This is a genomic window from Pantoea rwandensis (assembly GCF_002095475.1).
In the GTDB taxonomy this organism is placed as follows: domain Bacteria; phylum Pseudomonadota; class Gammaproteobacteria; order Enterobacterales; family Enterobacteriaceae; genus Pantoea; species Pantoea rwandensis.
The window spans coordinates 1-57,671 of record NZ_MLFR01000032.1 but is presented as its reverse complement, the minus strand read 5'-3'; the positions used below and the strand labels follow the sequence as shown (position 1 = coordinate 57,671).

Genomic DNA, 57,671 nt, shown 5'->3' with positions numbered 1-57,671 from the left:
CAGATTGGTGGAAGGCCAAGGGTTGGCTTGATACAGAGTAGGGATCATATCGTAATCCCCTTCACGCCAGCGGCGTAGATATTGCGAAGTATCAATCTGACGCAGATCGACCTGAATGCCAAGGCGTTGCAGACTGTGCTGGAACGGCAGTGCCCAGTCATTTTGGGTACCGCTACGCATCAGTAATTCAAAACGGAAGGGCTGACCGGTTTTAACGTTAACCAGTCGCTGGTTTTTAATCTCCCAGCCGGCTTGTTTCAGTAGATTCATGGCTTTCAGCAGATTGCCACGATCGAAGCCGCTACCATCAGAATGGGGTGGGGCATATTCGCTGGTGAAAACTTCTGCAGGGAGCTCCGCTTTGTAAGGCGCCAGCAGGATCAACTCCTCCGCTTTTGGGTAACCTTTGGCGGCGTACTCTGTATTCTGGAAATAGCTGTCGGTACGCTTATAAGCGCCATAGAACAGCGCTTTGTTCATCCATTCAAAATCAAACGCCAGTGTCAGTGCTTCGCGTACCCGCCGATCGGCAAACAGCGGTTTTTCATTATTAAATGCCAGCCAACGGGTATCAGTAGATACGGTATTGGGCGTGGTGGACTTCACGATCGCATGATTATCAAAGTTACGCCCCAGATACTGGGTGGCCCACTTTTTCGCTGAACTCTCTTCACGCAGGTCTGACGCACCCGCCTTGAAGGCTTCAAAGGCGACATTATCGTCAAGATAATAGTCGTAGCGCAGCGTATCGAAATTAAACCGGCCGCGATTGACGGGCAGGTCGGCAGCCCAGTAATTCTTCACCCGGCTGTACTGAATAAACTGGCCTGATTTATATGACGTGACGCGGTAGGGCCCGCTGGCCAGTGGGGGATAGCCGATCGGCTCATTGAATTTTTTATCATGCCAAAATTGTTGCGGCAGCACTGGTAGCGTCAACCAACTCAGGATCATGTCCTTATCGGGTTTGGGCATATCAATGCGCACGGTTAAGTTATTCAGCGCCTTGACCTGAGCCCCGCGAAAGGCAACGCGAAACTGGGGTACACCTTCGGTCATGAATTTCTGGAAAGTAAAAGCCACATCCTGGGCGGTGATCGGGCTGCCATCCTGAAAGCGAGCATGAGGATTAATTGAGACTTCCATCCAATGGTAATCATTGGGATAGCGTGCCGATTCGGCAATCAGCGGATAAAAACTACCGGGTTCATCGTCGGAAGTGGTAAACAGGCCATCGTACAGCGTATCAGTCCCAGCGCCTGGATTGCCTCGTGAGGCATAACGGTTGAAGTTATCGTAGGTACCCACCACGGCAAGCGTCATCTTTCCGCCTTTAGGTGCGGCAGGATTGACGTAATCGTAATGACTGAAATTCACCGCATACTTTGGCTCGCCCAGCTTGGCAAAGGCATAGCTTTCATTAATGGTTTCAGCATGCAGTGGCGCAATGGCAATAAAGACCAGCAACGCTGTGACAAGACGCAGCAGCATAAGTGGGGCGATCTCCTCTGGGTATCCGCACCCTATGGTAACAGTTTCATGACGATGACGTGACGTTAAGCAAGCGCGGACTGCCGCTGATAATAGCTCACCAAGTGGTCTGGGCGCAGTGGACGGCTAAAAAGATAGCCTTGCAGATGTGTCACTCCGCGATTCACCAACCAAGCGGCCTGATCGCCCGTTTCTACCCCTTCGGCAACTGTTTTCAGATTGAGTTTCTTCGCCAGCAGCAACACCGCATCCAGTACCGGTGACGTGACCGTTTCAGTCCCGATGCTCTGCACAAAACCGCGATCGATCTTCAAATAATCGAAAGGATATCTTTCCAGGTAAATGAGTGCGCTGTGGCCGGTACCGAAATCATCAATGGCAATCTTAATACCGTGTTCATGCAGCCAGGCGAAAATCTCCCCAGCATTGTTTTCACTCACCATCGTGCGCTCAGTAATCTCAAACACATAGTTAAAGTGATCGGCCGGCATTTCAGCAATCCACTCCTGAACATGCTGGCGGAAGTTGTCGGAAGCCAGGTGTAAAGGGGAGAGATTCAAACTCATGCGTGTGCCGCGCGGTAACTGCTGGCTGAGAAACTGCGCATCGCGCGCGACGAGCTTAAACAGATGCTGGGTGAGAGGAATAATCAGGTTTTGTGCTTCGGCGTTACTGATAAAGGCATCAGGTGGGATCATGCCCTCTGTGGGGTGTGTCCAGCGTAGCAAGGCTTCCACGCCGTAGGGCTGCCCATCGTGAGCGGTAACCAGCGGCTGGTACTCCACATGAAACTGACCGCGTTTGATGCCCTGCATAATCTCTTTGCCCGGTCGCTGATACAGCGTCAGCAGCAACCAACTGGCTCCGCTGGTAAACAGCGTGGCCAGTAGTCCAGTGAGAAAAATCAAGTGATAGTCACGCTGGGCCAAGGTATTGCCGTAGACAACGAAACGCATTTCGCTATTTTTAAAGCCCATTTCCGACAATGCAGGCGGAAGTTCACTGACTTTAACCACCTCGTTTTTACCACTGAGCAGTGCTTTATCGCCAATAATTAAGGCCATACCGGTGATTTCTGGATGGTAAGAGGCCAGCAGTTGATAAGGTGTCAGGCTAATATTCATGGTGGCGAGAATACCGGTTTCCGCTGAACCGGGGTTTTTCATCCAAAGCGCCAGCGCGGGCTTGGTCGGCAGTAATGGCGTGCCCCCTAACAGGCGGATATCGCGATCGCGCTCCAACTCCGAGTCTGGAGAAATATCATTCGCTGGGAGTAGAAAGGCACCGGTGGCAGATGAGCAATAAGCATTGCTGTTTTGCACCAGCAGAATGGCACGAATATTACCCGCAAAAGCGGCGCGAGAGGTCAGTTCACGGCTGACGCTACTGCATTGCAATTGGGTGTACTGCTGTAATGGATAAAGGGTATCCACCAGGGTTGACACCACCTGTTGTAAATCGTCGCGGCTATGAATCAGCAACTGTTCATGTTGTTGCAGCCGTTTTTGCCAGGTTAACGTCAGCAGAACGGTCACAAACAGCAGAAAGAACACGCCCCCGATGATCGCGCTACTCCAGGCGATGCGGCGCGAATAGCTTGCATGAGGCTTAAACGTCCCCGACAGTGGCATGGAGTGCATTCCCCTTTTGGCGCCATTATTATTATATACATCGTGCACTACTGCTCGCTGGTGCCTGGCGTTCAGTGTTGCCTCATCGTGGCATTTTTCATCCGACTTTGATGCAAACCGTTGCGGCCAGTAAGCAAACGAGAATATAACGAGGTCGCGCGAAAAGTCTCGTTATATTTCTGATTCTCAATTACTTTTTATCGATTGGATTTGGGGTAAGAAAGTGCAAACGAAAAAAAACGCTGCCGGGGCAGCGTTTTCTGATTCTCTGGCTGAGAGGATCTTCAAAAGGATAGGTTAGCTAGGATTTTTAGCTAAGACCCGACGCGCTTCACGATACCGCGTTTTCCAGTAACTGTCGTTTAAGCTGGAAATCATCACACCACTGCTGGTGGATGCATGCACGAAGTTATCATTGCCGAGATAGATGCCTACGTGGCGCCCCGTTGAGCCGGCGCGGAACAGAACAAGATCACCTGGACGCAGTTTGCTGCGCGAAATTTCTCTACCGGTATCCTGCTGCTCTGATGTTGAGCGTGGCAAATCTAAACCGAACTGCTCGCGAAAGGTGCGCTGAACAAAAGCAGAACAATCAATGCCGCGTTTGGTGTCGCCGCCTAAGCGATAACGTACACCTTTCCAGCCACTGTATTGATCCATGATGCGGGACTTAACGTCCACGTTCTGCACCATTTGTTCAAATTCGTCCTGAGACGCTTGAAGTAAAAAACCATTCTGGTTGTTAACTTCATGATTCTCGTTATTCGCGTTCTGACCGTTATGCGTACTACTACATGCTGATAAAAGTGTTGCTAGTGCTACTGCGGGGATGATCCGCCTGAGGTATCTCAGTATTGGTTGAGACTTGACCATTATACGTGTGTTCCTTTGATGTCCTTACGACACAATGTCGCCAGCCAGATGACAAAACGGTTTCGAGATTAATAAGTCAGACCGCTTAAGACAATTCCTTAATTACTAAAATGTGTTAATGAACACATTTTTGTTTCATAAGGCACCGAATTTTATGCTGCGCTCTTAGTAATCGGATTTGAGGTTAACCGATTACAGACCGCGTGGCGAGTGCTTTTATATAAATTTTTATAGGTTTTAATGATGTGAAATCAATCCGTAACACAATGGCTACTTTATCATCAATTGGTCGCGATTTAAGGGCTAATTAGCCGTAATAATGGACGCCAATTCAGGCGCTAAGGCTGATTTTAAGAGGGTTCTGGCTGGACAATATGAGAAAAGAGCTATTGTTACTGATTTTTTATCATAATGTTTTCTTTTAATAGAAAAACGTTAGCATGCTAATAATGTATTTTGGGATTCGATAAGCGCGGATGATCGACTTTTTTTGTTATTGTCATCCGCGCTTCACAATTATGTGCGGGGCTTATGTTTCCCTGGCAGCGCGCGATAGAGCCAATTCACCAATTTATCGCTGGCGGGGGTTAATAACCACCAGCTTAATCCCACCAGAATCACGGAAAGCGATCCGACAGCAATATCCGTAAACCAGTGCGCACCGGCCATAACACGCGGTAGAGAGAAGACCACCACAATCACCATGCCCATCAGGAAGGCGCGGAAGCCAAAATAACGCCACATAAAGCAGGCAAAAATAATCAGCATCATGCCGTGATCGCCGGGGAAGCTATTGCTGGATGCATCTTTGGCTGGAATACCGGTCAGCTCACTCACACGATGGACGTTTTCAAAAAACAGCGTCGGGCTGGCATGTTGAACAGGAATCAAATGACCCAATTGATTGAGCACCACGGCGGTAAGCAGCATGGCGATACCAATGGCTAACATACGACGTCGCCCCTGCGGTGTTTCGCGGCGCCAGAACCACAGGTACAGCAGTCCCATTGCTAATAGTGAGACCGCGTCAAAACCGCGGAAATTGGTGATGGCCACCAGCAAGGCGAAGCCAGGATGGTCAACCATTTGGTTATTGAAGCCAAAGAAGATCGCTTTATCGAGACCAAACCAAAATCCATGATCCGGCGGCAGATACCAGGAAAAGAACAGTACCAAACCCAGTACATTCAGCAGCAGGATGGTAATTAAACGAGACGCGCGCATAAAAAATAAACTCTAAAAGAAAATAACGGGGCAACCTAACGCAGCTAATCTAAACGAATCTTCAACAAAGTTGTTTGCAAAACGTTCCAGTTAACGGGTTGATAGTGGATTAACTCAATGCGACTGTCCGGTGGTGTAGTGGTCCGCGTTTCCATAAAGAAGTCATCACCTTGGCGATTGATGTTGACCAGACCATCTGGTGTCCGTAGTACGCCCTTAACGCGGTCCACTGGTGCAAGCCGCGCCCACTCTAGTGCGGGGATGGTATCAAAGACCGTATCGCCATCGAAAATCCAGCCACAGGAAGCATATCCCTGGCCTTCATTCAACGCGCGTCGCCAGCGAGCAGAACCCTCAAGTTTTAAGGCGGCTAAGCCTTGAGGCCGTGAAGCGTGGTGGTGATGTTTTGCATCAGGAACCGCACGATCCGTCAACGCTGGCTGGCACAAAAGAGCGGGATCGATGTTCCCCCACGCCGATTCAACCAGCTGGCGATCGCCGAGATGCTGCTGCTGCCAAGCTTGGAGAAGCTGACGGTCATCGTCGCTCCAGCGATCGCTCTTGGTGGCAACGACAATATCAGCCGCAGTGAGTTGATCGCGGAAGTTTTTCATTTGTTGTCACACGTGCATCAGCAAGTTGGTGAGGATCAAGCAGCGTGAGCGTGGCATCAAGTTGAATCCAGGGTTGATAAACCGCAGCGCGCAGCATGTTGATCAGCTGTTTGGGATGGCCAAGGCCTGTGGGTTCAATGATCAGACGGTCGGGTTTGGCCTGCTTTAACAGCATGTTCAACCCTACCTGCAGCGGCAGTCCGTTAACGCAGCACATACAGCCGCCGGGGATCTCTTTTAGCGTGGCACCACGATCGGCGAGCAACGCGCCGTCAATGCCAATCTCGCCAAACTCGTTGACCAGAATCGCCCAATTCTCATCGGCCGGTTTGTGGTTTAACAGATGCAGCAACGTGGTGGTTTTTCCGCTGCCGAGAAATCCGGTTATTACATTAACGCGCGTCATTACAGGCTCCATTTTAGCGCGCGGAATAGGGTTCCGGCGCGCACGACATTGTTACACTATAACAATCATCGGCGGCCGGACAAAATCGCGTGTCTAATCCGCGCGACTCATATAACGACGTTCAGCAATATGGATACGAATGCGATCGCCATTGCTTAAATATTCGGGCACCTGAATGGACAGTCCGGTACTCATGCCAGCCGGTTTAGTGCGTGCGCTAGCGGAAGCCCCTTTAATGCCGGGTGACGTGTCCACAATTTCCATATCAACCGTCTGCGGCAGTTCCAGCGCCAGAACCTGTCCATCCATTGTTAGCACCTGAATGCCTGGGATGCCGCCCTCTGGGATAAATAGCAGCTCTTCTTCAATCTGGTCTTTCTTGAAGCTATAAGGCGTGTAATCTTCATCATCCATAAACACGTATTCGTCACCATCTATATAAGAGAAGGTGACCGCGCGTCGGCTCAACTGGATGGCATCAATAATATCGTCGCCTTTAAATCGCTCTTCGACTTTCAGACCGGTGCGGACATCGGTAAAACGCATCTTATATAAGGTTGCGGCACCGCGAGCACTTGGACTTTGCACATCAATGTCTTTCACCAGCAACAGTTTGCCGTTCCAGGTGACGGCCATCCCTTTTTTGATTTCATTTGCCTTTGGCATGGTGTGTAACTCGCTTAGAGAGGGTTAATGCGCGCCACGTTACTCGCGCCACGAAAAACAGGCAAGTGAGCCGATGTAAAATTGTTGCACGTGTAATGGCATTCCCCACGCCGGGCTGCTATTGTCGCGACGAATTGCCAGCAGGAGCGCATGATGTTTTGTCGTGACCAGTGCGGTGCCTGTTGCACAGCCCCCTCAATCTCTTCCCCGATCCCCGGTATGCCATATGGCAAACCGGCCAATACCCGCTGCGTTCAACTTGACGAACTTCAGCGCTGTAAAATCTTTGGTTCACCCGAGCGTCCAGCAGTCTGTGCCGGGTTGCAGCCCAGCGCCGAGATGTGTGGCAACAGCCGTGATGCTGCGATGATTTTTTTGCTCACGCTCGAAGCAGACACCGCCCCCTGAGTTGCTGCTGACAGTTTGCTGACGCCATTGGCTAAATTTGCCGTCGTGTTACAGCAAAACCGTCAGCTTTCAGGGGATGAAAAATCCTAAATCCCATCTGAAATGTGCGGAACGTCAAAAATATGCTACGCCGATTGCGCATTTTCTTGCCTGCTTTACGTTGCTGTACCATATTTCCTGAAACGTTTCAGCGTTGTCATTGCGGCTTGGTTCGCAATGCGCAGCGTAATTTTTCGCCATTGAGCTGAAACGATTCAATTTCAGCAAGCGAGGAGAAATATGTTCCAGCTCGAAGTTCAGGCCATTCATATCGGCGCCAATGCACAGAATAAAGAAGAGGCCATCCGTCAGGTTGCGGCAGCACTGACAGCAGCCGGCAACGTATCGGAAGGCTATGTCAATGGCATGCTGGCGCGTGAACAGCAGACCACCACATTCCTGGGTAATGGCATCGCCATTCCTCATGGCACGACCGATACGCGCGATCTGGTGCTGAAAACCGGTGTTCAGGTCTATCAATTCCCGCAAGGCGTGGATTGGGGTGACGGCCAAACGGCTTACATTGCCATTGGTATTGCGGCGAAGTCAGATGAACATCTCGCCTTGCTGCGTCAACTGACTCATGTCTTGAGCGATGACAGCATTGCCGAGCAGTTGAAGACCGCTTCAGTAGAAGATTTACGCGCTCTGCTGATGGGTGAAAAGCAAGCTGCTGAATTCAAGTTTGATACTTCCTTGATTGCCGTGGATGTGGCGGCCAGCGATCTCATCACTTTACAGGCACTCAACGCAGGTCGTTTACAGGCCGCTGGTGCGGTTGAAGCCGCTTTTGTGGCGGATGTCGTCTCAAATGCACCGTTGAGTCTGGGGCAGGGCATCTGGCTGAGCGACAGTGCTAACGGCAACCTGAACAGTGCCGTGGCTGTGAGCCGGACTGCCGCTCCGTTTGTGCATCAGGGTGAATCTGTCGCACTGCTGGTCACGGTTGCGGCAGCGGATGAACGTCCACTTGAGGTGCTGGGTTACCTGAGCAACCTGCTGTTAAACAACAAAGCTGACCGACTGCTGAAAGCGGATGCCGCGGGCATTCTGGCGCTGTTGACCAGCGAAGTCGATGAAGCCGCTGACCAGTTGACCGCAGAGTTCACCATTCGTAACGAGCACGGGCTGCATGCACGTCCTGGCACGGCGTTGGTGACCGTGATTAAACAGTTTAACAGCGATATTACTGTGACGAACCTTGATGGCAGCGGTAAGCCGGCTAATGGGCGCAGCCTGATGAAAGTGGTGGCGCTGGGTGTGAAAAAAGGCCACCGCCTGCGCTTTACTGCCAGTGGTGAAGATGCACAGCAGGCGTTGAACGCGATTGAAGAAGCCATCAACGCGGGTCTGGGTGAGGGGGTCGCATGAGCCGCCGTGTTGCAACCATTACCCTGAATCCTGCCTATGATCTGGTGGGTTATACGCCAGAAGTTGAGCGGGGTGAAGTCAACCTGGTGAAAACCACTGGTCTGCATGCTGCAGGTAAAGGAATCAACGTTGCCAAGGTGCTGAAAGATCTTGGTATCGACGTCACCGTGGGTGGATTCCTGGGCAAAGAGAACCAGGATGGCTTCCAGCAGCTGTTCAGTGAACTGGGGATCGCTAACCGCTTTCAGGTGGTGCAGGGTCGTACGCGCATCAACGTGAAGCTGACGGAAAAAGACGGTGAAGTTACCGATCTGAATTTCTCCGGCTTCAATGTCACTGCGCAGGACTGGGACCGCTTTACCGCAGATTCTCTGACCTGGCTAGGACAGTTTGACATGGTGTGTGTCAGCGGCAGTTTGCCCGCCGGTGTTGCGCCAGAAGCCTTTACCAAATGGATGAGCGACCTGCGTACGCTCTGCCCATGCATCATTTTTGACAGCAGTCGCGAAGCGCTGGTTGCCGGTTTGAAAGCCGCACCTTGGTTGGTGAAACCGAACCGTCGCGAGCTGGAAATCTGGGCCGATCGCAAATTGCCAACACTGCAAGATGTGATTGAGCTGCGCATGAATTGCGTGAGCAGGGCATAGCCCATGTGGTGATTTCTCTTGGTGCTGAAGGTGCACTGTGGGTTAACGCCTCAGGCGAATGGATCGCCAAACCGCCAGCCTGTGAAGTGGTGAGCACGGTGGGTGCAGGGGATTCAATGGTCGGCGGCCTAATTTATGGCTTGCTGATGCGCGAATCCAGCGAGCACACCTTACGTCTTGCCACCGCTGTAGCCGCGATGGCGGTTAGTCAGAGCAATGTTGGCGTTACCGACCGTACCCAGTTGGCCGCGATGATGGCGCGTGTTGACTTAAAACCCGTTAACTAACAGCAGGAGAGCGATAATGAAAACGCTGCTGATAAAAGATTCTTCACTGGGATTGGCATCAGGACACTTAGCCTTAGAACGTCTGCGCGCAACCGCAGCACAAGCGGGCCTGACGCTGACCGATAATGCAACCGATGCTGAGCTGGTATTGGTTGCGGGCCATAACGTGCCGAATGATGCACCGTTGGCTGGTAAAAATGTGGCGTTAGTGGATGTGCAGCAGGCGCTGCGCGATCCGTTGGCGGCGATCAATCAGGCTAAGGCCAACGCAAAAGTCTGGCAATCGGCGGCCGCTGTTGTTGCACCCGCTGCCGTACAAAGCACAGGCCCGAAACGTATCGTCGCAGTGACCGCTTGCCCAACTGGCGTGGCGCACACCTTTATGGCCGCTGAGGCCATTCAGGCTGAAGCGACGAAACGCGGCTGGTGGGTGAAAGTTGAAACCCGCGGTTCAGTGGGTGCAGGCAATGCCATCACACCAGAAGAAGTGGCGGCTGCCGATCTGGTGATCGTGGCTGCGGATATCGATGTGGACCTGGCAAAATTCGCCGGTAAGCCGATGTATCGCACCTCAACCAGTCTGGCACTCAAGAAAACCGCGCAGGAACTGGATAAAGCGCAGGCTGAAGCGAAAACCTATCAGCCAAGCGGCAACGCCTCTGCCAGCACCCAGAGCGATAGCAAAGAGAAAGCCGGTGCCTATCGTCACCTGCTGACGGGCGTGTCCTACATGCTGCCGATGGTGGTGGCGGGCGGCTTGAGCATTGCGCTCTCCTTCGCCTTTGGTATCACGGCATTTAAAGAGCAGGGCACCTTAGCGGCTGCACTGATGCAAATCGGTGGCGGCAGTGCGTTTGCGCTGATGGTGCCGGTGTTAGCAGGCTTTATTGCCTTCTCGATTGCGGACCGCCCGGGTCTAACGCCAGGTCTGATCGGCGGTATGATTGCCACCAGCATTAACGCCGGTTTTCTTGGCGGGATCATCGCCGGTTTCATTGCGGGTTATGCTGCGAAGATGCTGAGCAGCAAAGTTAAACTGCCGCAAAGTATGGAAGCGCTGAAACCGATTTTGATTATTCCGTTAGTCGCCAGTTTGATTACAGGTTTGCTGATGATCTACGTGGTGGGCAAACCGGTGGCAGGCATCATGAGCGGCCTGACGCATTGGCTGGCGAACATGGGTACTGCTAATGCGGTTCTGCTGGGCGCGATCCTCGGTGGCATGATGTGTACCGACATGGGTGGTCCAGTGAACAAAGTGGCTTACGCCTTTGGTGTCGGCCTGCTAAGCTCGCAAACCTACGCGCCGATGGCAGCGATCATGGCAGCCGGGATGGTGCCACCGTTAGCGATGGGTCTGGCAACGATTGTGGCACGTCGTAAGTTCAACAAGGGTCAGCAGGAAGGCGGTAAAGCAGCGCTGGTACTGGGTCTGTGCTTCATCTCTGAGGGGGCGATTCCGTTCGCGGCTCGTGACCCAATGCGTGTGCTGCCTTGCTGCATCATTGGCGGTGCAGTGACCGGTGCGATCTCCATGGCGATTGGCGCGAAACTGATGGCACCGCATGGTGGTCTGTTCGTGCTGTTGATTCCAGGCGCAATTACCCCGGTGCTGGGTTACCTGATGGCGATTGTGATTGGTACTGCGGTGGCTGGCTTGGGCTACGCGATTCTGAAACGTCCGGAAGAAGAGTTGGCGAAAGCAGCTTAATCTTCACTGGATATGAAAAAGGGAGCTTCGGCTCCCTTTTTGCTGTCTGCGTTACGCTTTTTGTTCTGACTTCAACCACGCAATTTCATCTTTCCAGATATCCGGATTAATGGTCTCCAGAATCATCGGGATGCCGTCGAAACGCTTATCCTTCATCAGCCAGCTAAATACCGTCTTGCCAATATTGCCTTCACCCAAACTGTGGTGGCGGTCGACGCGACTTCCTAAGGTACTTTTAGCATCATTCAGATGCATGCCACGCAGATACTGGAATCCCACGATGCGTTCGAACTCGCTAAAGGTTTCGACGCAGGCTTCTTCAGTTCGCAAATCATAACCACCAGCAAACGCGTGGCAGGTATCGATGCACACACCCACGCGTGATTTATCTTCCACATGTTCAATGATGGTGGCGAGGTGCTCGAAACGGAAACCGAGATTACTGCCCTGACCCGCGGTATTTTCAATCACCGCCACGACATTGTGGGTCTGATCCAGTGCGATATTGATTGATTCGGCGATGCGCTTCAGGCACGCCTCTTCCTCAATCTGCTTTAAATGGCTGCCAGGGTGGAAATTCAGCAGCGTTAGCCCAAGCTGTTCGGCGCGCTGCATCTCATCGAGAAACGCATCGCGTGACTTTTCCAGGGCTTCCATAACCGGATGGCCAAGGTTAATCAGATAGCTGTCATGCGGCAGAATCTGGGCTGAGGTGAAGTTGTATTTCTCACAGGCCGTTTTGAAAGCATCAATGACTTCACCGGAAAGCGGCGCAGCTTTCCATTGGCGTTGATTTTTCGTAAACAGCGCAAAGGCTGTGGCTTCGAGTTCATGGGCACGGATAACTGCCTGGTCTACGCCGCCAGATGCACTGACGTGTGCGCCGATATATTTCATGCCGCTCTCCTGATTGGGCGATTGCTGCTGCAAAGGCCACATCATAGCGGATGCGATAACACCATGAAATGTTGCATTACCCTTGGGGCTAAAAACGGCACGACAAAACACCTACCAAAAATGGCAGGTGAAATTTTTCACAAGTTAACTATAGTTTAACAAATTAGTTTCATTTAACTATAAACATGAAAACAGCCTATAGAAGTACATTTGATACTGCTTTGCAGCCTGAAAACTCTAATGCAATCCATAAGATAACTTTAGGTAAAATGAAAGATGTCACCCTTTTTTATAATGGAAACGGTGCAGTAGGCTTTACCCTCGCCGTCCCTGAAACGGACAACTCTTTGGTACATTTTTATCGTTATGGTGTTAATCACAGCGATCCGAAGAAATTGTATCGGTCCGAATGCCTCTATTCCCGTCGGGAAAACTTTGGCTATCAAGACTGGCTCATTCGTACCATCACTGATGAGTTCACTGCGTGTGATTCCGAACTGGAACAGTTGATTGGTATGAAGTCCTGATCTCTGCGACATCCTAAACGGGCCTGACTGGTTTAATCGCTAAATTGATAATATATTAGCGACTAACCAGAATAAGTAATAAGGACGGGCAGGGATGTTCATGCGTTTACGCCGTTGGGCACGGCTCATTAAACGTGATGTATTGACGTTGTGGTTCGCTTGCCGCGATCCGCGCACGCCTTGGTGGTTTAAGCTGATGGCGTTCAGCATCGTCGCCTACGCGCTGAGTCCTATCGATCTTATCCCTGATTTCATTCCCATCATTGGTTTACTGGATGACGCCATTATCGTCCCGCTGGGCGTCATTATTTTGCTGCGATTATTACCGCGTGAAATCCGCATTAGCAGTGCGGAGCGTGCCGAGGTACAGCGTGCACGTGGCCAGAAAATCGTGAGCTGGGCCGGATTTGGCCTCACGGTCATTATTTGGTTGGCGGTAGTGATTTATCTTGTGAAGCGATACGCAATGTAAGGAGGGCGCATGCATATTACATTGCGTCAGATTGAAGTTTTTACCGAAGTGCTGAAAAGCGGTTCGACCACCCAAGCCTCGCAGGTCCTGTCCCTGTCACAGTCGGCAGTGAGTGCGGCGCTGGCAGACCTGGAAAATCAACTGGGCGTTCAGTTATTTGATCGTGTAGGAAAACGATTGGTTCTGAACGAGCATGGTCGCTTACTTTATCCGCGCGCCGTCGGGTTACTGGAGCAGGCTGGAGAGATCGAACAGCTGTTCAAAGAGGATAACGGTGCCATCCGCGTGTTTGCGAGCAGTACCATTGGCAGCTATCTGCTGCCGGGGATGATTGCCGCCTATCGCCGTGATTTTCCTACGCTGCCGCTGGAGCTCAGTGTTGGCAACAGCCAGGATGCCATTACCGCCGTGGCAGATTTTCGTGTCGATATAGGCCTGATTGAAGGGCCCTGCCATGAGCCAGATATCATCAGTGAGGCGTGGCTGGAAGATGAATTAGTGGTCTTTGCCGCCCCCGATGCTGAGATTCTGCAGCAGCCAGTCACGCTGCAAACCCTGGCGGCCGCACCCTGGATCTTACGTGAGCGGGGTTCAGGCACACGTGAAATCGTTGATTACTTGTTGCTTTCACACTTGCCGCAATTTCAACTGGGCATGGAGTTGGGTAACTCCGAGGCGATAAAACATGCAGTACGACATGGCATGGGGATCAGCTGTTTATCGCGCCGCGTGATCAGCGATTTGCTGGAGGTGGGCACACTTGTTGAGGTGGCTGTACCCTTGCCACGCCTGACGCGCACGCTGTATCGCATCCACCACCGGCAGAAGCATTTGTCGAAAGCGTTGAGCCGTTTTCTCTCCTATTGCCGTGAGTAATCACGGCTCTTACTACGCCATCGGCTAATAATTTTGCGTCGATTATGAAGGTAACTAATAACCCGCAGTGAATGCTATACAGCTTGGGGTTAGCTGCTACAATCGCGCCTTATTTTTATCCAGCATAGCGTTTACACATGCATAATGACTCAAAAACAACACAACAACCTGGGCTGCGCCGTGAATTAAAAGCGCGCCATCTCACCATGATCGCCATTGGCGGTTCCATCGGCACCGGCCTGTTTGTCGCCTCGGGCGCCACCATTTCTCAGGCAGGTCCCGGCGGTGCGTTACTTTCTTACGCGTTGATCGGCCTGATGGTTTACTTCCTGATGACCAGCCTGGGCGAATTGGCGGCTTTTATGCCGGTATCGGGCTCCTTCGCCACTTACGGCTCCAAATACGTTGAAGAAGGTTTCGGCTTCGCGCTGGGCTGGAACTACTGGTACAACTGGGCGGTCACCATTGCGGTCGATCTCGTGGCCTCGCAGCTGGTCATGAACTATTGGTTCCCCGACACGCCAGGCTGGATTTGGAGTGCCTTGTTCCTGTGCCTGATGTTCCTGCTTAACTACATCTCGGTAAAAGGCTTCGGCGAAGCGGAATATTGGTTCTCACTGATCAAAGTTGTCACCGTGGTCATCTTTATCGTGGTCGGCGTACTGATGATCACCGGTATCATGCGTGGCGCAGAAAATGCGGGCTGGCATAACTGGACGGTTGGCGATGCACCGTTCGCCGGCGGCTTTGCTGCAATGATTGGCGTGGCGATGATCGTGGGCTTCTCTTTCCAGGGCACTGAATTGATCGGTATCGCGGCGGGTGAATCACAAGACCCAGCGAAAAATATCCCGCGTGCCGTGCGTCAGGTGTTCTGGCGTATTCTGTTGTTCTATATCTTCGCGATTTTAATTATCAGCTTGATTCTGCCGTACACCGATCCGAAATTGCTGCATAACGATGTCACGGATATCGCTATCAGTCCGTTCACGCTGGTGTTCCAGAATGCCGGTTTGCTGTCTGCAGCCGCAGTAATGAACGCGGTTATCCTGACAGCCGTGTTGTCGGCGGGTAACTCAGGCATGTATGCCTCGACGCGTATGCTGTTCAATCTGGCACGTGAAGGAAAAGCACCGCGTATCTTTGGCAAGCTGTCGAAAGGCGGTGTGCCGCGTAACGCGCTGATTGCCACTACCGTAGTGGCTGGCCTCTGCTTTCTGAGTTCAAAATTTGGTAATCAGGAAGTCTATTTGTGGTTGCTGAATACCTCAGGTATGACCGGCTTTATCGCCTGGTTGGGTATTGCTATCAGCCATTATCGTTTCCGCCGTGGTTACGTTGCGCAGGGGCTGAATTTGGCCGATCTGCCATATCGTTCCGGTTTCTTCCCACTGGGTCCGATTTTCGCCTTCGTGCTGTGTCTGATCATCACACTGGGCCAGAACTATCAGGCGTTCCTGCAGGATCGCATTGACTGGTATGGCGTCGCGGCGACCTATATTGGCATTCCTTTGTTCCTGCTGATTTGGCTGGGCTACAAACTGGTTCGTGGCTCGCGCTGGGTTAAGTACAGCGAAATGGAATTCCCCACGTTTAAAGAGTAATACCGCGTCCAGGTCGCCATAAATGGCGACCCTACCCCCCCCGTAGTGCGCATTTATGCGCACCTGGCCGAAAACCGCAGAATTCTAATGACGCATTTATGCGCACCTGGCCGAAAACCGCCTAATTTCAATGACACGTCTACACGCCCCTACTTTTTGGGCTTTGTCACACAGATATAATTGATAATTATTATCACCTGCACTATTGTGGCTGCCGTTATGATTTCGACAAGAAACAGGTAGAACAATGCAGACCACGGACACCGTGCTTGTGGCGGAAAATAGCCATCAAGCCGATACAATGACACGCTACCGTCAGGTACTGCGTCAGCGCCTGATGCTGATTGGCGTACTGGTGCTGGCGATACTGGCTTCAGTTATCCTCGATTTCACCCTTGGCCCGGCCGGGCTCTCCCTTGATACCTTGTGGCAAACGCTCACTCACCCTGATGCGGTTGATGCCGGTACGCGCGTCATTGTCTGGGACATTCGCTTGCCGTACGCGCTGATGGCCGTCGTGGTGGGATTCTCGCTGGGTCTGGCGGGTGCCGAGATGCAAACTATCCTTAATAACCCCTTAGCGAGTCCATTTACGCTGGGCGTTTCTTCAGCGGCGGCTTTCGGTGCGGCGTTGGCGATCATTCTGGGTATCGGTATTCCAGGTGTGCCGGATCAGTGGTTTATCTCCGCGAATGCCTTTATCTTCGCGCTGTTCGCTGCATTGATGCTGGATGGCGTGACGCGCTGGACCAAAGTCTCAACCTCTGGCGTGGTGCTGTTTGGTATTGCGCTGGTGTTCACCTTTAACGCGCTGGTCTCCATGATGCAGTTCATCGCCAGTGAGGATACCTTACAAGGTCTGGTGTTCTGGACGATGGGCAGCCTGGCGCGTGCCTCGTGGGAAAAACTGGGCGTGCTGACAGCGGCCTTTGCCATTTTGGTGCCATTCTCGATGCTGAGTAGCTGGAAACTCACCGCGTTGCGCCTCGGCGAAGATCGTGCGGTAAGCTTTGGTATTGATGTGCGTCGCCTGCGTCTGGCAACACTGCTGCGTATCAGTATTTTGTCGGCATTGGCTGTGGCCTTTGTGGGGCCGATTGGCTTTATCGGCTTGGTTGCGCCACATATCGCACGCATGATGTTTGGTGAAGATCATCGCTACTATCTGCCCGCCAGTGCGTTGACTGGTGCGCTGGTGTTGTCGCTGGCGTCGGTGGCCTCGAAGAACTTGATTCCAGGTGTGATCATCCCCGTCGGCATTGTGACTTCGCTGGTGGGCGTGCCCTTCTTCCTGAGTATTATTTTGCGTCATCGGGGGACGGTGTAATGGAACAGGGATTACGTCTCAGCCATTTCTACGCCGGTTATCCGAAGCGTAAAGTTATTGAAGATCTTAACGTACCTGAACTGCCGCGCGGCAAAATTACCGTGTTGCTGGGCCCCAACGGCTGCGGTAAATCCACACTGTTGCGTGCGCTAGCCGGGTTGAGCAAAGGGCAGGGCGAGCTGTGGCTGAATGGCGAAGAGCTGATGTCGCAGCCGTTTGCACGCCGGGCTCAGCGTGTGGTGTATCTGCCGCAGAGTTTGCCAGCGGGTGTGCACTTACATGTGCTGGAGTCGATTATTGTGGCGCAACGCGCGTCCGGTGGTTTGCACAGTGCATCAAGTGAAGCCGAAATCATGAGTCTGCTGGAGCAGCTCGGTATCGCCCACCTCGCAATGCGTTATTTGGATCAACTCTCCGGCGGACAGAAGCAATTGGTGGGCTTGGCGCAATCGCTGATTCGTCGCCCGGAACTGCTGTTGCTGGATGAACCGCTGAGCGCACTTGACCTGAACTATCAGTTCCACGTCATGGATTTGGTGCGCCGTGAAACGCGCTTACGCAATATCGTGACGGTGGTGGTGGTGCATGACATCAACATCGCACTGCGTCATGCCGATCATGCGTTGATGCTGAAAGATGGCGGGTTACTGGCTGACGGTGCGCCGTCACAGGTGATTACGCCTGAAACGCTAGCACAGGTCTACGGCGTGCGAGGCCGCATTGAGCACTGCTCGCAGGGCATGCCACAAGTGATGATCGATGGGCTAGTGGCGGAGTCGCTGGTTTAAAACTCGTCTTATCATCAGGATTCTACAAGGGCGGCCTTGATTCAGGCCGCCCTTTTTTTCAAAACGAACTACACCAATAAATGCTTCGCGTGGAAGCGCAGATGGTCTTCTACAAAGCTGGCGATAAAGAAGTAGCTGTGGTCGTAACCCGGCTGAACGCGCAGCTCCAGCGGGAAACCTTGCTCACGCGCGACCGCTTCTAGTCGATCCGGGCGCAGCTGATCGGCAAGGAACTGATCGCTATCGCCCTGATCGATCAGAATCGGCAAGCGCTGTTCCACTTCGCGCATCAGCAGGCAACTGTCCCATTCGCGCCAGGTCTGGCGGTCTTCCCCCAAATAGGCTGCGAAGGCTTTCTGTCCCCACGGCACTTCCGTTGGATTAACGATCGGTGCAAACGCCGATGCCGATGCAAAACGTCCACCGAGACGCAGCGCCAGCACCAGCGCGCCATGGCCGCCCATCGAATGGCCCATCACGGATTGACGATCGCTCACCTTGAAGTTATCCGCCATCAGCGCCGGTAACTCCTCGCTAAGATAATCGAACATACGATAGTGTGCCGCCCAAGGCTGTTGCGTGGCGTTGAGGTAAAAGCCCGCGCCCTGACCCAAGTCATAACCGCTATCGTTAGCGACACTATCACCACGCGGGCTGGTGTCCGGCATAATCAGCACCAAACCCAACTCGGCGGCCACGCGTTGCGCACCGGCTTTGGTGGTGAAGTTTTCGTCGGTACAGGTCAATCCGGCGAGAAACCATACCACCGGCGGTGGCGAGTCATCCTGCGGCGGCGGCAGGAAAATGCTGAAGGTCATTGGACAGTTCAGCACCTGAGACTGATGACGCCAGCGCTGTTGCCAGCCGCCAAAAATACGATGTTCTTCCAGCAGCTCCAAAGTGGATGCCATAACGCCTCCTGATTACTTATTAAAATGCACCACCGAACGGATCGATTTCCCTTCATGCATCAGATCAAAGGCGTCGTTAATCTCTTCCAAAGGCATGGTGTGAGTGATGAAGTCATTCAATGCAAACTTACCATCAAGATAATCCTGCACAATGCCAGGCAACTGGGTGCGGCCTTTAACGCCACCAAATGCAGAGCCACGCCATACGCGACCGGTCACCAGCTGGAATGGACGGGTTGAGATCTCTTCACCCGCACCGGCTACGCCGATAATCACTGACTCGCCCCAGCCCTTGTGGCAGCACTCCAGTGCGGAACGCATCACGTTGACGTTACCGATACACTCAAAGGAGTAGTCGACGCCGCCATCGGTCAGCTCAACAATCACATCCTGAATCGGCTTGTCGTAATCTTTCGGGTTGATCAGATCGGTGGCGCCTAATTTACGCGCCAAATCGAACTTGCTGGTGTTCAGGTCGATACCGATGATGCGACCGGCTTTCGCCATTTTCGCGCCAATAATCGCTGACAAACCGATGCCGCCCAGACCGAAGATGGCCACGGTGTCGCCTTCTTTAACTTTGGCGGTATTCATCACGGCACCCATGCCGGTAGTCACGCCGCAGCCCAGCAGACATACTTCTTCCAGTGGCGCTTCTTTGCTGATCACCGCCAGTGAAATTTCCGGCACCACAGTGTACTCAGAGAAGGTTGAGGTACCCATGTAGTGGAAGATCGGCTTGCCGTCTTTAAAGAAACGGGTGGTGCCGTCTGGCATTAGACCTTTGCCTTGAGTAGAGCGGATCGCCTGACACAAGTTAGTTTTGCCAGACAGACAGAACTTACATTTGCCGCACTCTGGGGTATACAGCGGGATCACGTGATCGCCGACCGCCACGCTGGTGACACCTTCGCCGATTGCTTCCACCACGCCACCGCCTTCGTGGCCGAGGATTGCCGGGAACACGCCTTCAGGGTCTTTGCCTGACAAGGTATAGGCATCGGTGTGGCACACGCCGGTAGCGACGATGCGAACCAGCACTTCGCCTTTCTGCGGTGGCATCAGATCCACTTCTTCGATTTTCAGCGGTTCGCCAGCTGCCCAGGCAACGGCCGCGCGGGTTTTAATCATGTTCATGCGGTCTCTCTTCCTATAGATGTCGTGATTCAATACAAGTTAAAAAGCTCACTCAGCGGTTTGCAGCGGATGCAGCAATTCATCATTGAGCGGGCGGTCGTCAAACATTTCGATGATCAGGTACTTCAACGCTTCAACGTTCGGCGTAAAGGCATCGCGGCGCCACATCAACCACGTGGCGGTGTCGCTGTAAGCGGGCGGCAAGATATGTTCCTGCACGCGCGCGCGTCCGGGCATTTGTGCCAGCACCGAGGCGGGGATCATCGCTACCCCCGCACCACCGGCCACGCACGCCACCATGGCGTGATAAGACTGAATCTCCATCACGCTCTTGGGCGAGGTTTGGCATTCGCGATACCAGGATTCCAGTTTGGTGCGGTACGAGCAGCTATTGCCAAAGGCAAACAGCGTGTCGTTTTGCGTATCGCGCGCGCTGTCAATCGGGCCGTGATCAAGACTAGTGATTAACACCATCTCTTCGCGGAAGGCGATGCAGCCATTGAGATCGTCATGAGTCGCCGGGCCGTCCACTAACGCAGCGGCCAGCGTACCTGCGCGTACTTTATCGATAATATCGCCGGAGGTGCCGGTCACCAGCGATAGCGCCACGCTGGGAAATCGTTGATGATAGGCAGCCAACAAGCCGGGCAGCCGCGTGGCCGCGGTGCTTTCCATCGAACCAAAAGCAAAATTGCCGCCAGGTTCGCCAGCGCGTGCCATATTCAGCGCTTCGTCACTCAGGCTGAGAATGCGTTGGGCGTAGTTGAGAAAATTGTGGCCCATCGGTGACAGGCGGATGCGCTGCTTCTCACGGATAAACAGATCAACGCCAATCTCTTCTTCTAACTGGCGTAGACGGGTTGTCAAATTAGAAGGCACGCGATGCAGCACTTCTGCGGCGCGTGCCAGCGAACCGGTCTCGGCCACAGAACAGAACATGCGGAGTTGTACTAAATCCATATTCTCTTTCCGTAAACAACTTGGTTAATATTATTCACTTTTCGTGAGTTTAAACGTCATGCATGCTGCTGACAAGTGTTAATAGAATTTGAACCGGAGTTCGAATGGCGTTTCGTGTCGCGCTGAGCGCATTTTTAAGTTTAGTGGTTGCCATGGGGATTGGGCGATTTGCTTTCACACCACAGGTGCCGTTGATGATTCAGGAGCATCAATTGACCCTGACCAGTGCCAGTCTGGTGGCCGCACTCAACTATCTCGGTTATTTGTGCGGCTCCTTTGATGCAATGCGCGCAAGTCAACGCGTGGAGTGGCGTTTACAAGCGGGTGTGTGGGGCGCGGTAATACTGACGCTGCTCTCTGCCGGTGTGAGCGGGCCATGGCTGCATGGTCTTATCCGTTTCCTGATTGGCTGTGCGAGTGGTTGGGCGCTGGTGCTGATAGCCGCGTGGAGCAATGAGCAACTGCTGCATCATGGGCGTCCGGGACTGTCGGCGGCGGTATTTGCCGGTCCCGGTACCGGCATTTTCATCAGTGGCATGCTGGCGGTGGTGCTGCATGCCACGGGTGCTAGCGCAGCGTTTGCCTGGGCGGCATACGGTTTGCTGGCATTGGTTTTCATTGCCCTGATTGCCCGCTTTTTACCCCGCAGCGGGCAACTGCATCGTCCTGACCAGGCACCTGCGCCTTTGGTGTTAAACGGCGATTTGAAGCGTCTGGTATTGAGTTACAGTCTGGCGGGCTTTGGATACATTCTACCGGCCACGTTTTTATCGCAGATGACAGCGGCACGTTTCCCGGATAGCGCGTTGGCGCAGTTTGTCTGGCCGGTATTTGGCGGAGCCTCAGTTATCGGCATTGTGCTGGGCATCATGACTCGACGTTGGGGCAGCAGCCATCTGCGCCTCGCGATTGTGTTGTGGGCGCAGGCGGCGGGCGTGATTGCTGCAATTGTGCTTCCGGGACTGAATGGCCTGTTGATAGGCGCGCTATTGGTGGGCGGTGGCTTTCTGTGCGTAGTGCAGTTGGCTCTGCAATATGGTCGTGAACTTGCACCGCATCATGCGCGCTACCTTGCCGGATTGCTGACCACCGGTTATGCGGTAGGGCAGTTGGGGGGGCCTTTGCTGTCGTGGATTTTCAGCCTGCTGTGGCACCGACTTGACCCAGCGCTATGGGTGGCTGGCGTAGGACTCATTCTGGCCGGCATACTGGTGCTGCGCCGTTCGCAACCATGAAAAGCTTTCATCTCCAATCGGATTGATTGCTGGATTAAGCGCGCGTTGTGTTTCACAATACGCGCTCAGAATTTCCCCCACAGGTTAAAACCTGTGGGCGCATCACCTGCCGGAGAAAGAGTACGATGAGCACCTTAAGTCAGGAAGCCGCCCTGGTTCACGAAGCGCTGCTGGCGCGTGGACTGGAAACACCGTTACGCGCCCCGGTGCGCGAAATGGATGACGAAACCCGCAAGCGTGAAATCGCCGGTCACATGACCCAAATCATGCAACTGCTGAATCTGGATCTGGAAGATGACAGCCTGATGGAAACACCGCATCGCATCGCTAAGATGTATGTGGATGAAATATTTTCCGGGCTGGATTATGCCAATTTCCCCAAAATCACCGTCATTGAAAATAAAATGAAGGTTGATGAGATGGTCACCGTGCGCGATATCACCCTGACCAGTACCTGCGAACACCATTTCGTGATTATTGACGGTAAAGCCACCGTTGCCTATATCCCCAAAGATAAGGTGATTGGCCTGTCGAAGATCAACCGCATTGTGCAGTTCTTTGCGCAGCGCCCACAGGTGCAAGAGCGCTTAACCCAGCAAGTGCTGGTGGCGCTGCAAACGCTGTTGGGTACCAATAATGTGGCAGTCTCGATTGATGCGGTGCACTATTGTGTCAAAGCGCGCGGTGTGAAAGATGCCACCAGCGCCACCACCACCACTTCACTGGGTGGTTTGTTCAAATCCAGCCAGAACACCCGCCAGGAGTTCCTGCGCGCGGTGCGTCACAGCTAGTTTCTTTGGGCGGCACATGGCCGCCCGTTTTCACTCTCCGTCAGGGCACTCGATGCAACGCTATCTCGCGCTGGATTTCATTCGTGGTTGCGCCATTCTGGGCATTTTGCTGCTCAACATTGTCGGTTTCGGCTTACCTTCAGCGGCGTATCTCAACCCAGCGTGGCAGGGCGATGTCTCCCTTTCTGATGCCTGGACTTGGGCGATGATGGATGGCCTGGCCCAGCTGAAATTCCTCACCTTATTTGCCTTACTCTTCGGTGCCGGTCTCTATTTGCAAACTCCACGCGGTAGCCGCTGGATGTCGGCACGTCTGACGTTGTTGGTGCTGCTGGGTTTCATTCATGCCGTCTTCTTTTGGGAAGGTGACATTCTGTTGGACTACGGCCTAATTGGGCTGATTATCTGGCGTATGTTGCGCGAAGTTCCTTCGGACAAGGCTTTGCTGCAAACCGGCGTACTGCTTTACCTGATCGGCTGCGGCGTGCTGTTGGTGTTCTGGAGCATTTCCAGTCCTGAACCGGGACGGTCGTGGATCCCCGGTGCTGCCGATATCGAGTATGAAAGCTACTGGAAGCTGCTCGGTGGTTGGGAGGCGGTGCAGAATCGCCTCGATCATCTCTCTTCAGGTTTAATGGCGCTCGCAGCACAGTATGGCTGGCAGCTAGCCGGATTGATGCTGATAGGTGCTGCATTGATGCGCAGCGGTTGGCTAAAAGGCGAATTCAGCGTGCAGCATTACCGCCGCTCGGCAGCGCTGCTTCTGACCATAGGTTGGTTGATTGCGATTCCCGGTATTGTGGCGCAGTGGCTGCTGGGTTGGGAATTTCGTTGGAGCGGGTTCTTCCTGCAACTGCCGCGCGATCTCGCCAGCCCGTTTATCAGTCTCGGTTATGCTGCGCTGTGCTTCGGCTACTGGCCGCAAATCGGCAATACCCGCTTCAGTTATGCCCTTCAATGCGTTGGCCGGATGGCGCTGAGTAACTACCTGTTACAGACACTGATATGCACCACGCTGTTCTATCGTTTCAATCTGTTCCTGAAATTTGATCGCCTGCATTTATTGGTCCTCGTCCCAGCGATCTGGTTGGTCAATATCTTGTTCTCCGTGATGTGGTTACGTTACTTCCCACAGGGGCCGATGGAGTGGATCTGGCGTAAGTTGACGCGCCTCGCCGCTGGAAAACCTGACGCTTCTCCACGCATCAGATAATGATGTTCATCACAAAGGTTGCAGATTTGTATGTAACCGTTTTCATCCGTGTGACGTGATTCACGCAGCTGAGCAAAATGCCCTGACAGAATAGCGCCGTTACGCGCTCGTCGCGCATTTTCATCCTCTGTGGAACAGCTGCATGATAACAATTCGAGATGTCGCCCGTCAGGCCGGTGTATCAGTAGCCACCGTGTCGCGTGTGCTCAACAACAGCAGTGCAGTCACCCCTGATACCCGTGAAGCCGTGCTGCATGCGGCAGAATCACTGGGCTATCGCCCCAATGCCAACGCACAAGCCTTAGCCACCCAAGTCAGCGACACCATCGGTGTGGTGGTGATGGACGTTTCCGATCCTTTCTTTGGCGCGCTTGTGAAGGCGGTAGACACCGTAGCGCAGCGCGTGCACAAACATGTGTTGATCAGCAACTCCTGGCATCAGGAAGAGAAAGAACGCCATGCAATTGAGGTGCTGATCCGCCAGCGATGTAACGCTTTGGTGGTGCACGCGAAAACGCTTTCAGACGCGGAATTGAGCCATTTTATGGATCAGGTTCCCGGTATGGTGTTGATAAATCGCACTATTACGGGTTATGAGCATCGCTGTGTCTGTCTCGATAATGTAACGGGATCACTGATGGCAACGCGCATGTTGTTACAACAGGGGCATCAACGCATCGGTTATCTCAGCTCCAGCCATCCTATTGAAGATGTCACGCAACGTCGTGAAGGCTGGCTGCAGGCCTTGTCAGAGCAGGGTATTCGCCCGCAAGAGTCGTGGATCGCCCATGGTGAACCGGACATGCAGGGCGGTGAAGCCGCAATGGTTGAGTTACTGGGGCGTAATCTGCACTTAACCGCTGTGTTTTCCTACTGTGACGGTATGGCAGCGGGGGCATTGACTGCGCTGAAGGACAATGGCATTCAGGTACCGCAACACTTCTCCATCATTGGTTTTGATGACATTCCTATTTCACGTTACACCGACCCACAGCTGACAACGGTGCGTTATCCTATTGTTTCTATGGCTAAATTAGCCACGGAGCTGGCGTTGAAAGGCGCGGCAGGTGAACTCGATCCTGAATCATCGCACTGTTTTATGCCGACATTAGTTCGCCGTCATTCCGTTGCCCAGCGGCAAATTGTGGAGTCGGTCACTAATTCGGGCGATAGCGCAGTGTAACCGTTTCCAATCTGTGATTACATTCACAGTTAATTAACATGGCGCTCACTATGATGGCAGCGTCTTACCGGACTGAAACATCATGTAACGCCGGGTTCTCCTTCTCCGGTCAGGTTTCAGTAGCCGATTGAAATAGTTCACAACACTCTTCAGGAAGCGTTTACGTACAGGGAAGTCAGGATTGCGATGGTGGCCCGGCTTTGCGTTACGCGTCCGCCCCATAAATGAGTTTGAACCGACTGCGCTGGTTGCCCGCAGGCAGCACAGCGCGATGATATGCCCTACATAAAAAACCGGAGATACCATGAATAAGAAGGTTTTCACGCTCACAGCAATGGTTGCCAGCATGATGTTTGGTGCAACTGCGCACGCCGCCGATACCCGCATTGGCGTGACAATTTATAAATATGACGACAACTTTATGTCTATGGTTCGCAAGGACATCGACAGCGAAGCCAAAAAACTGGGCGGCATTCAGTTGCTGATGAATGACTCGCAGAACAGCCAGTCTACTCAGAACGACCAAATTGACGTACTGATGGCCAAAGGCGTGAAAGCGTTGGCGATCAACCTGGTTGACCCAGCTGCTGCGGCAGTGGTGATCGACAAAGCGAAAGCGAACGATGTGCCAGTGGTGTTCTTCAACAAAGAACCGAACGCGAAAGTACTGGCTAGCTATCCGAAAGCCTACTACGTAGGAACTGACTCTAAAGAGTCTGGCATTATCCAGGCCAAGCTGATTGAGAAACACTGGAAAGCCACGCCAGCCTGGGATCTGAACAAAGATGGTCAGATTCAATATGCGCTGCTGAAAGGCGAGCCGGGTCACCCAGATGCAGAAGCACGTACCAAATACGTGATTGAAACGCTGAATGCTGATGGCTTTAAAACCCAGCAGCTGTCTATGGACACCGCCATGTGGGATACCGCTCAAGCTAAAGACAAAGTGGATGCATGGTTATCGGGTCCGAACGGCAACAAGATTGAAGTGATCATTGCTAACAACGATGCGATGGCGATGGGTGCGGTTGAAGCGTTGAAAGCGCATAACAAATCCAGCATTCCGGTGTTCGGTGTGGATGCACTGCCAGAAGCGTTGTCCTTGGTGAAATCCGGTGCGATGGCCGGTACCGTGTTGAACGATGCGGAAAACCAGGCGAAAGCCACCATTGATATCGCGAAGAACCTGGCGGATGGCAAAGAGCCTACTGCCGGCACTAACTTCAAGATGGAAAACAAAATCGTACGTGTTCCTTACGTACCAGTAGATAAAGAAAACCTGTCTCAGTTTGTGAAGTAATACGTACCGGGCGCGGCATGTCGCCGCGCCTTATTGCATCTGACCCACGTTTTATTTAGCCAGGTAAATTATGGCCAGTGAGAATCCGACCGCACAGCGTGAATATCTGCTGGAGATGACGAATGTCTCGAAATCATTTCCAGGGGTGAAAGCCTTAGATAATGTGAATTTGAAAGTGCGGCCGCACTCAGTCCATGCCTTAATGGGCGAAAACGGCGCCGGAAAATCCACATTATTAAAATGCCTGTTTGGTATTTATAAAAAGGATACGGGGAGCATCCTGTTTCAGGGTGAGGAAATTGATTATAAGAGTTCCAAAGAAGCGCTGGAAAATGGCGTCTCAATGGTGCATCAGGAATTAAACCTGGTATTGCAACGCAACGTGATGGATAACATGTGGCTTGGCCGTTATCCACGCAAAGGGGTGTTTGTCGATCAGGATAAAATGTATCGCGATACCAAAGCGATCTTTGATGAATTAGATATTGATATCGATCCGCGCGATAAAGTGGCCAATTTGTCTGTTTCGCAAATGCAGATGATTGAAATTGCCAAGGCATTCTCCTATAACGCGAAAATCGTTATCATGGATGAGCCGACCTCGTCGCTGACCGAAAAAGAAGTGAACCACCTGTTTACCATTATTCGTAAGCTGAAAGATCGTGGCTGCGGCATCGTGTATATCTCGCACAAGATGGAAGAGATCTTCCAGCTGTGTGATGAGATTACCATTTTGCGTGATGGACAGTGGATCGCCACCCAGCCACTCGAAGGGCTGGATATGGATAAGATCATCGCCATGATGGTCGGACGTTCATTGAATCAGCGCTTCCCCGACAAGACCAACGTGCCGGGCGAAACCATTCTTGAGGTGCGCCATTTAACCTCGTTACGTCAGCCGTCGATTCGCGATATTTCATTCGACCTGCGTAAAGGCGAAATTTTAGGCATTGCCGGTTTGGTGGGGGCTAAACGCACTGACATCGTGGAGACCTTGTTTGGTATTCGTGAGAAGTCTGGCGGTACCATTAAACTGCACGGTAAAGCCATTAATAACCACAGCGCCAATGAAGCCATTAACCACGGTTTTGCGCTGGTGACTGAAGAGCGTCGTTCGACCGGGATTTATGCTTATCTGGATATTGGTTTTAACTCGCTTATTTCTAATATCAAAAAGTATAAATCCAATATCGGTCTGCTCGACAATAAACGGATGAAAAGCGATACCCAATGGGTGATTGATTCGATGCGCGTGAAAACGCCGGGTCATCATACCCAAATCGGTTCGCTTTCCGGTGGTAACCAGCAGAAGGTTATTATTGGCCGCTGGTTATTAACTCAGCCAGAAATTCTGATGCTGGATGAACCGACGCGCGGTATTGACGTTGGGGCGAAATTCGAAATTTATCAGCTGATTTCTGAGCTGGCGAAGAAAGAGAAGGGCATCATTATTATCTCTTCTGAAATGCCAGAATTGCTGGGAATTACCGATCGTATTTTAGTGATGAGTAATGGCCTGGTAGCGGGCATTGTCGAGACCAAAACGACCTCGCAGAATGAAATCCTGCGTTTAGCGTCATTACACCTTTAATGAAGCAAGGGCTTTAACATGAAAGCGACTACTAAAAAGAATGCGCTAACCTGGTTAAAAGAGGGCGGCATTTACGTTGTCCTGTTGGTACTGCTGGCAATTATTATCTTCCAGGACCCGACGTTTTTAAGTTTGATGAACCTGAGTAACATTCTGACCCAATCTTCGGTGCGTATTATTATTGCACTGGGTGTGGCCGGATTGATCGTTACGCAGGGTACTGACTTGTCAGCCGGGCGTCAGGTCGGTCTGGCGGCGGTGGTTGCGGCCACCTTACTGCAATCCATGGATAACGCCAACAAGGTGTTTCCGCACCTGGATACGGTTCCAATTCCACTGGTGATCCTGACCGTGTGCATCATCGGCGGTGTGATTGGCCTGGTGAACGGCGTGATCATTGCCTATCTGAAGGTGACGCCGTTCATCACCACGCTGGGCACCATGATTATCGTGTACGGCATTAACTCGCTGTATTACGACTTTGTCGGTGCTTCGCCGGTGGCGGGTTTTGACTCTGGCTTCTCCACCTTTGCGCAGGGCTTCTTACGTTTCGGTGACTTTAAGCTGTCGTTCATTACCTTCTACGCTTTTATCGCCATTATCTTCGTCTGGATTCTGTGGAACAAGACGCGCTTCGGTAAGAACATCTTCGCTATCGGTGGCAATCCAGAGGCTGCACGTGTTTCAGGTGTAAACGTGCCGCTGAACCTGATTCTGGTCTATGCGCTGTCAGGAGTGTTTTACGCCTTCGGCGGGATGTTAGAAGCGGGCCGTATCGGCAGTGCCACTAACAACCTCGGCTTTATGTATGAGCTGGATGCGATTGCGGCTTGCGTGGTTGGCGGCGTGTCGTTTGCCGGTGGTGTAGGTACCGTGGCAGGCGTGGTGACCGGTGTAATCATCTTCACCGTTATCAACTACGGTTTGACCTACATCGGCGTGAACCCTTACTGGCAGTACATTATCAAAGGCGGCATCATTATCTTCGCCGTAGCATTGGATTCACTGAAGTACGCACGTAAAAAATAAGACTGACACACAGCAACACATCACAGCAAAAAGCTTTATTGATAGCGTTACAAACGTTCAATTAAGGCTAAGTACAGATAAGGCTGCCATTTTTGAGATGGCAGCCTTTTTTGTTTATGTCAGCATGGCTGAGTGGCTGAGTGGCTGAGTGGCTGAGTGGCTGAGTGGCTGAGTGGCTGAGTGGCTGAGGCCTTTAGTATGGGGTGTGGAAGGGCGGGTGCGATGCAGGCCTTAGCCCCTCTGCTGCTGCCGGGCAGTCCTCGCGCCGCTGACGCGGTGCCTTCGGCTTCCACGTCGTGCCGACGGACCGTTCGGGTAAGGCCATCCAGGCCAACCCGAACTGCCAGTCGCATCCATGCGCCTGGCTCCTGGCCCAACGTAAAAGCCTCAGCGCTGTGGATAGCCCTTACAGCAGCAGAGGGGCTATGGCCTCAAACGTTGTACCCGTTGTCTGAACAGACGCTCGGCTTCCGTTTACATCCTTTGCAACAAATGCGGTGCCCTTATCCAACAGCACGCATTGCAGTCCAGCAGCAGGCTGGTGCCGCTTTGGGGCAGGCATTTCGCAGCGCTGAACGGAATGAGGAAGCCAGGAGAGCCAGCATGGATGCTGGCGAAAGGTGCAGCCGGGACAGGGAAAGTCCCGTCTGCGCCGGTCCGTCAGGCTGACGAGTGAAGTGAAGGCACCGCGACAGCGGCGCGAGGACCGCCAGCCCCCAAAGCTGCACCAGACAGCGTGAGCACGGTAGCCCAAAGCTGCACCAGACAGCGTGAGCACGCGAACTTAAAAGCAGCACCAGACTATTTAAACCGCAAGAACATGTTGCGTTGAGTGGTGCTATGCAAACTCACTTCTGCAACTTTTCTTCCAAATCCAGCAGCTGCTCTGGCGTCACCGCCGGGTAGCTCTGCGCATCTTCCGGCACTTCATGCACCGCTGGAATGGGCACCAGCGGACCGAGGAAGCGTGGTTCGCGTTTCATCAGATACAAATCGGCCAGCGCGCCTAAACGTGCACCTACTTCACGGACACGCACCGACAGCATATTTTTCGGCGATGGCACGGCATAACACTGCGCCTGAATACCCAAATGCTGGGCGATATAGAGTGCACGTTCACAGTGGAAGCGCTGAGTAATGATGATGAAATCGTTGGTATCGAATACTTTGCGCGTGCGCACTATCGAATCCAGCGTACGGAAGCCAGCATAATCCAGTACGATATCTGCAGGATCAACGCCAGCTTTGATCAGATCACGCCGCATGGTCATGGGTTCGTTATAGCTTTGCAGCGCATTGTCACCACTCAGTAGCAGATAGTTGACCTTGCCACTGTTGTAAGCGTTGAGTGCGCCTTGAATACGATAGAGGTAATACTGATTGATCACACCGGTGCGGTAATACTTGGCGGTACCTAAGACCACACCGACCTGCCGATGCGGCAAAGAAGTGACATCTTCGTAGATAAACGGGGCAGTTTTCCAGCTGATCCAGCGATCGAGGCCAAGCGCGGTCGCCACCATCAATAAGATGATGAAAAACAGACCAATGAAAACGCGTTTAATCATGCGCGTAGGCACTCGGTTAGCAGAAAACAGGATGGCTAAAGGCTACTTGAGGCGGGTGCGCTAAGCAAGTTAACAGCGGTTGTCTGGTGGTTTTTTAAGCGTAACCGGACCTAAACTTACCCATCATGCTTCAAATTACAGATACGATGGCTGCGTGATTACAGCCCAGTGACTGACTTAAGTCAGTCACTGGGGATTCACTCACTTGCCGGGTGATTCGACCAGTGCGGCCTCACCCTCTGTGGCAGCACTGTTAAAAAGCGTCATCTGACGCTTTTATCCGTGAGGGTGAAAATTAAATCGAGGTACGACGATAATGACGATACTGCGGCAGCCAGAAGTTGTTATTCACGGCTTTCGACAGCACATCTTCAGAGGTGACTACCGCGACACCGGCCAACTGCGCCGCTTTACCCACTTCCATGGCAATCAGCTTGGACACACCCTGGATATGTTTGAGCTCGGGTAACACCGGACCTTCACCATCATTGACCAATGGTGAGCAGTCTGCCAGTGAGCGGCTCGCTGTCATCAACATAGAGTCAGTGATGCGGGTCGCGCCTGCCGCGATAACGCCTAAGCCAATACCAGGGAAGATATAGGAGTTATTGCACTGCGCAATCGGGAAGGTTTTACCTTTCCAGGTCACCGGTGCAAATGGGCTACCGGTCGCAACCAGTGCTTCGCCATCGGTCCAGGCGATAATGTCCGCTGGCGTGGCCTCAACGCGTGACGTCGGGTTAGACAGCGGCATCACAATCGGACGCTTGGTGTGTTTATGCATCTCGCGGATGATCTCTTCGGTGAACAGGCCCGGCTGGCCGGATACGCCGATCAAGATATCGGGCTTGGCATTGCGCACCACATCCAGCAAAGAAATTGAATCGCTGGTGACGTCCCAATCCTTCAGGTTGGCGCTCTTCTGCACCAGCTTGCTCTGGAAATCGAGCAGGTTTGGCAGTTTGTCGGTCAGCAGACCAAAGCGATCAACCATCAGTACGCGCGCACGCGCTTCATCGTCGCTTAAACCTTCTGATTTCATCTGGGCAATGATCTGCTCGGCGATACCACAACCTGCGGAGCCTGCACCCAAGAACACCACTTTCTGCTCGCAAAGGCGGCTGCCTGCGGCACGGCTGGCAGCGATCAGGGTGCCGACGGTGACAGCGGCGGTGCCTTGAATGTCATCGTTAAAGCAGCAGACTTCATCACGGTAGCGCTCCAGCAGAGGCATGGCGTTTTTCTGTGCGAAGTCTTCAAACTGCAGCAGCACATTTGGCCAGCGGCGTTTTACCGCCTGAATGAATTCATCGACAAAGGCTTCATACTCTGCACCGGTGATACGCGGGTGACGCCAGCCCATATACAGCGGGTCATTCAACAGCTGCTGGTTATTGGTGCCCACATCTAGCACCACTGGAAGGGTGTATGCCGGGCTGATGCCACCACACGCGGTGTAGAGTGACAGCTTACCGATTGGAATACCCATACCACCGATACCGAGGTCGCCAAGGCCAAGAATACGCTCGCCATCGGTTACCACAATCACTTTCACGTTCTGCTTGGTGGCGTTCTGCAGCATGTCTTCAATGCGGTCGCGATTGTTATACGAGATAAACACACCGCGCGCGCGGCGATAAATTTCAGAGAAGTGTTCACAGGCCGCGCCGACCGTCGGGGTGTAAATGATCGGCATCATCTCTTCCAGATGATTATCGAGTAGACGGTAGAACAGGGTTTCGTTGGTGTCCTGGATGTTGCGCAGATAGACATGCTTGTCGTTATTGTTTTTGAAGTCCAGGAACTGACGCCAGGCACGTTCTGCCTGCTCTTCGATGGTTTCAACGGCTTCAGGCAAGAGACCATTGAGGTTAAATTCGTTGCGCTCTTCCAGGCTGAAGGCGCTGCCTTTATTCAACAGCGGGAATTCCAGCAGGATCGGACCCGCGTAAGGAATATACAGCGGACGTTTACTTTCGTAGTCGAGTTCCATGCAGTGCTTGCTCCGGTTGCAGTGTTTTCTGACGTTCACCGGGAAAAGGTAACGCCAGACCTGTTTCTTGTGAAAGGGATTCTGGCGACGATCCTATGAGTTTTCCTGCAGATGTACAGTTATTGTTAATACAAGTTCACAAAAGCGGTAAAAGGATCACTAAACTGATGTTTTCGAAACTAAAGTAAGTGAGAAGTCCTCACAACCCAGCGCCGCAAGCGTTGATTGCGTAGCATCTTGCTGACTCAATGTGCTGTTCTCACACTCCGCGAGTACGGCTTGTTTCACCGTATTCAGTGCTTCATTGCTCATGTTCATCATAATCAGTGCAGCCTGTAAGGGTGGCAGGCTTGGGTTGAAGGCCGCATTTTCAGCATAGCGCCCACTGAAGATTTTCCCGCTTTGGCTACGCAAGGCCACACCACTGAAACTGTGGCTGTAAGGCGCATGGCTTTGATTCGCGGCATCAATCGCGGCCTGTTGCAACGCTTCGCCCTGCAGTGGGAAACCGTGGTTGATTGGGGTTAGCAGACGTTCTGTGATGTTGAGATCGGCCGGTCCAAAGGCATCAGGCAAATAATCGCCCAGTGTGCTGATCGCGCGTCCTGGCAAACTAATGCGGATGGCTGTGCCGCTGTTCAGCTCATTCATAAACTGTCGGCAGTGGCCGCAGGGCGTGTAGTTGACGGTAATGGCATCCAACTTTTCCTCACCGTTCAACCAGGCATGGGTAATGGCACTTTGCTCCGCGTGCACGGTTTGCTGCAGCGGTGTGTGCTCAAACTCCATATTGGCGCCAAAGTACCAGTGACCACTGACACCACGAGAAATTGCACCCACGTTAAAGTTAGAAATCGTTGCCACTGCGCAACAGGCAGCCATCGGTAACAGCGCCAGGGCCAACGCGTCATCATCCAGACCGGTCTCCTGCTTCAAATGCGCCACGTCATGCGGGCGTAACACACCCTTAAAATCAGCCGAATCCAGCAACGGTTGAATCGCCGTTTGCAGCGCAGCGGGCAGGGCAGAGAAAGCGGTGGTGAATCGTGGATGCATGATGTGATGACCTCATTAACGCGTTAGCGGCAATGCGCCGCCTAAAGGGTTATATGTGATCCATGTCGCTATGACAATGTAAGCTGATTCGCTTGTTTCAACTTTGCGAGACCTATCGCAAAGTTTTAGCCAAACCAGTGCATCAGTATCGGGAAGAGGAACGGGGCCAACAGCGAAGTGATAATGCCGCAGATCACCAATGCCAAGGAGCTAAATGCGCCCTCCTGATAATCAACCTCTGCTGCGCGTGCGGTTCCCAAAGCATGTGATGCATTGCCAATGGCTAACCCGCGTGAGGATTTACTGCGTACGTTACACAGGTTGAGCAGCATATGACCAAATACCGCGCCGAGTACGCCTGCAATCAACACGCAGATAGCACTGATGGCCGGAATACCGTGCAGCGAGCCTGACACCGCCATGGCAATCGGGGTAGTGACAGATTTCGGCATAATGGTCGCCGCAATTTCCGGTGTTGCCCCCATCCACAGCGCAATTGCAGTGCCGGAGACCATTGCCGTAATACTGCCGATGAAACAAACGCTGATGATGGTTTTCCAGCGTGCACGGATCTGATGCATTTGCTCATAAAGCGGCAATGCCAGTGCGACCACAGCGGGTTGTAGCAGTTGGTTTAACAGGGTGCTGCCCGCGAAATAGCGGGTATAGGGGATGTGAGTTAATAGCAGGATCGGAATCACGATTGCCATCGCGACCAACAGCGGATTGATGATCGAGATATTGATTTTGGCTGCCAGCTTACGCGCCAGCAGAAAGGCTACCACGGTGAGCGGCAGTGACCACCAAGCGTCAGTCATGAGGCTGCTCCTTCGGGCGCTGCAAACGCTCGGCGCTTAAGCCAACAATCAACAACACCACAAAGGTGCTCACCACACAGGAAACCACAATCGGGCCAAACTGCGCGCTAAGGATATCGGTGTAACCCATCACGCCCACGCTGATCGGTACAAACAACAGCGCCATATAACGGATCAATAAATGGCATCCCGGTTTAACCCAGCCCACTGGCAAAATTTGCAGCGCCAGCAAGGTGAACAGCAGCAACATGCCAATAATGCTGCCCGGAATAGTAAACGGCAGTAGGGCAGCAATACCGTTACCGGCATAGAGCGCAGCATAAATAATCACAAAGGCACGCAAATAGTGCCAGCAAGCAGTTAGCACGACAGGCTCCAGAACTCAAAGCGCCATAAAAAAAGCCGCCTCAGTAGGCGGCTTGTTCATTTATTTAACCTGCATACCCGGTTTTGCACCGCTATCAACCGACAGGACAAACAGGTCTGAACCGCCAGAACCGGCAGACAACACCATGCCTTCCGACACGCCGAAACGCATCTTACGCGGTGCGAGGTTGGCGACGATGATGGTCATCTTGCCGACCAGCACAGACGGATCGGGATAGGCCGCACGAATACCCGAGAAAATCTGACGCTTCTCGCCGCCGAGATCCAGCTCCAGGCGCAGCAGTTTGTCAGACCCTTCCACCAGCTCGGCTTTCTCGATCAGCGCCACGCGCATATCGACCTTGGCGAAATCGTCGATGGTGATGGTGTCACCTATCGGCGCATCTGCCAGTGGGCCGGTTGCCGCAGGTTTATTAGCGGCAGCGGCGTCCTCTTTAGAAGCTTCGATCAACCCTTCAACCTTGGTCATTTCGATACGGCCATACAGCGCTTTGAACGGTGCAACTTCATGATCCAGCAGCGGCTGTGCAATCGCATCCCAGCTCAGTTCGCTCTGCAAGAATGCTTCAGTGCGTGCGGTTAGCGATGGCAATACCGGCTTCAGCCAGGTCATCAATACGCGGAACAGGTTGATGCCCATCGAGCAGATCGCTTGCAGGTCAGCATCGCGGCCTTCCTGTTTCGCCACTACCCACGGTGCTTGCTCGTCCACGTAGCGGTTAGCGATATCTGCCAGCGCCATGATTTCACGGATCGCACGGTTATATTCGCGGCTTGCCCAAGCTTCGCCAATCTTCTCTGACGCATCGACGAAGGTCTGGTACAGCGCCGGATCGGCCAGCTCGCTCGACAGTTTGCCGCCGAAGCGTTTGGCGATAAAGCCCGCGTTACGCGAAGCCAGGTTAACGACCTTGTTGACGATATCCGCATTCACGCGCTGCACGAAATCTTCCAGGTTCAGGTCGATATCGTCGATGCGTGAAGAGAGCTTCGCCGCGTAGTAATAGCGCAGGCTGTCAGCATCCAGATGTTGCAACCAGGTGCTGGCTTTAATGAAAGTACCGCGTGATTTGGACATCTTCGCGCCGTTAACCGTCACATAGCCGTGTACAAACAGATTGGTTGGCTTACGGAAGTTGCTGCCTTCTAACATCGCTGGCCAGAACAGGCTGTGGAAGTAAACGATGTCTTTACCGATGAAGTGATACAGCTCGGTGGAAGAATCTTTTTTCCAGAACTCGTCGAAGTCGATGTTGCCGCGCTTGTCGCACAGGTTTTTAAAGGAACCCATGTAGCCAATTGGCGCATCCAGCCAAACGTAGAAGTATTTGCCTGGCGCATCCGGAATTTCAAAGCCGAAGTAAGGCGCATCGCGTGAGATATCCCACTGCTGCAAGCCGGAGTCGAACCACTCCTGCATTTTGTTCGCCACTTGCTCCTGCAACGCACCAGAGCGCGTCCAGGCCTGCAGCATGGCGCTGAATGACGGCAGATCAAAGAAGAAGTGCTCTGAATCACGCAATACCGGCGTTGCGCCAGAGACCACGGATTTAGGATCGATCAGTTCGGTTGGGCTGTAAGTCGCGCTGCACACTTCGCAGTTATCGCCATACTGATCCGGTGACTTACATTTCGGGCAAGTTCCTTTCACAAAGCGATCGGGCAGGAACATGCCTTTTTCCGGATCGTACAGCTGTGAAATGGTGCGGTTCTTAATGAAACCGTTTTCTTTCAGACGACCATAGATCAACTCCGACAACTGACGGTTTTCGTCGCCGTGCGTGGAGTGATAGTTGTCGTAGCTGATGTCGAAGCCAGCGAAGTCAGTTTCGTGCTCCTGCTTCATCTCGGCGATCATCTGCTCAGGTGGGATACCCAGCTGTTGTGCTTTCAGCATGATCGGCGTGCCGTGGGCATCGTCTGCGCAGATGAAGTAAACCTGGTTGCCACGCATTCGCTGGTAACGGACCCAAATGTCAGCCTGAATGTGTTCAAGCATGTGACCGAGATGGATTGAACCGTTTGCGTACGGCAGTGCGCACGTTACCAGAATTTTTTTAGCGACTTGAGTCATAGTTTGCGTAGCGTTCCGTGAATAAAAATCGGGCTTAGATGTTACCCGAAGCACCCTCTGGCGTAAACACAACTGGACGGCATCTGATATTATTGAAGATACATCGCCGTGATTTGGCGTCATGAAAGATAAGGAGTTGGGATGACTTCACAATCCCGGGAACATCATTCGCCCGAAGCGTTGCGCGCCGTGGTTATCGGCGTGCTGAGTGACTTTGAACATCCGACACTGCATCACAACCTGACCACCCTGAAAGCGCTGCGCCATGTGGCCATGCTGGATGACAAGTTGCACATTGAATTGGTGATGCCGTTTGCCTGGGCCTCAGCCTTCGAAGAGCTGAAAGCACAAGTCAGCGCCGAGCTGCTGCGACTCACCCACGCCAGCGCCATCGACTGGCGTTTGCGCCACGACATCGCCACACTGAAGCGCGTGAAAAATCACCCCGGCGCCACTGGCGTGAAAAACATCATCGCGGTGAGTTCCGGTAAAGGTGGCGTGGGCAAATCCAGCACCGCGGTGAACATGGCGCTGGCGCTGATCGCCGAAGGTGCGCGCGTGGGAATTCTTGATGCGGATATTTACGGCCCATCGATCCCCAATATGCTCGGCACCGAAAGCCAGCGTCCGACTTCGCCGGACGGCACGCATATGGCCCCGATCATGGCACACGGACTGGCGACCAACTCGATTGGCTATCTGGTGACCGATGAAAATGCCATGGTGTGGCGCGGTCCTATGGCCAGTAAAGCCTTGATGCAGTTGCTGAACGAGACGATGTGGCCGGATTTGGATTACCTGATTCTCGATATGCCGCCGGGCACGGGCGATATCCAGTTAACGCTGGCGCAAAACGTACCAGTGACGGGTGCGCTGGTGGTGACCACGCCGCAGGACATCGCACTGATTGATGCGAGAAAAGGGATTGTGATGTTTGAAAAGGTTAGCGTTCCGGTGCTGGGTATCGTCGAGAATATGAGCATTCATATTTGCAGTGAATGCGGCCATCACGAGCCGATTTTTGGCACTGGCGGCGCGCAAAAACTGGCAGCCGATTACCACACGCAGCTGCTGGCGCAATTGCCGCTGCACATCAATCTGCGTGAGGATCTGGATGATGGCGAGCCGACGGTGATCCGCCGTCCGGACAGCGAATTCACCGCGCTGTATCGTCAGTTGGCGGGGCGCGTGGCGGCCCAACTCTACTGGCAGGGCGATGTGATCCCGGCCGATATTGCTTTCCGCGCGGTTTAACGCAGCGATTTTCCGCTGGCGCGAGCCGTCAGCGGAAAATGCATCAGCACATATTTTCCCTGTTCACTCTCACCGGTTGCTTCACGCTGCCAGCCGTGCTTAAGGTAAAACGCCTGCGCAGGTTCATTCAGCATCAGGCATTTCAACACGCCGGTTGAGGTAAAGCGCTGCTGCACCGCCTCCAGCAGGGCGCTGCCCACGCCACGTCCCTGATACTCGGGATCGACATACAGGCTGTGCAGGAAATTATCGTTAGGAAGGATGCCAGCAAATCCGGCGCGGTGGCCCTCGACGAACGCCACTAACACCGTTTCACCCAATATCACCCCATCCAGGTCTTCCAGCGCCCAATTATCGCCATCCAACCAGGTCCAGCTATGACGACGTGACGCCAGAAACAGCGTGCGCAGAAAAGGGCGGTCGGCTTCCTCAAATAATCGAATTTCCAAGCAGGGGCTCCAGCATATAAAAGGGGATGTCGCATAACGGCGGCCCTACAACAAAGCAGGATTTTTGTAGGGGCCGCATTTATGCGTACCTTTTGCCATTGGTGGCGGTCGCCATAAATGGCAACCCTACAACAAAGCAGGATTTTCGTAGGGTACGCATTTATGCGTACCTTTTGCCATTGGTGGCGGTCGCGTTAAATTGCGACCCCAGGTAACAGTAGTCGACGGAAAAAGATAAAGCCTGTCAAATCATCAGGTTTTCTGTGTAGAATGCCGCGGCAAGCCGCATGGAATCTGGCATCAGCGCTTTGATAGCTTTTGATTATCTAATTGATAACGTCTGCGTATTAGAAGTTGGCCCGAAAAAACTGTAACTTGCATCACATCTTTTAACGGAGGTCACCATGTCCATCATTAATACCAAAATCAAACCATTCAAAAACGCAGCGTTCAAAAACGGCGAATTCATCGACGTAACCGAGAAAGACGTTGAAGGTAAATGGAGTGTCTTCTTCTTCTACCCGGCTGACTTCACCTTCGTTTGCCCAACTGAACTGGGTGATGTTGCAGACCACCACGAAGAACTGCAGAAACTGGGTGTAGACATCTACTCTGTTTCTACCGACACGCACTTTACCCACAAAGCCTGGCACGGTTCTTCCGAAACCATCGCAAAAATCAAATATGCGATGATCGGCGACCCAACTGGCGCACTGACCCGTAACTTCGAAATCATGCGCGAAGACGAAGGTCTGGCTGACCGTGGTACCTTCATTGTTGACCCACAGGGCATCATCCAGGCTATCGAAATCACCGCTGAAGGCATTGGCCGTGACGCATCTGACCTGATCCGCAAAATCAAAGCGGCTCAGTATGTGGCTTCTCACCCAGGTGAAGTTTGCCCAGCTAAATGGAAAGAAGGCGAAGCAACACTGGCTCCATCTCTGGACCTGGTTGGCAAAATCTAAGTCACACCCAGCCATTCGATCTTTCTCAATCGGGTGCTACGGCACCCGATTTTCTTGACAGGAACTCACTATGCTCGATACCAATTTAAAAACACAGCTCAAGGCTTACCTTGAGAAATTAACGAAACCGGTTGAGTTGATTGCCACTCTGGATGATGGCGCTAAATCTGCAGAGATTCGTTCTCTGCTGACCGATATCGCGAGCTTGTCAGAAAAAGTCAGCTTCCGTGAAGAGAATGATCGTCCGGTTCGTAAACCCTCTTTCCTGATCACTAACCCAGGCAGCCACAGCGGTCCACGCTTCGCCGGCTCGCCAATGGGACACGAATTTACTTCACTGGTGCTGGCACTGTTACAGACCGGTGGACACCCTTCGAAAGAGTCGCAGAGTCTGCTGGAGCAAGTGGTTGCTCTGGACACTGACCTGCATTTCGAAACCTATTATTCGCTTTCATGCCACAACTGCCCTGACGTGGTACAGGCACTGAACCTGATGGCGGTTCTGAACCCACGCATCAGCCACACCGCCATCGACGGCGGCATGTTCCAGAACGAAATCACTGAGCGCAATGTGATGGGCGTTCCTGCGGTATTCCTGAACGGCAAAGAGTTCGGTCAAGGTCGTTTGAGCCTCGCAGAAATCGTCGGCAAAGTGGACACCAACGCTGAAAAACGCGCGGCGGAAGAGCTGAACAAACGTGAAGCCTATGAAGTGCTGATCGTGGGTAGCGGCCCTGCGGGTGCAGCGGCAGCCATCTACTCTGCGCGTAAAGGTATCCGCACTGGCCTGATGGGCGAGCGTTTTGGTGGCCAGGTGCTCGACACCGTAGACATCGAAAACTACATCTCAGTACAGAAAACCGAAGGCGCGAAGCTGGCTGGCTCTCTGCGTGCCCACGTTGATGACTACGATGTCGACGTGATTGACACCCAAAGCGCTATCAAGCTGATCCCCGCAGCCAAAGAGGGCGGACTGCACGCCATTGAAACCGCTTCTGGTGCCGTGCTGAAATCACGCAGCATCATCATTGCGACCGGCGCACGCTGGCGCAACATGGGTGTGCCGGGTGAAGAGCAGTATCGCACCAAAGGCGTCACCTATTGCCCACATTGCGATGGCCCGCTGTTCAAAGGCAAGCGCACTGCGGTGATCGGCGGCGGTAACTCCGGTGTTGAAGCGGCTATCGATTTGGCTGGCCTGGTTGAGCACGTGACGCTGCTGGAATTTGCCAGCGAAATGCGCGCCGACAAAGTGCTGCAGGACAAACTGCGCAGCCTGAAAAACGTAGATGTGATTCTGAATGCGCAGACCACTGAAGTGAAAGGCGACGGCAGCAAAGTGACCGGTTTGAGCTATATCGACCGTAACAATCAGACCAGCCATGAGATCGCGCTGAGCGGCATCTTCGTGCAGATTGGTCTGTTGCCCAACACCACCTTCCTCGAAGGTGCGGTGGAGCGTAACAAAATGGGCGAGATCATCATCGACGCCAAATGCGAAACCAGCCTGAAAGGCGTGTTCGCGGCGGGTGACTGCACCACGGTGCCGTACAAGCAGATCATTATCGCCAGCGGTGAAGGTGCGAAAGCCTCACTTAGCGCGTTCGATTACCTGATCCGCACCCAACCGGCTGAATAAGTTTTATTGCGATAGCCACGCAGCAGCCCCGTAACCTCTGTTACGGGGTTTTTTTTGCCTAACATTTATCCCAGCCAGCGGCAGGCTTGCGCATCGCTGATATCACGGTAATACACTTTATGGAGTCGTTCGCCACAACGTTTGCATTGTGCTTCAACATGGGTGGAAAAATAATGGCGCCCACTGGGTGAAATAGCACCTTTACGTGAAATACGAATATGATGCCAGGCATGTGCGTGCGGAATGAAATTAAATAACGGTAGCTTCATTATTGATTCCGGAATGGGAGGAATAAAGTCTGTCTTCAAGTCCGGAGGGGGATTAGGCCGTTTAATGCGGCGTGAGGCGTTGATACTAATCAATTTGTGGTATTGATTTTATCAATTCCCTTATTTTTACCAGAATAGATTCATTATTTCTCTGATGTTGAATGTTTATTATTTTAGCGAATTTGATCTGGCTATATTTATTTCCTTTTTCATGACGCACTGACACGTTTTAATTTTGATATGTCGCAATTATTCGTGATGCCCATAGGCTACAATTTACATCCCTCGCCACAAGCCTTATCCTGTCGTTGGCATGTTCACCATGCCGTGACTCGGGGTGCCCCTGTTAAACAGGGCTGAGATACACCCGCTGACCTGATCTGGATAATGCCAGCGTAGGGAAGTCAGATGCCTGACCGCATTCGCCTTCTTGATCGCCGGTTGGGAGTTTTATGAAACACACGCCTGACCTACTTACCCCCGCGCAACTCGCGCACTCCCTGCAATTGTTGCGTCAGCAAAAGCCGCTGGTGCACTGCATGACCAATGATGTGGTGCAAACCTTTACCGCGAACGTATTGCTGGCGCTGCAAGCTTCTCCCGCGATGGTGATTGATGCCGAAGAAGCTGCGCAGTTCGCTGGATTTGCCGATGCCCTGCTGATCAACGTTGGGACGCTAACGCGCGATCGGCGTGATGCGATGTTGGCTGCGGTACAGGCTGCACAAAAGGCCGGCACGCCCTGGACGCTCGATCCAGTTGCGGTTGGCGCGCTCTCACTGCGTACCGCGTTTTGCCAGCAACTGCTTGCCCTGCAACCGGCCGCGATTCGCGGTAACGCTTCCGAAATTCTTGCCTTGGCCAATCAGGCCCCAGGCGGGCGCGGCGTGGACAGCGTGCATCAGGCCGATGCCGCGCTCAGCGCCGCCCAGCAACTCGCTAAGGATTATCAAACCATTGTGGCTGTCACTGGTGAAGTCGATTACATCACCGATGGTCATCATACGCTGGCGATTCCAGGCGGTAGCCCGCTGATGACGCGCGTGGTGGGCACCGGGTGTGCGCTTTCTGCGGTTGTGGCGGCATTGAGTAGTTTGCCAGGCGAGCGCTTGCAGCATGTCGCAGCAGCGTGCCGTATTGTGTCGCTGGCAGGTGAACAAGCGGCGCGTAAAGCACAAGGGCCGGGGAGTTTCGTGGCTGAATTCCTCGACGAATTATGGACGCTGGAGGTGGCGCAATGAAACGCATTAATGCCCTGACCATTGCGGGTACCGATCCGAGCGGCGGTGCCGGCATTCAAGCCGATCTCAAGGCCTTCTCCGCCTTAGGTGCTTATGGCACCAGCGTAATTACCGCGCTGGTGGCGCAGAACACCTGCGGCGTGCAGTCGGTCTATCGCATCGAACCCGATTTTGTCGGTGCACAGTTGGATTCTGTGCTGAGCGATGTGCGCATTGATGCCGCTAAAATCGGCATGCTGGCGGAAACGGCGGTGGTAGAAGTGGTGGCCGAACGACTGAAACGCGCCAGCCTGCCGTTTGTGGTACTGGATACGGTGATGATTGCCAAAAGCGGTGATGCGTTGCTGTCGCCAGACGCGGTGGCCAGCATTCGTGAACTGCTGCTGCCCCAGGTTTCACTGATCACACCTAATTTACCAGAAGCCGCCGCGTTGTTAGGGCGCGATATGGCGCTGGATGAGAAAACCATGCTGCTGCAAGGTGATGCGCTGCTGGATCTTGGCTGTGAAGCGGTATTAATGAAGGGCGGTCATCTCAGTGATGCAGAAAGCCCGGACTGGCTGATCACGCGTGCAGGCCGACAGCGCTTCACGGCGCCGCGCGTCAACACGCGTCATACCCACGGCACGGGTTGCTCACTGTCAGCCGCACTGGCGGCGCTGCGCCCACGGCATGACAACTGGGCTGACACGGTCACTGAAGCCAAAGCCTGGCTGCAGCAAGCCCTGCTGCATGCTGACTCACTGGAAGTCGGTAAAGGCATTGGGCCAGTGCACCATTTCCATCAGTGGTGGTAGGGCGTAACGCCAGATTGCCGCTTTTTTACTGCGTATCCGTCTGAAAAATGGTGTCAGCAATTTGCCAGCCTGGCGCTTTTCGGTCCAGGCTGTTGGGGGCGAATCGGCAAGTGCCGGTTCCAATCCAGCCATTTATTCAGGAGCCAACATGACGGACATCGTACAGTTATTGGGCAAAGAAGCGGATTCACTTCTTCAACATCGCTGCATGACCCTTCCAGCGGACAGCCTTTATTTACCAGGCGCGGATTTCGTTGATCGTGTAATGATCGACAACAATCGTTCTCCTACCGTACTGCGCAATATGCAAACCCTCTACAACACCGGCCGCCTGGCGGGCACGGGGTATCTGTCGATTTTGCCGGTCGATCAGGGAGTAGAGCACTCCGCAGGGGCATCGTTTGCCGCTAACCCCGCTTATTTCGATCCGAAGAACATCGTTGAGCTGGCGATTGAAGCCGGCTGTAACTGCGTGGCATCCACTTATGGCGTGTTGGCCTCCGTATCGCGCCGCTATGCGCACCGCATTCCGTTTATGGTGAAACTGAACCACAACGAGACGCTGAGCTATCCCACCCAGTACGATCAAACCTTGTATGCCAGCGTTGAACAAGCCTTCAATCTGGGTGCAGTAGCAGTAGGCGCGACGATTTACTTCGGTTCTGAGCAATCACGTCGTCAGATTGAAGAGATCTCAGCGGCCTTTGAGCGTGCACATGAGTTAGGCATGGTGACCGTGCTGTGGGCTTATCTGCGCAATGATGGCTTCAAGAAAGACGGCGTGGATTACCATGCCAGCGCGGATTTAACCGGCCAGGCCAACCATCTGGCGGCGACTATTGGTGCGGATATCGTTAAGCAGAAGATGGCCGAGAACAACGGCGGCTATAAAGCGGTGAAATTCGGTCACACCGATGAGCGAGTGTACAGCAAGCTGACCACTGAGAACCCCATTGATCTGGTGCGCTACCAGTTGGCGAACTGCTATATGGGCCGTGCGGGACTGATCAACTCCGGTGGCGCTTCTGCAGGTGCAACTGATGTGGCGGAATCGGTACGTACTGCGGTGATCAACAAACGTGCCGGCGGTATGGGGCTGATTCTGGGGCGCAAAGCGTTTAAGAAGTCGCTGAAAGAGGGCGTGGAGCTGATTAATGCCGTGCAGGATGTGTATCTGTCGAAAGACGTCACCATTGCTTGATTAAACCTGGCTAACTTGCCATTTCGCGGGCGGGCAGTGCTCGTCCCTGGTCACATACTGATGTATGTTCCCAGGGGCTGTGCGCTGTGCGCTCGCGAACTGCCTGCGTCGCCGACGGTTTAATATCTGCAGCTGTAAAGGGTTGAACCTCCGCGAATGAAACAGCGTAAAAAACTAAGGTGCTTCAAACCACTCGCTGTTGCGCTCGGCAATCGGCGTGATAGTGAGAATCATCTCTTGCAGATGGCGACGCATCGCGGTTTCAGCGCCCTCAACATCATGCGCTTTCAACGCGTGGTAAATATCTTCATGCTGCTGAATCAAGCTTTCTGGCGGTGACACTTCGCTCAACGTCAGGAAGCGAACGCGGTCCATCGTGGCTTTGATATTCTCCACCGTTTCCCACGCCAGCAAGCAATCTATACCTTCCGCTATCAGCCGATGGAACTCATCATCCAGGGTTAAAAATGCCTGGCTGTCGTGTCGTTCTGCGGCTAAACGCTGCAGCTGCAAATTATGTTCCAGCGCCATCAATCCAGTTGGGCCAATTTCCTGCGCCGCGCGGCGTACCACGGCAATCTCTACCGCTTCACGGATAAAACGACCGTCTGCCACCCGTTGAGCGGAAATCTTGCGTACAAAAGTGCCGCGCTGCGGCAGCACCTGCACCAGACCGGCTTCTGCCAGTTTGATAAAGGCTTCGCGTACCGGTTGGCGTGACACATTGAAACGCGCGGACACTTCCTTTTCCGACAGCAACGAGCCCGGATGAATGGCGCAGGTCACGATATCTTTGCGCAGATAGCGGTAGATCTGCTGATTTACGGGTTCGCTGGTGGTTATGGTATAGGCAATCGACATGCAGCAATATCCGTATTACGGCTGGCCTACGCCAGCCCGATGAGAAAGGTTCAGTCTAATCAGCACGCTGCATCTGCGCTACACATTTGTGAAGGCACTTATGCCTGCGTCACAAGGGCTTGCACAGTCGCGCGAGCACCTTGTGCGTTTAGCTGTTTATAAAGCTCAGTGACGCGCGAGACAAAGGCAGTTTGATAGCGTAAATCGTCGCCAAATACAGCCTGTAAACGCAGTAATGCCTCTACGCGCTGCGCTCCCTCATCACTGTGCGCCACAATGCTGGCGAGCTGATCTTTGAGCGGATCGCGAATCTCAATGGTCTGACCCTGTTCATCCACGCCGCTGACGTAACGCATCCAGGCCGCCACGCCAAGCATGAGATAATCACAGGATGTGCCGTTACGCAGATGCCAGCGCACGCTGTCCAGCAGTCGCTGCGGCAACTTTTGCGTGCCGTCAGTGGCGATCTGATAGGTGCGATGCTTAATGGCGCGGTTTTCATAGCGCGCAATGAGTGAATCGGCATAGGCTTCCAGATCCACGCCTTGAGTGCGCAGGGTAGGGGCCTGATCCTGTAGCATCAATGCGCGTGCTGCCGTGCGGAAGTTGCTATCAGCCATGCAATCGCTGATGTGCTCATAACCCGCTAGGAAGCCAAGGTAGGCGAGGAACGAGTGGCTACCATTAAGCATACGCAGCTTCATCTCTTCGAACGGCAGCACATCGCTGACCAGTTCGGCCCCGGCATTTTCCCAAGCGGGGCGGCCATTCACGAAGTTATCCTCAATGACCCATTGGAAGAAGGGTTCCGCTTCCACGGCAACCGGATCGCTGCTGCCGAGGCGGGCTTCTAATGCATCAAAGGCGGCATCCGTCATGGCGGGGACGATGCGGTCGACCATCGTGGAAGGGAAGGTGATGTGCGTTTGAATATAGTCCGCGAGATTATGGCTATGCTGTTCTGCCAGTTGCGTGATGACATTACGCGTGACATGGCCGTTTTCTGGCATGTTGTCGCAGGACATCACGCTGAAAGGAGGCAGATTGCGTTCACGACGGCGGATAATGGCAGCGAGAATCAGACCCGGCAAAGAGCGCGGCTGCGTCGGGTTTTCAAGGTCATGCACAATATCGGGATGGTCCGGGTTGAGTTTGCCGCTCGAAGGCATGTAGCAATAGCCTTTTTCGGTCACGGTCATGGAGACTATCGCCACGTCAGGCTGGCTCATCGCTTCGATCACGGCATCAATACCGTCACCTTTACCGTGCAACGCTTGTGTGACTACGCCAATGACACGCGTGTTCAGACTGTCATCGGCCATCTCGGTCAACGTGTAGAGTAAGTCTTGCTGACGCAGCGCTTGGATTAAAGCACCGCTGTTGAGATTGACTTCACAGTATCCCCAGTCGCTGCCCTGTGCGGCCAGTTTATCGCTGGCAAGTGCCTGATGTGCACGGTGAAAGGCACCAAAGCCGATATGCACCATGCGGGTTTTTAACTGGCTACGATCGTAAGCGGGGCATTGTACGTCGGCGGGAAGGCGGTCAAGCGCTAACATAGTTATTCCTTATCGCGAATGGGGCGTCAGCCGCCCCATCAGAATCAAACGATTAAACGGCGACGGGCTTATCCGTGGTTTTCGGTTCGCGGATCACAAACAGAACCAACATCGCACCGATTCCTGCAACGGCGCCAGCAAGAATGAAGGCACTGTCAAATTTACCGGTATTTTGTACGATAAAACCGGTGACAATCGGGCCAATGACGCCCGACAAGCTGCCAATCAAATGGATGAATCCACTGATGCTGCCTACACGGCTTTTGTGCACCACATCTTGAACGATAGCCCAGTAGATTGCGCCGGTGATGTAGAGGAAGAAGATGGAGATCGACATCATGATCACCGCCGAATTAACCTCTTTTATCGTACCGGCCAACGCCACACAAATAGCCGCAGCCAGCAGTGAGACCACCAGCACGATTTTGCGGGATAACAGCAACTTGCCAGTGATATTGAAGATCTTATCTGAAATCCATCCACCTAATGCCAAGCCCACAAATCCGACAATCCACGGAATCATGGTGGTGATGCTCATGGCTTTAATATCGAGGCCGTGTGCCTGCACCAGGTAAGCCGGGAACCAGCTCAGGAAGAAAAACAGAATATAGTTGTAGCAGAAGAAAGCGAAAGCCGTGACCAGGATAATGGGCTGACGCAGGTAGTAACCCATGCCGTGGGCTTTACCTGTCGGATCGATCACATCAGCAGGCTCTTCCGCTTTGAGTTTTTCTACCAGTGCACGCTCTTCAGGTGATACTTTTTTGCTGCGGGCTGGATTATCAGCGGCAAAGAAGAACCACAGTGCCAGCCAGACGAAACCAATGGCGCAAATCACTAAGAAAGCGGGACGCCAACCAAAGGACAGCGCCAGATAACCGACAATCGGGCCTGCTACTGCGCCGCCCAAAGGGGAACCGGCGCTGAGTAAGCCCATGGCGGTGGCCGCCTGTTTTTTCGGGAACCAGCCATTAATTGCTTTGTTCGCCGAGGCGCAAATCGGACCTTCTGCCATACCGAACAGCACGCGCAGAATCATCATTGACCAGAAACCGGTGGCCAATGCGGTCATACCGCAAAACAGCGACCACATACCCACAGCGGTGCCTAATACGATGGTTGGGCCGAATTTATCGGTCGCGAGGCCACCAATAAAGTTGAACAGGGCATAGCCGAAGAAGAAGCTGCCGAAAATCATGCCGAACTGCTCGGCGTTGATCATCAGGTCTTTCTCCACCAGCGGCACGGTCAGCGAGAGGGCGATACGATCGAGGTAATTGATCATATAAACCAGGAACAACAGCAGTACGAGGGTCCAGCGCAGGTTCTTTAACATAGAAACTCCGTCATAGCTTTTATAGTAATAGTGACCGGCGGGTACGCACCGGTTTAAGGACACCTGGTGTGAAGATTAACTTAACCCATGTGTAGAATTACTTTGCAGCAGGTGCGCGGGTCTTTTTCAAACAAGGTCATCGCGCGTTCAATTTCGGCTAACGGGAAATAATGCGTGACCAGCTTCTCGGGCTGAATCAGACCTTTTTCCATCCATTCGATCACTTGCGGGAAGCGGTTGCTGTTAAGACGCGAAGTGAACAGCGACAGCTCTTTGCTGGTTAACGCCTGCTGCGTAATGCTGCACGGTTCGCCAGAAAATCCCAGCAGGCCAATACGCGCGGCCGGTGAGGCGAGGGCAGCGGACTCGGCGAGAATGGAAGGATGGCAGGCGGCATCGATGATTAACGTCGGTTGTACACCTTCCAACTGGGCGGCCAACGGAATGTCGCTGTTATTGAATACCCGATCTGCGCCATTATCCTGTGCCAGCGCCAATCGTTCAGGCAGACGGTCAACCACCAAAACCTGTTCAACCCCATATACCCCTTTCAACACTTGAATGGCGGTTAAGCCCATCGGACCTGCGCCGTAAATCAGCGCGATGTCGTTGGGTTGTGGCTTAAGGAAGGCGGTGATGTTCGCCGCGATGGTGAACGGTTCTACCAGGCTGGCGAGTTTGTCGGGAATGGAAGCGGGCAGAGTAAACGCGTTTTTAGCTGGAGCCACGGCAAATTCACTGAAACCGCCGTCACGGTGTACGCCAATAACCTGGAGTTCTTTACAGACGTTAGGGCGACCGATGGAGCAAGGATAGCAGTGACCGCAGCTGACAACCGGATCAACCGCGACGCGCTCGCCCACGCGGCTGGCATCCACGCCGTCCCCTACTGCATCAATCAGGCCAAAGAACTCATGACCAATCACGCGCGGGTATTTAGCGAAGGGATTGTGGCCGTGCCAGATATGCACATCAGAGCCGCAGATGCTGGCAAACTGTACTTTGACACGCACTTCGCCGGCGGCTGGAGCCGGTAGCGGGCGGTCCGCCAAAACCAATTCACCGGGTTGTTCAATCACGACACTTTTCATCTTTAACTCCTGACCGGATGCACGTTTAAAACGCGGTCCTGCATTAACGGGAAAGCAATGATGAAAAAATACGCCTTCAAATACTACCATACAAGTCGGCGTTTAAGAGTTGTGAAGAGAGTCACACGACGTGAAGGGTAAGGGGGAAAAGCGAAAGGGTTAAGTTATGGACAGCGTAATGGGGTAAATCGCAGGCATAAAAAAAGCAGCCTAAAGGCTGCTCTTTTTAAGAATTTGGCTCCTCTGACTGGACTCGAACCAGTGACATACGGATTAACAGTCCGCCGTTCTACCGACTGAACTACAGAGGAATCGTTTGGAACGGGGCGCATAGTAACGAGCAGGCTCTTGCTTGTCAAAGCCCTTTTTCACATTTCTTTCTGATTGATTAATAAAGCGTCAATTGCTGCGCTGAGTAGGCTGCGAGTCACTTGTTCACGCTCTGTTGAAGGCTATTTTGTGATTCAAATCACAAACTATATGCAAGATTACATTCTCATTTGTCGATTTTGTCAGATACCTCGCATGCATGATCACAGATATTTCATTTCGTCGTTGTCGGACAAAAAAGTGAAACATATATTCCAGAACAATTACCACCCACAACTCCAGGTGCAGCATGAACAAAGTCAGAATCGGTATGATCGGAAGTGGTTACATTGGTCGTTGTCACGCGATTGCCTATGCGCAGGCACCCACGGTATTTGCCCTGAAGGGTGAAATCGTGCGTGAGATGCTGGCTGAGGTTACCCCTGAACTGGCGGCGAAGCAGGCTGCGACTTTCGGTTTTGCGCGCTCAACGGGAGACTGGCGCGAGCTGGTACGCGACTCCAATATTGATGTCGTCGATATCTGCGCCCCCAACTTCCTGCATAAAGAGATGGCGCTGGAAGCGATTCGTCATGGCAAGCACGTTTATTCGGAGAAACCGCTCTCCTTATCCGTAGCCGATGCCGAAGAGATGGTGCAGGCCGCACAGCAGGCAGGTGTCAAAACGCTGGTCGGCTTCAACTATATGAAAAACCCCACCAGCCAGCTGGCGCGTGAAATCATTGCGCGTGGAGAGATTGGTGAAGTGGTGCACTTCTACGGCACCCATAACGAAGATTACTTGGCTCGCCCGGAAACCCCGCTTGACTGGCACTGCCAGACCGCGCTGGCCGGTTTAGGTGCGTTAGGCGATCTGGCGGCGCATATTGTCAATATGGCGCACTATTTGGTGGGCGATATCGAAGAAGTCAGCGGCGACATGATGACGGTGATCAAGCAGCGTCCCGATCCAAAAGATCATTCACGTCTGTTGCTCGTAGAAAATGAAGATCAGGCCAGCGCGCTGCTGCGCTTTAAAAACGGCGCTCACGGCGTATTTGAAACCTCACGTATCGCCTGCGGCAGCAAAATGGGCCTGACTTACGTAGTCACCGGCACCAAAGGTTCGCTGCGCTACAGCCAAGAGCGGATGGCCGAACTGGAATTGTATATTCACGATGAACCCGCTGGACGTCAGGGTTTCAAAACCATTCTGACTGGCCCGGCCCATCCGGATTACGCTAATTTCTGCGTATCGGCGGGTCACGGCATTGGTTTCAACGATCAGAAAACCGTCGAGATCCGTGACTTGATCAACGGTATTGCAGCCGGCGATCGTATGTGGCCCGATTTTGCCGAAGGCTTGCAGGTGCAGAAAGTATTGGAAGCCGTAGCGGTGTCCGCAGTCGAGCGCCGCTGGATGAAGGTGTAGCGGTAACGCGCTTCTTGCCGCACGCACGTCAGTTGATGAGCAGGTTGGGCCCGCTTTTAGGCTTACAGGCGAAAGCTAAACCAGCCAATTAACCACAATGTTTAAACCGGCACACTTCTTGCCGCGCGCACGCAAGCTAATCAGCAGGCTGTGGCCGCTTTGGGGCTGGCATTTCGCAGCGCTGAACGGAATGAGGAAGCCAGGAGAGCCAGCATGGATGCTGGCGAAAGGCGCAGCCGGGACAGGGAAAGTCCCGTCTGCGCCGGTCCGTCAGGCTGACGAGTGAAGTGAGGGTACCGCGTTAGCGGCGCGAGGACAGCCAGCCCCAAAGCGGCCTCAGACTGCGTCATAACCAGCAGCCCTAAGCTGCTTCAACCAGCGTCATAACCAGCAGCCTTAAGCTGCTTCAACCAGCGTCATAACCAGTAGTTCTAAGCCGACTCAACCAGCATCATCACCAGCAACCGAACTAACAAGCATTACGCCAGCAGCGGGCACTGCGGCGGCAAGCGGCAACTCAATGCGCCTGGCATCACTACAATCTCAAATTCACTGCCGGTCAGCGGCTCACCATCCAGATTAAACGTCATCTCGTGCGGCGAGTGAATCTTCAACGACTGCAACTGCGCACTAACGATATTCGGGTTCTCATCATCACGCGTCAATGAATGCAGCAGCGTCGGCAACAGCTCCTGCGCGGTCACAATGCTCAGATTAAGCTGACCATCATTAATCAGCGCATCCGGGCACAGTTTCTGCCCGCCACCCGCCTGGCGCCCATTGCCAATGCCGATCACCAGCGCATCACCTTGCCAGTTAAAGCCTGGACCGCTGATTTCGCAGCTGTCGGGTTTCAGCGCATCGACACGCATTAAACCGTGAATAAAATACGACACGCCGCCTAACGCTGACTTTAGCTTCTCAGGCGTTTCGGTCGTAATGCGGGTGCCAAAGCCACCGGTTGCCATATTGATGAAATAGCGATCACCATTAACGCGCGCCAAATCGATCGCGCTGGCTTTACCTAACACCGCAAGACGCAACGCTGGTTCCATCTCCGGCGGAATACCCACGCTGGTGGCAAAATCATTGGCTGTACCCAGCGGTAAAATACCCAATACCGGACGATTTTCCGCTGAGATAGCGGCCAACGCTGTAGCAATCTCATTAATCGTGCCATCGCCACCGCCCACCACCACGGTTTCTGCCTGCAAATCCACCGCTTCCTGCACGTAGCGTTCACCGTCACCTTTTTCCCAGGTCACGCGTACCGCCAGATTAAAACCTTCATCACGCAGCGTGTTGACTGCCGCACGCAAATCTTCATTGCCAGCGCCTTTCCCATTAAGGATCAGCAGAGTGAGCGGTTTGTTTTGCATAATCAGTTCCTTGACGCGAAATACGATGCAGTGGTTATAGCATAGCTGTGCAGGGAACTTTATCGGCGGGAGATGAAAAAAAGAAAACCCGCACGGGGGAGCCGGGCGGGTGAATGAGGTGGTTCCTGGTACTACCTGCTGTTTGTTGTTACTCGTTAGCAGCAGGCGCGATTCTAAAGCGAGGCGCAGCGGCGGTCTGTGATCCTGTTCTAACTTCGCTGCATTCTTTTCATTATGTGCGTTTTTTTCCGTGCGGATCGTAAGTCGTGTTACCGTCGGTAAAGTTACGCAGCAGCAGTGCATAGGCAAGATCCACAACTTCTGGCACGGGGATCCATACGCGATGCCCATCACCCGGTGCGACATCCACCGCTGCACCTTTATCATTTTGCATGCTTTCCAGCGTGCAGTTAAGGTTACCTTCTGGCGTCATGATCTCGACGGTATCCCCCAGTAAGAACTTATTCTTCACCGCAACCTGCGCCCAGTCACCCCGTCGTTCACCGGTGAATTCACCAACAAACTGCTGGCGCTCAGAAACAGAAAAACCGTACTCATAATTCTGATAGCTGTCGTGTGTGTGGCGACGTAAAAAACCTTCGGTATAGCCGCGATGCGCCAGACCTTCGAGCGTTTCCAGCAACATTGGGTCAAAAGGTTTGCCAGCTACCGCATCATCAATGGCGCGGCGATACACCTGTGCGGTTCGGGCACAGTAATAAAACGATTTGGTACGTCCTTCAATTTTCAGCGAATGCACGCCCATCTGCGTCAGACGTTCGACGTGTGCCACCGCACGCAGATCTTTGGAGTTCATGATGTAAGTGCCATGTTCATCTTCAAACGCACTCATCACCTCACCGGGCATCATCTTCTCTTCCAGCAGGAAAACCCGATCGGTGGTTTCGCCGATGCCGAGCGTGGGTTCTTGCACCTCAACCGGCTGATGGAAGCCGACGATATTGCCCATCTCGTCCTGCTGGCCTTCTTCCACCTTATATTCCCAGCGGCAGGCGTTGGTGCAGGTCCCCTGATTCGGATCGCGCTTATTGAGATAACCGGAAAGTAAACAGCGCCCCGAGTAGGCCATGCACAACGCGCCGTGGACAAAGATTTCAATCTCCATCTCCGGCACTTGCTGGCGGATCTCTGCGATCTCGTCCAGCGAGAGTTCACGCGACAGAATCACGCGAGTCAGTCCCATTTGCTGCCAGAATTTTACGGTCGCCCAGTTCACCGCGTTGGCCTGAACCGACAGGTGAATTGGCATCTCGGGGAAGGCTTCGCGCACCAACATAATCAGGCCCGGATCGGACATGATCAGCGCATCGGGCTGCATGGCGAGCACCGGTGTCAGGTCGCGAATAAAGGTTTTCAGCTTGGCGTTATGTGGCGCAATGTTCACCACCACATAGAACTTTTTGCCCAGTTGGTGGGCTTCTTCTATCCCTTTAGCCAGCACTTCATGGGTAAATTCATTGTTGCGCACGCGCAGACTGTAGCGCGGTTGACCGGCATACACGGCGTCAGCGCCATAGGCGAAGGCATAGCGCATATTCTTCAGCGATCCCGCTGGAGAAAGGAGTTCGGGTTTAAACATGGGGGATTTCTCACTGATGTCAGGTCAGCATGCCATCGCGGATGGCAGGTGCAGTGACCGCGCCTGGCGGCCCTGCAAAAGGTGGGGAATTGTAGGCAGACCCGCACCCTAACTAATTGACCTGGATCAATGAAAGGGCTACAGCAAGCGGCAGACGTCGGCTTCCCAGCGATAACCCATACCGTACACGGCGCGAATAAAGGGTTGATCGGCGTCCAGATTCTCCAGCTTGCGTCGCAGATTCTTAATGTGACTATCGATAGTACGGTCTGTCACCACGCGATAATCATCATAAAGATGGTTCAATAGTTGTTCACGGGAAAAGACTTTGCCCGGTTCCAACGCCAGGGTTTTCAGCAGACGAAACTCTGCCGGTGTCAGTTCCAGATGCTGCTCACGCCAGCTGGCTTGAAAACGGCCTTCGTCAATCAACAGATGTGAGGCGAGCTGCGCCTCTTCTGGCGATCGTTTCACGCGACGCAGGATGGTTTTCACTCGCGCCACCACCTCACGTGGGCTAAAAGGCTTACAAATATAGTCATCAGCACCAATCTCCAGCCCCAGCAGGCGATCGATTTCTTCGATACGCGCGGTGACCATAATGATCGGTAATTCAGAGAAGCGGCGGATTTCGCGGCACAGCGTCAAACCATCACGGCCGGGCAGCATCAAATCCAGCAGCATTAAGTCAGGTGGCGACTGCTGTACGTAACTCAGCACCTCATTGCCATCGGCAATGTGATGGGTGCGGTAGTTTGACGCTTGCAGATAATCAATCATCAGCTGCGCCAGCTTAGGTTCGTCTTCAACAACAAGGATCAGGGGATCGTGAATATCCGGGCTCATAATTTATTTCTGGTGAGGAACATAGGGCAAGTTTAGCGTGATTTGCAGTCCACCTAAATCAGAGTGATCCGCAGAAATGCTACCGCTATGCGCTTCAACGATATTTTTACAGATAGCCAACCCCAATCCAGAGCCACCGCTGGCACGATTGCGCGAACTTTCAGCGCGGAAAAAACGCTCAAAAAGGTGTGCCTGATGTTGTGCATCAACACCTGGTGCGCTGTCGGCAAAGCGCAACTGCCAGCCCTCATTGATCTGCAGCAGGCTAAGACGCACTTCACCGCCCGCATCGGTATAGCGCAGGCTGTTCTCCAGTAGGTTAGTGAACAGCTGCATCAGGCGGTCCGGATCGCCAAAGCTCTCTGCCTTGGCGGGTAATTCCAGCGTGAGCATCAGCTCGCGGCTGCGATAGCGTTCACCAAAGCTGCCCGCCACCACTTCCAGTAAATTCACTAAATCCACGGGCTGTTTACGATAGGCGAGGGCACCTGCATCAGAGAGCGAGAGCTGATGCAGGTCATCAACCAGCTTGGTCAATACCACCACTTCGCTCTGCAATGAGGTGATAGCTTCCGGCGTCATCTTGCGAACACCGTCCTGCATCGCCTCCAGCTCCCCACGCATGATGGCAAGCGGGGTTCGAAGCTCATGGGAGATATCGGCCATGAAGGCGCGGCGGTTACTCTCGTTCTTCTCCAGTGAGCTGGCCAGTTGGTTAAAATCTCGCGCCAGTTGGCCGATTTCATCGCTACTGCCGACTTCCACCCGCGTGGCAAATTTACCGGCGGCAAGTTCGTGGGTGCCATCCACTAGCCGTTTAACGGGCGCTAATAAACCGCGTGCAAGCAACCAGGTCACAAGCGCGGCGAGCAAGGTCGTTAAGGCGACAATCATCCAACTGGTCTGACGCTGTTGCAGGTCGAAATTAATATCGGTACTGCGCGTCAGGCGTTCGGCAGGCGAGGCAATCACCCAGCCCACGACTTTACCCGTGCTGGTGGTGATGTTGCGCCGGGGGCCTTCCGGAGGGACCTCGGAGCGTGGCCCAGACAGCACTTTGTATTGCTGGTCGATAATCCAGAACTGCGTACGCCAGCCATGAGGGGGAAGTTGGTTACTGCTGCCGGGATTTTGCTCCATTGAGCGCAAAATAGTGAATATCAGCCGATCGTTATTACGCAAAAAATCCCAATTGCCGTGTTGCTCGTACTGATCGGCCAGTGCATCGCTCAGCAGTGTCAGGCGCTGCTCATTGCCTTTTTTGATGTAATCAACAAAGCCATGCTCGAAGCTCAGACGCACACCCCAGTGCATGGTGATGATCACCAGCATGCAAGTGGAAAAAATCGCCATAAAAAGCTTGGCGCCAATGCCGAGTTTGACCGGCTGTTTCATCCTTTGCTCCTGCCTCTGAGATCCACGTTTTTACTCACATCTTTGGGTACCCGCCAGAATACTAATGCAGGTAGGACAATCACCAAGCCATGCACAGGTAGGTATAAATAAAGGTTTGGTGGGCGGCGGCGCTGTTCGTAACGGCACCGTGGGCGAACGACCCCAACAACAAGCCTGCGACAGTGACGCCAATACTCATCGACAGCTGCATGATCATCGAGAGTAAACTGTTGCCGCTCGATGCCAAATCATCCGGCAACTCTTTCAGCGTTAAGGTGTTCATTGAGGAGAAGCGGATGGCATTGACCATGCCTTGCAACAGCAGAACCACCGGCAGCATCCATACCCAGCCAAGCAGCGCCACCGCCGGGAACAGCAACACCACCAGCGCCAGCGCGATAGTCGCCCCGACCAGCGCATTGCGATAACCAAACAGATTAACGATGCGCACCACCACACGTTTGGTGCCCATATTGCCGAGCACCATAGGAATCATCATTAAACCGGCATGGAACGGGCTGTAGCCAAGCCCGACCTGAAGAAAGATCGGCGTCATAAAGGGCAGCATGCCGCTACCAATGCGGCCGGTAAAACTGCCCAGCAGGCCTATTGAATAGATACGATTGTCGAACAGCTTCAGGCTGAACAGCGCATTATCATTGTGGCGACCGTGTATCAGATAAAACAGCAGCGAAAATACGCCGACCAGAATCAGCGCGCCGAGCAGCAGGGGCGAACCACCGGTACTGCGTTCGCCATCCAGTGCCAGCGTCAAGGTTGCCATGCCCACCGCCAGTAGCACAAAGCCCAAGAAGTCGAAGCGTCGGGTTTGCATGGTGTAGTTCGGCATCAACGTTAGCGTGGCAATCGCGCCGATGATGCCGACCGGGATGTTAATCAGGAAGATCCAGTGCCAGCTGGCGTACTGCACCAAGATTCC

48 protein-coding genes, 1 tRNA gene, 3 pseudogenes and 1 riboswitch (1 of these 53 running past the window's edge) are annotated in these 57,671 nt (G+C 53.3%); of the genes and pseudogenes, 24 read left to right on the top strand and 28 right to left on the bottom strand.

Features of this window, described 5'->3' with window-relative positions:
• From HA51_RS22725 to yeiP, 6 genes and pseudogenes are all read right to left on the bottom strand, one after another.
• Window positions 1–1,491, bottom strand: the 5' portion of a protein-coding gene (locus tag HA51_RS22725; protein WP_084937145.1) for an extracellular solute-binding protein. The gene continues 318 nt to the left of window position 1, outside the view; 1,491 of the gene's 1,809 nt are visible here — the first part of the coding sequence; its start codon is at window positions 1,489–1,491; its stop codon lies beyond the left edge, outside the window.
• A gap of 65 nt (window positions 1,492–1,556) precedes the next feature.
• Complete coding sequence (locus HA51_RS22720) at window positions 1,557–3,122, bottom strand: cyclic di-GMP phosphodiesterase (RefSeq protein ID WP_084937142.1); 1,566 nt, start codon at window positions 3,120–3,122, stop codon at window positions 1,557–1,559.
• Between the two features lie 297 nt (window positions 3,123–3,419).
• Window positions 3,420–3,995, bottom strand: coding sequence for a bifunctional murein DD-endopeptidase/murein LD-carboxypeptidase (gene mepS / locus HA51_RS22715; protein ID WP_084937140.1), 576 nt, complete (start codon window positions 3,993–3,995; stop codon window positions 3,420–3,422).
• Window positions 3,996–4,511: 516 nt separating this feature from the next.
• A complete protein-coding gene (locus HA51_RS22710; protein WP_084937137.1) occupies window positions 4,512–5,219 on the bottom strand; it encodes a phosphatase PAP2 family protein in 708 nt (235 codons plus the stop codon).
• Window positions 5,220–5,263: 44 nt separating this feature from the next.
• Window positions 5,264–6,239, bottom strand: a pseudogene (locus HA51_RS22705) (CobW family GTP-binding protein).
• 93 nt (window positions 6,240–6,332) lie between these two features.
• Window positions 6,333–6,905 (bottom strand): elongation factor P-like protein YeiP, encoded by a 573-nt coding sequence (gene yeiP / locus HA51_RS22700; protein ID WP_084937134.1) that lies wholly within the window; start codon window positions 6,903–6,905, stop codon window positions 6,333–6,335.
• A 153-nt stretch (window positions 6,906–7,058) separates the two neighbouring features.
• On the opposite strand from yeiP, the gene HA51_RS22695 reads away from it, so the two are divergent.
• The 4 genes and pseudogenes from HA51_RS22695 to fruA all read left to right on the top strand — a co-directional run bounded on the left by HA51_RS22695 (window position 7,059) and on the right by fruA (window position 11,368).
• Window positions 7,059–7,313, top strand: a complete 255-nt coding sequence (locus HA51_RS22695) for a YkgJ family cysteine cluster protein (protein WP_084937131.1) — start codon at window positions 7,059–7,061, stop codon at window positions 7,311–7,313.
• Between the two features lie 279 nt (window positions 7,314–7,592).
• On the top strand, window positions 7,593–8,723 hold the full coding sequence (gene fruB / locus HA51_RS22690; protein ID WP_084937125.1) for a fused PTS fructose transporter subunit IIA/HPr protein: 1,131 nt from the start codon (window positions 7,593–7,595) through the stop codon (window positions 8,721–8,723).
• A pseudogene (gene fruK / locus HA51_RS22685) lies at window positions 8,720–9,657 on the top strand (1-phosphofructokinase). The gene fruB and the pseudogene fruK overlap by 4 nt, the downstream one beginning before the upstream one ends.
• 16 nt (window positions 9,658–9,673) lie before the next feature.
• The gene (gene fruA / locus HA51_RS22680) at window positions 9,674–11,368 is read left to right on the top strand and encodes a PTS fructose transporter subunit IIBC (RefSeq protein ID WP_084937123.1); all 1,695 of its coding nucleotides are present in this window, start codon (window positions 9,674–9,676) and stop codon (window positions 11,366–11,368) included.
• 51 nt (window positions 11,369–11,419) lie between these two features.
• On the opposite strand, the gene nfo is transcribed toward fruA, so the two are convergent.
• Entirely contained in the window at window positions 11,420–12,265 is an 846-nt protein-coding gene (gene nfo / locus HA51_RS22675; RefSeq protein ID WP_084937120.1) for a deoxyribonuclease IV, read from the bottom strand.
• A gap of 185 nt (window positions 12,266–12,450) precedes the next feature.
• On the opposite strand from nfo, the gene HA51_RS27030 reads away from it, so the two are divergent.
• From HA51_RS27030 to HA51_RS22645, 6 genes are all read left to right on the top strand, one after another.
• The gene (locus HA51_RS27030; RefSeq protein WP_139810724.1) at window positions 12,451–12,792 is read left to right on the top strand and encodes a hypothetical protein; all 342 of its coding nucleotides are present in this window, start codon (window positions 12,451–12,453) and stop codon (window positions 12,790–12,792) included.
• 94 nt (window positions 12,793–12,886) lie between these two features.
• Entirely contained in the window at window positions 12,887–13,264 is a 378-nt protein-coding gene (locus tag HA51_RS22665; protein WP_084937115.1) for a YkvA family protein, read from the top strand.
• 9 nt (window positions 13,265–13,273) lie between these two features.
• Entirely contained in the window at window positions 13,274–14,140 is an 867-nt protein-coding gene (gene yieE, locus HA51_RS22660; RefSeq protein ID WP_084937112.1) for a DNA-binding transcriptional regulator YeiE, read from the top strand.
• A gap of 137 nt (window positions 14,141–14,277) precedes the next feature.
• Window positions 14,278–15,744, top strand: a complete 1,467-nt coding sequence (locus HA51_RS22655; RefSeq protein WP_084937109.1) for an amino acid permease — start codon at window positions 14,278–14,280, stop codon at window positions 15,742–15,744.
• A 247-nt stretch (window positions 15,745–15,991) separates the two neighbouring features.
• Window positions 15,992–17,071, top strand: a complete 1,080-nt coding sequence (locus HA51_RS22650) for a FecCD family ABC transporter permease (RefSeq protein ID WP_084937107.1) — start codon at window positions 15,992–15,994, stop codon at window positions 17,069–17,071.
• Window positions 17,071–17,859: an ABC transporter ATP-binding protein gene (locus HA51_RS22645; protein WP_084937104.1), complete on the top strand. Its 789-nt coding sequence runs from the start codon at window positions 17,071–17,073 to the stop codon at window positions 17,857–17,859. The genes HA51_RS22650 and HA51_RS22645 overlap by 1 nt, the downstream gene beginning before the upstream one ends.
• 68 nt (window positions 17,860–17,927) lie before the next feature.
• Here HA51_RS22645 and fghA read toward each other — a convergent pair whose 3' ends face one another.
• From fghA to ptrR, 3 genes are read right to left on the bottom strand one after another with little or no spacing between them, the layout of a single operon-like run.
• The gene (gene fghA, locus HA51_RS22640; protein ID WP_084937101.1) at window positions 17,928–18,770 is read right to left on the bottom strand and encodes an S-formylglutathione hydrolase; all 843 of its coding nucleotides are present in this window, start codon (window positions 18,768–18,770) and stop codon (window positions 17,928–17,930) included.
• A 12-nt stretch (window positions 18,771–18,782) separates the two neighbouring features.
• Complete coding sequence (locus HA51_RS22635) at window positions 18,783–19,907, bottom strand: S-(hydroxymethyl)glutathione dehydrogenase/class III alcohol dehydrogenase (RefSeq protein WP_084937098.1); 1,125 nt, start codon at window positions 19,905–19,907, stop codon at window positions 18,783–18,785.
• Window positions 19,908–19,955: 48 nt separating this feature from the next.
• Window positions 19,956–20,867 (bottom strand): putrescine utilization regulator PtrR, encoded by a 912-nt coding sequence (ptrR, locus tag HA51_RS22630; protein ID WP_084937095.1) that lies wholly within the window; start codon window positions 20,865–20,867, stop codon window positions 19,956–19,958.
• A 104-nt stretch (window positions 20,868–20,971) separates the two neighbouring features.
• Between ptrR and HA51_RS22625 the strand changes: the two genes are divergently transcribed.
• The 7 genes from HA51_RS22625 to mglC all read left to right on the top strand — a co-directional run bounded on the left by HA51_RS22625 (window position 20,972) and on the right by mglC (window position 29,209).
• Window positions 20,972–22,102 carry a YbfB/YjiJ family MFS transporter gene (locus HA51_RS22625; protein ID WP_084937092.1) on the top strand — a complete coding sequence of 377 codons (1,131 nt, stop codon included), beginning with the start codon at window positions 20,972–20,974 and terminating at the stop codon, window positions 22,100–22,102.
• A 125-nt stretch (window positions 22,103–22,227) separates the two neighbouring features.
• Complete coding sequence (gene folE / locus HA51_RS22620) at window positions 22,228–22,893, top strand: GTP cyclohydrolase I FolE (protein ID WP_084937089.1); 666 nt, start codon at window positions 22,228–22,230, stop codon at window positions 22,891–22,893.
• Between the two features lie 52 nt (window positions 22,894–22,945).
• Window positions 22,946–24,106 carry a DUF418 domain-containing protein YeiB gene (gene yeiB / locus HA51_RS22615; protein ID WP_084937086.1) on the top strand — a complete coding sequence of 387 codons (1,161 nt, stop codon included), beginning with the start codon at window positions 22,946–22,948 and terminating at the stop codon, window positions 24,104–24,106.
• A gap of 142 nt (window positions 24,107–24,248) precedes the next feature.
• The gene (galS, locus tag HA51_RS22610; RefSeq protein WP_084937084.1) at window positions 24,249–25,289 is read left to right on the top strand and encodes an HTH-type transcriptional regulator GalS; all 1,041 of its coding nucleotides are present in this window, start codon (window positions 24,249–24,251) and stop codon (window positions 25,287–25,289) included.
• A 304-nt stretch (window positions 25,290–25,593) separates the two neighbouring features.
• Window positions 25,594–26,589, top strand: a complete 996-nt coding sequence (gene mglB / locus HA51_RS22605) for a galactose/glucose ABC transporter substrate-binding protein MglB (protein ID WP_084937081.1) — start codon at window positions 25,594–25,596, stop codon at window positions 26,587–26,589.
• Between the two features lie 70 nt (window positions 26,590–26,659).
• Window positions 26,660–28,180 carry a galactose/methyl galactoside ABC transporter ATP-binding protein MglA gene (mglA, locus tag HA51_RS22600; protein ID WP_084937078.1) on the top strand — a complete coding sequence of 507 codons (1,521 nt, stop codon included), beginning with the start codon at window positions 26,660–26,662 and terminating at the stop codon, window positions 28,178–28,180.
• Between the two features lie 18 nt (window positions 28,181–28,198).
• Window positions 28,199–29,209: a galactose/methyl galactoside ABC transporter permease MglC gene (mglC, locus tag HA51_RS22595; protein WP_038645867.1), complete on the top strand. Its 1,011-nt coding sequence runs from the start codon at window positions 28,199–28,201 to the stop codon at window positions 29,207–29,209.
• Window positions 29,210–30,057: 848 nt separating this feature from the next.
• On the opposite strand, the gene sanA is transcribed toward mglC, so the two are convergent.
• From sanA to metG, 6 genes are all read right to left on the bottom strand, one after another.
• Window positions 30,058–30,777, bottom strand: coding sequence for an outer membrane permeability protein SanA (gene sanA / locus HA51_RS22585; RefSeq protein WP_084937076.1), 720 nt, complete (start codon window positions 30,775–30,777; stop codon window positions 30,058–30,060).
• Window positions 30,778–31,072: 295 nt separating this feature from the next.
• Window positions 31,073–32,770 (bottom strand): NAD-dependent malic enzyme, encoded by a 1,698-nt coding sequence (locus HA51_RS22580; RefSeq protein ID WP_084937074.1) that lies wholly within the window; start codon window positions 32,768–32,770, stop codon window positions 31,073–31,075.
• Between the two features lie 159 nt (window positions 32,771–32,929).
• Window positions 32,930–33,826, bottom strand: coding sequence for a cytidine deaminase (gene cdd, locus HA51_RS22575; protein ID WP_084937072.1), 897 nt, complete (start codon window positions 33,824–33,826; stop codon window positions 32,930–32,932).
• A gap of 125 nt (window positions 33,827–33,951) precedes the next feature.
• On the bottom strand, window positions 33,952–34,644 hold the full coding sequence (locus HA51_RS22570) for a CidB/LrgB family autolysis modulator (RefSeq protein WP_084937071.1): 693 nt from the start codon (window positions 34,642–34,644) through the stop codon (window positions 33,952–33,954).
• On the bottom strand, window positions 34,637–35,011 hold the full coding sequence (locus HA51_RS22565; RefSeq protein WP_084937067.1) for a CidA/LrgA family protein: 375 nt from the start codon (window positions 35,009–35,011) through the stop codon (window positions 34,637–34,639). Before HA51_RS22565 ends, HA51_RS22570 begins: the two co-directional genes overlap by 8 nt.
• A gap of 60 nt (window positions 35,012–35,071) precedes the next feature.
• Complete coding sequence (gene metG, locus HA51_RS22560) at window positions 35,072–37,228, bottom strand: methionine--tRNA ligase (protein WP_281253474.1); 2,157 nt, start codon at window positions 37,226–37,228, stop codon at window positions 35,072–35,074.
• A gap of 18 nt (window positions 37,229–37,246) precedes the next feature.
• Between metG and apbC the strand changes: the two genes are divergently transcribed.
• Window positions 37,247–38,359 (top strand): iron-sulfur cluster carrier protein ApbC, encoded by a 1,113-nt coding sequence (apbC, locus tag HA51_RS22555; protein ID WP_084937064.1) that lies wholly within the window; start codon window positions 37,247–37,249, stop codon window positions 38,357–38,359.
• On the opposite strand, the gene HA51_RS22550 is transcribed toward apbC, so the two are convergent.
• Window positions 38,356–38,808, bottom strand: a complete 453-nt coding sequence (locus HA51_RS22550) for a GNAT family N-acetyltransferase (RefSeq protein WP_084937062.1) — start codon at window positions 38,806–38,808, stop codon at window positions 38,356–38,358. The two genes, apbC and HA51_RS22550, sit on opposite strands and share 4 nt — an antisense overlap.
• A gap of 404 nt (window positions 38,809–39,212) precedes the next feature.
• Between HA51_RS22550 and ahpC the strand changes: the two genes are divergently transcribed.
• Window positions 39,213–39,776, top strand: coding sequence for an alkyl hydroperoxide reductase subunit C (gene ahpC, locus HA51_RS22545; RefSeq protein ID WP_034824884.1), 564 nt, complete (start codon window positions 39,213–39,215; stop codon window positions 39,774–39,776).
• Between the two features lie 70 nt (window positions 39,777–39,846).
• Window positions 39,847–41,415, top strand: coding sequence for an alkyl hydroperoxide reductase subunit F (gene ahpF / locus HA51_RS22540; protein WP_084937059.1), 1,569 nt, complete (start codon window positions 39,847–39,849; stop codon window positions 41,413–41,415).
• Window positions 41,416–41,480: 65 nt separating this feature from the next.
• Here the strand turns inward: ahpF and HA51_RS22535 are convergent, their stop codons facing one another.
• A complete protein-coding gene (locus HA51_RS22535; protein WP_084937056.1) occupies window positions 41,481–41,684 on the bottom strand; it encodes a hypothetical protein in 204 nt (67 codons plus the stop codon).
• 323 nt (window positions 41,685–42,007) lie between these two features.
• Window positions 42,008–42,103, top strand: a riboswitch (TPP riboswitch).
• Between the two features lie 33 nt (window positions 42,104–42,136).
• Between HA51_RS22535 and thiM the strand changes: the two genes are divergently transcribed.
• The 3 genes from thiM to fbaB all read left to right on the top strand — a co-directional run bounded on the left by thiM (window position 42,137) and on the right by fbaB (window position 44,923).
• Entirely contained in the window at window positions 42,137–42,925 is a 789-nt protein-coding gene (gene thiM / locus HA51_RS22530) for a hydroxyethylthiazole kinase (protein WP_084937054.1), read from the top strand.
• Complete coding sequence (gene thiD, locus HA51_RS22525; RefSeq protein ID WP_084937052.1) at window positions 42,922–43,722, top strand: bifunctional hydroxymethylpyrimidine kinase/phosphomethylpyrimidine kinase; 801 nt, start codon at window positions 42,922–42,924, stop codon at window positions 43,720–43,722. Before thiM ends, thiD begins: the two co-directional genes overlap by 4 nt.
• Before the next feature lie 148 nt (window positions 43,723–43,870).
• Window positions 43,871–44,923: a class I fructose-bisphosphate aldolase gene (gene fbaB / locus HA51_RS22520; RefSeq protein ID WP_084937050.1), complete on the top strand. Its 1,053-nt coding sequence runs from the start codon at window positions 43,871–43,873 to the stop codon at window positions 44,921–44,923.
• A gap of 174 nt (window positions 44,924–45,097) precedes the next feature.
• Here the strand turns inward: fbaB and HA51_RS22515 are convergent, their stop codons facing one another.
• The 5 genes from HA51_RS22515 to HA51_RS22495 form a co-directional block, all read right to left on the bottom strand.
• Entirely contained in the window at window positions 45,098–45,784 is a 687-nt protein-coding gene (locus HA51_RS22515) for a GntR family transcriptional regulator (RefSeq protein ID WP_084937047.1), read from the bottom strand.
• Window positions 45,785–45,882: 98 nt separating this feature from the next.
• On the bottom strand, window positions 45,883–47,343 hold the full coding sequence (locus HA51_RS22510; RefSeq protein ID WP_084937044.1) for a mannitol dehydrogenase family protein: 1,461 nt from the start codon (window positions 47,341–47,343) through the stop codon (window positions 45,883–45,885).
• A 52-nt stretch (window positions 47,344–47,395) separates the two neighbouring features.
• Window positions 47,396–48,679, bottom strand: coding sequence for an MFS transporter (locus HA51_RS22505; RefSeq protein WP_084937040.1), 1,284 nt, complete (start codon window positions 48,677–48,679; stop codon window positions 47,396–47,398).
• Between the two features lie 80 nt (window positions 48,680–48,759).
• Entirely contained in the window at window positions 48,760–49,770 is a 1,011-nt protein-coding gene (locus HA51_RS22500) for a Zn-dependent oxidoreductase (protein ID WP_084937037.1), read from the bottom strand.
• 235 nt (window positions 49,771–50,005) lie between these two features.
• A tRNA-Asn gene (locus HA51_RS22495) sits at window positions 50,006–50,081 on the bottom strand.
• 308 nt (window positions 50,082–50,389) lie between these two features.
• On the opposite strand from HA51_RS22495, the gene HA51_RS22490 reads away from it, so the two are divergent.
• Window positions 50,390–51,511, top strand: a complete 1,122-nt coding sequence (locus tag HA51_RS22490; RefSeq protein ID WP_084937034.1) for a Gfo/Idh/MocA family protein — start codon at window positions 50,390–50,392, stop codon at window positions 51,509–51,511.
• Window positions 51,512–51,990: 479 nt separating this feature from the next.
• Here HA51_RS22490 and yegS read toward each other — a convergent pair whose 3' ends face one another.
• The 5 genes and pseudogenes from yegS to mdtD form a co-directional block, all read right to left on the bottom strand.
• The gene (yegS, locus tag HA51_RS22480; RefSeq protein ID WP_084937029.1) at window positions 51,991–52,890 is read right to left on the bottom strand and encodes a lipid kinase YegS; all 900 of its coding nucleotides are present in this window, start codon (window positions 52,888–52,890) and stop codon (window positions 51,991–51,993) included.
• 232 nt (window positions 52,891–53,122) lie between these two features.
• Complete coding sequence (gene trhP / locus HA51_RS22475) at window positions 53,123–54,490, bottom strand: prephenate-dependent tRNA uridine(34) hydroxylase TrhP (protein ID WP_084937026.1); 1,368 nt, start codon at window positions 54,488–54,490, stop codon at window positions 53,123–53,125.
• A gap of 138 nt (window positions 54,491–54,628) precedes the next feature.
• Entirely contained in the window at window positions 54,629–55,336 is a 708-nt protein-coding gene (baeR, locus tag HA51_RS22470) for an envelope stress response regulator BaeR (RefSeq protein WP_084937023.1), read from the bottom strand.
• Window positions 55,337–55,339: 3 nt separating this feature from the next.
• Window positions 55,340–56,731, bottom strand: coding sequence for an envelope stress sensor histidine kinase BaeS (gene baeS / locus HA51_RS22465; protein WP_084937020.1), 1,392 nt, complete (start codon window positions 56,729–56,731; stop codon window positions 55,340–55,342).
• Window positions 56,728–57,671, bottom strand: a pseudogene (mdtD, locus tag HA51_RS22460) (multidrug transporter subunit MdtD); the annotation flags it as partial. The gene baeS and the pseudogene mdtD, both read right to left, overlap by 4 nt.

Bases quoted from the DNA above. Each gene is read 5' to 3' on its own strand.
- HA51_RS22720 (WP_084937142.1), bottom strand. From the start codon at position 3,122: ATGCCACTGTCGGGGACGTTTAAGCCTCATGCAAGCTATTCGCGCCGC.
- mepS (WP_084937140.1), bottom strand. From the start codon at position 3,995: ATGGTCAAGTCTCAACCAATACTGAGATACCTCAGGCGGATCATCCCC.
- HA51_RS22710 (WP_084937137.1), bottom strand. From the start codon at position 5,219: ATGCGCGCGTCTCGTTTAATTACCATCCTGCTGCTGAATGTACTGGGT.
- yeiP (WP_084937134.1), bottom strand. From the start codon at position 6,905: ATGCCAAAGGCAAATGAAATCAAAAAAGGGATGGCCGTCACCTGGAAC.
- HA51_RS22695 (WP_084937131.1), top strand. From the start codon at position 7,059: ATGTTTTGTCGTGACCAGTGCGGTGCCTGTTGCACAGCCCCCTCAATC.
- fruB (WP_084937125.1), top strand. From the start codon at position 7,593: ATGTTCCAGCTCGAAGTTCAGGCCATTCATATCGGCGCCAATGCACAG.
- fruA (WP_084937123.1), top strand. From the start codon at position 9,674: ATGAAAACGCTGCTGATAAAAGATTCTTCACTGGGATTGGCATCAGGA.
- nfo (WP_084937120.1), bottom strand. From the start codon at position 12,265: ATGAAATATATCGGCGCACACGTCAGTGCATCTGGCGGCGTAGACCAG.
- HA51_RS27030 (WP_139810724.1), top strand. From the start codon at position 12,451: ATGAAAACAGCCTATAGAAGTACATTTGATACTGCTTTGCAGCCTGAA.
- HA51_RS22665 (WP_084937115.1), top strand. From the start codon at position 12,887: ATGTTCATGCGTTTACGCCGTTGGGCACGGCTCATTAAACGTGATGTA.
- yieE (WP_084937112.1), top strand. From the start codon at position 13,274: ATGCATATTACATTGCGTCAGATTGAAGTTTTTACCGAAGTGCTGAAA.
- HA51_RS22655 (WP_084937109.1), top strand. From the start codon at position 14,278: ATGCATAATGACTCAAAAACAACACAACAACCTGGGCTGCGCCGTGAA.
- HA51_RS22650 (WP_084937107.1), top strand. From the start codon at position 15,992: ATGCAGACCACGGACACCGTGCTTGTGGCGGAAAATAGCCATCAAGCC.
- HA51_RS22645 (WP_084937104.1), top strand. From the start codon at position 17,071: ATGGAACAGGGATTACGTCTCAGCCATTTCTACGCCGGTTATCCGAAG.
- fghA (WP_084937101.1), bottom strand. From the start codon at position 18,770: ATGGCATCCACTTTGGAGCTGCTGGAAGAACATCGTATTTTTGGCGGC.
- HA51_RS22635 (WP_084937098.1), bottom strand. From the start codon at position 19,907: ATGAACATGATTAAAACCCGCGCGGCCGTTGCCTGGGCAGCTGGCGAA.
- ptrR (WP_084937095.1), bottom strand. From the start codon at position 20,867: ATGGATTTAGTACAACTCCGCATGTTCTGTTCTGTGGCCGAGACCGGT.
- HA51_RS22625 (WP_084937092.1), top strand. From the start codon at position 20,972: ATGGCGTTTCGTGTCGCGCTGAGCGCATTTTTAAGTTTAGTGGTTGCC.
- folE (WP_084937089.1), top strand. From the start codon at position 22,228: ATGAGCACCTTAAGTCAGGAAGCCGCCCTGGTTCACGAAGCGCTGCTG.
- yeiB (WP_084937086.1), top strand. From the start codon at position 22,946: ATGCAACGCTATCTCGCGCTGGATTTCATTCGTGGTTGCGCCATTCTG.
- galS (WP_084937084.1), top strand. From the start codon at position 24,249: ATGATAACAATTCGAGATGTCGCCCGTCAGGCCGGTGTATCAGTAGCC.
- mglB (WP_084937081.1), top strand. From the start codon at position 25,594: ATGAATAAGAAGGTTTTCACGCTCACAGCAATGGTTGCCAGCATGATG.
- mglA (WP_084937078.1), top strand. From the start codon at position 26,660: ATGGCCAGTGAGAATCCGACCGCACAGCGTGAATATCTGCTGGAGATG.
- mglC (WP_038645867.1), top strand. From the start codon at position 28,199: ATGAAAGCGACTACTAAAAAGAATGCGCTAACCTGGTTAAAAGAGGGC.
- sanA (WP_084937076.1), bottom strand. From the start codon at position 30,777: ATGATTAAACGCGTTTTCATTGGTCTGTTTTTCATCATCTTATTGATG.
- HA51_RS22580 (WP_084937074.1), bottom strand. From the start codon at position 32,770: ATGGAACTCGACTACGAAAGTAAACGTCCGCTGTATATTCCTTACGCG.
- cdd (WP_084937072.1), bottom strand. From the start codon at position 33,826: ATGCATCCACGATTCACCACCGCTTTCTCTGCCCTGCCCGCTGCGCTG.
- HA51_RS22570 (WP_084937071.1), bottom strand. From the start codon at position 34,644: ATGACTGACGCTTGGTGGTCACTGCCGCTCACCGTGGTAGCCTTTCTG.
- metG (WP_281253474.1), bottom strand. From the start codon at position 37,228: ATGACGCCAAATCACGGCGATGTATCTTCAATAATATCAGATGCCGTC.
- apbC (WP_084937064.1), top strand. From the start codon at position 37,247: ATGACTTCACAATCCCGGGAACATCATTCGCCCGAAGCGTTGCGCGCC.
- ahpC (WP_034824884.1), top strand. From the start codon at position 39,213: ATGTCCATCATTAATACCAAAATCAAACCATTCAAAAACGCAGCGTTC.
- ahpF (WP_084937059.1), top strand. From the start codon at position 39,847: ATGCTCGATACCAATTTAAAAACACAGCTCAAGGCTTACCTTGAGAAA.
- HA51_RS22535 (WP_084937056.1), bottom strand. From the start codon at position 41,684: ATGAAGCTACCGTTATTTAATTTCATTCCGCACGCACATGCCTGGCAT.
- thiM (WP_084937054.1), top strand. From the start codon at position 42,137: ATGAAACACACGCCTGACCTACTTACCCCCGCGCAACTCGCGCACTCC.
- thiD (WP_084937052.1), top strand. From the start codon at position 42,922: ATGAAACGCATTAATGCCCTGACCATTGCGGGTACCGATCCGAGCGGC.
- fbaB (WP_084937050.1), top strand. From the start codon at position 43,871: ATGACGGACATCGTACAGTTATTGGGCAAAGAAGCGGATTCACTTCTT.
- HA51_RS22515 (WP_084937047.1), bottom strand. From the start codon at position 45,784: ATGTCGATTGCCTATACCATAACCACCAGCGAACCCGTAAATCAGCAG.
- HA51_RS22510 (WP_084937044.1), bottom strand. From the start codon at position 47,343: ATGTTAGCGCTTGACCGCCTTCCCGCCGACGTACAATGCCCCGCTTAC.
- HA51_RS22505 (WP_084937040.1), bottom strand. From the start codon at position 48,679: ATGTTAAAGAACCTGCGCTGGACCCTCGTACTGCTGTTGTTCCTGGTT.
- HA51_RS22500 (WP_084937037.1), bottom strand. From the start codon at position 49,770: ATGAAAAGTGTCGTGATTGAACAACCCGGTGAATTGGTTTTGGCGGAC.
- HA51_RS22490 (WP_084937034.1), top strand. From the start codon at position 50,390: ATGAACAAAGTCAGAATCGGTATGATCGGAAGTGGTTACATTGGTCGT.
- yegS (WP_084937029.1), bottom strand. From the start codon at position 52,890: ATGCAAAACAAACCGCTCACTCTGCTGATCCTTAATGGGAAAGGCGCT.
- trhP (WP_084937026.1), bottom strand. From the start codon at position 54,490: ATGTTTAAACCCGAACTCCTTTCTCCAGCGGGATCGCTGAAGAATATG.
- baeR (WP_084937023.1), bottom strand. From the start codon at position 55,336: ATGAGCCCGGATATTCACGATCCCCTGATCCTTGTTGTTGAAGACGAA.
- baeS (WP_084937020.1), bottom strand. From the start codon at position 56,731: ATGAAACAGCCGGTCAAACTCGGCATTGGCGCCAAGCTTTTTATGGCG.